This window comes from Spirillospora sp. NPDC049024, assembly GCF_040649235.1.
GTDB lineage: Bacteria > Actinomycetota > Actinomycetes > Streptosporangiales > Streptosporangiaceae > Spirillospora.
Window position 1 is genome coordinate 57,672 of record NZ_JBEZFD010000027.1, and the last position, 57,671, is coordinate 115,342.

General features: G+C 73.1%; 45 protein-coding genes and 1 tRNA gene (2 of these 46 cut by a window edge). 22 read left to right on the plus strand and 24 right to left on the minus strand.

Going from position 1 to position 57,671, the window contains the following annotated elements; genetic code table 11:
- On the plus strand, positions 1-331 hold the 3' portion of the coding sequence (locus AB0C21_RS36615) for a glycosyltransferase family 2 protein (RefSeq protein ID WP_149260970.1). The gene continues 566 nt to the left of window position 1, outside the view; only the last 331 of its 897 coding nucleotides appear in the window; its start codon lies off the left edge, out of view; it ends in the stop codon at positions 329-331.
- A 91-nt stretch (positions 332-422) separates the two neighbouring features.
- A complete protein-coding gene (locus tag AB0C21_RS36620; RefSeq protein WP_500210542.1) occupies positions 423-1,286 on the plus strand; it encodes a hypothetical protein in 864 nt (287 codons plus the stop codon).
- Between the two features lie 36 nt (positions 1,287-1,322).
- Here the strand turns inward: AB0C21_RS36620 and AB0C21_RS36625 are convergent, their stop codons facing one another.
- From AB0C21_RS36625 to AB0C21_RS36660, 8 genes are all read right to left on the minus strand, one after another.
- Complete coding sequence (locus tag AB0C21_RS36625) at positions 1,323-2,642, minus strand: RCC1-like domain-containing protein (RefSeq protein ID WP_500210543.1); 1,320 nt, start codon at positions 2,640-2,642, stop codon at positions 1,323-1,325.
- Entirely contained in the window at positions 2,639-3,958 is a 1,320-nt protein-coding gene (locus AB0C21_RS36630) for a ParB N-terminal domain-containing protein (RefSeq protein ID WP_500210545.1), read from the minus strand. Before AB0C21_RS36630 ends, AB0C21_RS36625 begins: the two co-directional genes overlap by 4 nt.
- Positions 3,942-5,621, minus strand: coding sequence for a lipopolysaccharide biosynthesis protein (locus AB0C21_RS36635; RefSeq protein ID WP_500210546.1), 1,680 nt, complete (start codon positions 5,619-5,621; stop codon positions 3,942-3,944). The genes AB0C21_RS36630 and AB0C21_RS36635 overlap by 17 nt, the downstream gene beginning before the upstream one ends.
- Positions 5,608-7,728: a tyrosine-protein kinase domain-containing protein gene (locus AB0C21_RS36640; protein WP_500210547.1), complete on the minus strand. Its 2,121-nt coding sequence runs from the start codon at positions 7,726-7,728 to the stop codon at positions 5,608-5,610. Before AB0C21_RS36640 ends, AB0C21_RS36635 begins: the two co-directional genes overlap by 14 nt.
- 89 nt (positions 7,729-7,817) lie before the next feature.
- On the minus strand, positions 7,818-9,293 hold the full coding sequence (locus AB0C21_RS36645) for a hypothetical protein (RefSeq protein ID WP_500210548.1): 1,476 nt from the start codon (positions 9,291-9,293) through the stop codon (positions 7,818-7,820).
- 7 nt (positions 9,294-9,300) lie between these two features.
- A complete protein-coding gene (locus AB0C21_RS36650; RefSeq protein WP_500210550.1) occupies positions 9,301-10,164 on the minus strand; it encodes a sulfotransferase domain-containing protein in 864 nt (287 codons plus the stop codon).
- Positions 10,161-11,387, minus strand: a complete 1,227-nt coding sequence (locus tag AB0C21_RS36655; RefSeq protein WP_500210552.1) for a hypothetical protein — start codon at positions 11,385-11,387, stop codon at positions 10,161-10,163. Before AB0C21_RS36655 ends, AB0C21_RS36650 begins: the two co-directional genes overlap by 4 nt.
- Positions 11,384-12,820 carry a hypothetical protein gene (locus AB0C21_RS36660; protein ID WP_500210610.1) on the minus strand — a complete coding sequence of 479 codons (1,437 nt, stop codon included), beginning with the start codon at positions 12,818-12,820 and terminating at the stop codon, positions 11,384-11,386. The genes AB0C21_RS36655 and AB0C21_RS36660 overlap by 4 nt, the downstream gene beginning before the upstream one ends.
- A gap of 399 nt (positions 12,821-13,219) precedes the next feature.
- Here AB0C21_RS36660 and AB0C21_RS36665 point away from each other — a divergent pair, with 399 nt between their 5' ends.
- On the plus strand, positions 13,220-16,060 hold the full coding sequence (locus AB0C21_RS36665) for a PKD domain-containing protein (RefSeq protein ID WP_500210553.1): 2,841 nt from the start codon (positions 13,220-13,222) through the stop codon (positions 16,058-16,060).
- A gap of 666 nt (positions 16,061-16,726) precedes the next feature.
- Here the strand turns inward: AB0C21_RS36665 and AB0C21_RS36670 are convergent.
- From AB0C21_RS36670 to AB0C21_RS36695, 6 genes are all read right to left on the minus strand, one after another.
- The gene (locus AB0C21_RS36670) at positions 16,727-18,337 is read right to left on the minus strand and encodes a CBM96 family carbohydrate-binding protein (protein WP_500210554.1); all 1,611 of its coding nucleotides are present in this window, start codon (positions 18,335-18,337) and stop codon (positions 16,727-16,729) included.
- 56 nt (positions 18,338-18,393) lie between these two features.
- Positions 18,394-19,668: a hypothetical protein gene (locus tag AB0C21_RS36675; protein ID WP_500210557.1), complete on the minus strand. Its 1,275-nt coding sequence runs from the start codon at positions 19,666-19,668 to the stop codon at positions 18,394-18,396.
- Positions 19,669-19,757: 89 nt separating this feature from the next.
- Positions 19,758-20,567: a WecB/TagA/CpsF family glycosyltransferase gene (locus AB0C21_RS36680; RefSeq protein WP_353818040.1), complete on the minus strand. Its 810-nt coding sequence runs from the start codon at positions 20,565-20,567 to the stop codon at positions 19,758-19,760.
- Positions 20,450-21,517 (minus strand): sulfite exporter TauE/SafE family protein, encoded by a 1,068-nt coding sequence (locus AB0C21_RS36685; RefSeq protein WP_500210558.1) that lies wholly within the window; start codon positions 21,515-21,517, stop codon positions 20,450-20,452. Before AB0C21_RS36685 ends, AB0C21_RS36680 begins: the two co-directional genes overlap by 118 nt.
- A gap of 103 nt (positions 21,518-21,620) precedes the next feature.
- Positions 21,621-23,090, minus strand: a complete 1,470-nt coding sequence (cysC, locus tag AB0C21_RS36690) for an adenylyl-sulfate kinase (RefSeq protein ID WP_500210560.1) — start codon at positions 23,088-23,090, stop codon at positions 21,621-21,623.
- A 131-nt stretch (positions 23,091-23,221) separates the two neighbouring features.
- On the minus strand, positions 23,222-24,163 hold the full coding sequence (locus AB0C21_RS36695; protein ID WP_500210561.1) for a class I SAM-dependent methyltransferase: 942 nt from the start codon (positions 24,161-24,163) through the stop codon (positions 23,222-23,224).
- A 238-nt stretch (positions 24,164-24,401) separates the two neighbouring features.
- Between AB0C21_RS36695 and mfd the strand changes: the two genes are divergently transcribed.
- The 7 genes from mfd (at position 24,402) to AB0C21_RS36730 (ending at position 33,923) form a co-directional block, all read left to right on the plus strand.
- On the plus strand, positions 24,402-27,977 hold the full coding sequence (mfd, locus tag AB0C21_RS36700) for a transcription-repair coupling factor (RefSeq protein WP_500210562.1): 3,576 nt from the start codon (positions 24,402-24,404) through the stop codon (positions 27,975-27,977).
- Positions 27,978-28,031: 54 nt separating this feature from the next.
- Entirely contained in the window at positions 28,032-28,688 is a 657-nt protein-coding gene (locus tag AB0C21_RS36705) for a hypothetical protein (protein ID WP_500210563.1), read from the plus strand.
- A gap of 5 nt (positions 28,689-28,693) precedes the next feature.
- Entirely contained in the window at positions 28,694-29,674 is a 981-nt protein-coding gene (gene mazG / locus AB0C21_RS36710; protein WP_500210565.1) for a nucleoside triphosphate pyrophosphohydrolase, read from the plus strand.
- 70 nt (positions 29,675-29,744) lie between these two features.
- Positions 29,745-32,189 carry a penicillin-binding protein gene (locus AB0C21_RS36715; RefSeq protein WP_500210567.1) on the plus strand — a complete coding sequence of 815 codons (2,445 nt, stop codon included), beginning with the start codon at positions 29,745-29,747 and terminating at the stop codon, positions 32,187-32,189.
- 101 nt (positions 32,190-32,290) lie between these two features.
- Positions 32,291-33,235: an NADP-dependent oxidoreductase gene (locus AB0C21_RS36720; protein ID WP_500210569.1), complete on the plus strand. Its 945-nt coding sequence runs from the start codon at positions 32,291-32,293 to the stop codon at positions 33,233-33,235.
- A 60-nt stretch (positions 33,236-33,295) separates the two neighbouring features.
- Complete coding sequence (locus tag AB0C21_RS36725; RefSeq protein WP_500210570.1) at positions 33,296-33,514, plus strand: hypothetical protein; 219 nt, start codon at positions 33,296-33,298, stop codon at positions 33,512-33,514.
- A gap of 52 nt (positions 33,515-33,566) precedes the next feature.
- Positions 33,567-33,923, plus strand: coding sequence for a tetratricopeptide repeat protein (locus AB0C21_RS36730; RefSeq protein WP_149260954.1), 357 nt, complete (start codon positions 33,567-33,569; stop codon positions 33,921-33,923).
- 4 nt (positions 33,924-33,927) lie between these two features.
- Here AB0C21_RS36730 and AB0C21_RS36735 read toward each other — a convergent pair whose 3' ends face one another.
- From AB0C21_RS36735 to AB0C21_RS36750, 4 genes are all read right to left on the minus strand, one after another.
- Positions 33,928-35,367, minus strand: a complete 1,440-nt coding sequence (locus AB0C21_RS36735) for a sensor histidine kinase (protein ID WP_500210572.1) — start codon at positions 35,365-35,367, stop codon at positions 33,928-33,930.
- Between the two features lie 68 nt (positions 35,368-35,435).
- Positions 35,436-36,332 carry an ABC transporter permease gene (locus tag AB0C21_RS36740; protein WP_500210574.1) on the minus strand — a complete coding sequence of 299 codons (897 nt, stop codon included), beginning with the start codon at positions 36,330-36,332 and terminating at the stop codon, positions 35,436-35,438.
- Positions 36,322-37,098 (minus strand): ABC transporter ATP-binding protein, encoded by a 777-nt coding sequence (locus tag AB0C21_RS36745; protein ID WP_500210575.1) that lies wholly within the window; start codon positions 37,096-37,098, stop codon positions 36,322-36,324. The genes AB0C21_RS36740 and AB0C21_RS36745 overlap by 11 nt, the downstream gene beginning before the upstream one ends.
- Complete coding sequence (locus AB0C21_RS36750) at positions 37,095-38,138, minus strand: ABC transporter substrate-binding protein (RefSeq protein ID WP_500210612.1); 1,044 nt, start codon at positions 38,136-38,138, stop codon at positions 37,095-37,097. Before AB0C21_RS36750 ends, AB0C21_RS36745 begins: the two co-directional genes overlap by 4 nt.
- A 244-nt stretch (positions 38,139-38,382) precedes the next feature.
- On the opposite strand from AB0C21_RS36750, the gene eno reads away from it, so the two are divergent.
- From eno to AB0C21_RS36770, 4 genes are all read left to right on the plus strand, one after another.
- The gene (gene eno / locus AB0C21_RS36755; protein WP_149261235.1) at positions 38,383-39,666 is read left to right on the plus strand and encodes a phosphopyruvate hydratase; all 1,284 of its coding nucleotides are present in this window, start codon (positions 38,383-38,385) and stop codon (positions 39,664-39,666) included.
- A 95-nt stretch (positions 39,667-39,761) separates the two neighbouring features.
- Positions 39,762-40,211, plus strand: a complete 450-nt coding sequence (locus tag AB0C21_RS36760) for an FtsB family cell division protein (protein WP_500210577.1) — start codon at positions 39,762-39,764, stop codon at positions 40,209-40,211.
- Between the two features lie 55 nt (positions 40,212-40,266).
- Entirely contained in the window at positions 40,267-40,848 is a 582-nt protein-coding gene (locus AB0C21_RS36765; protein WP_500210578.1) for a DUF501 domain-containing protein, read from the plus strand.
- A complete protein-coding gene (locus tag AB0C21_RS36770; RefSeq protein WP_500210579.1) occupies positions 40,845-41,798 on the plus strand; it encodes a Ppx/GppA phosphatase family protein in 954 nt (317 codons plus the stop codon). Before AB0C21_RS36765 ends, AB0C21_RS36770 begins: the two co-directional genes overlap by 4 nt.
- Before the next feature lie 246 nt (positions 41,799-42,044).
- On the opposite strand, the gene AB0C21_RS36775 is transcribed toward AB0C21_RS36770, so the two are convergent.
- Positions 42,045-42,821, minus strand: coding sequence for a DUF2510 domain-containing protein (locus AB0C21_RS36775; protein WP_500210581.1), 777 nt, complete (start codon positions 42,819-42,821; stop codon positions 42,045-42,047).
- Positions 42,822-42,960: 139 nt separating this feature from the next.
- On the opposite strand from AB0C21_RS36775, the gene AB0C21_RS36780 reads away from it, so the two are divergent.
- The 4 genes from AB0C21_RS36780 (at position 42,961) to AB0C21_RS36795 (ending at position 47,074) form a co-directional block, all read left to right on the plus strand.
- The gene (locus tag AB0C21_RS36780) at positions 42,961-43,782 is read left to right on the plus strand and encodes a uracil-DNA glycosylase (RefSeq protein WP_500210582.1); all 822 of its coding nucleotides are present in this window, start codon (positions 42,961-42,963) and stop codon (positions 43,780-43,782) included.
- 326 nt (positions 43,783-44,108) lie between these two features.
- Positions 44,109-45,455: an NAD(P)/FAD-dependent oxidoreductase gene (locus AB0C21_RS36785; protein ID WP_500210584.1), complete on the plus strand. Its 1,347-nt coding sequence runs from the start codon at positions 44,109-44,111 to the stop codon at positions 45,453-45,455.
- 113 nt (positions 45,456-45,568) lie between these two features.
- Positions 45,569-45,641: transfer RNA gene (locus tag AB0C21_RS36790), tRNA-Leu, on the plus strand.
- Between the two features lie 611 nt (positions 45,642-46,252).
- Positions 46,253-47,074 carry a Bax inhibitor-1/YccA family protein gene (locus AB0C21_RS36795; protein ID WP_500210585.1) on the plus strand — a complete coding sequence of 274 codons (822 nt, stop codon included), beginning with the start codon at positions 46,253-46,255 and terminating at the stop codon, positions 47,072-47,074.
- Between the two features lie 173 nt (positions 47,075-47,247).
- Here the strand turns inward: AB0C21_RS36795 and AB0C21_RS36800 are convergent, their stop codons facing one another.
- The 3 genes from AB0C21_RS36800 to AB0C21_RS36810 form a co-directional block, all read right to left on the minus strand.
- Positions 47,248-47,475: a DUF4287 domain-containing protein gene (locus AB0C21_RS36800; protein ID WP_149260943.1), complete on the minus strand. Its 228-nt coding sequence runs from the start codon at positions 47,473-47,475 to the stop codon at positions 47,248-47,250.
- A 238-nt stretch (positions 47,476-47,713) separates the two neighbouring features.
- Positions 47,714-48,934, minus strand: coding sequence for an acetyl-CoA C-acetyltransferase (locus AB0C21_RS36805; RefSeq protein ID WP_149260942.1), 1,221 nt, complete (start codon positions 48,932-48,934; stop codon positions 47,714-47,716).
- A 135-nt stretch (positions 48,935-49,069) separates the two neighbouring features.
- Positions 49,070-50,275, minus strand: a complete 1,206-nt coding sequence (locus AB0C21_RS36810; protein WP_500210586.1) for an SGNH/GDSL hydrolase family protein — start codon at positions 50,273-50,275, stop codon at positions 49,070-49,072.
- A 186-nt stretch (positions 50,276-50,461) separates the two neighbouring features.
- Between AB0C21_RS36810 and AB0C21_RS36815 the strand changes: the two genes are divergently transcribed.
- The gene (locus AB0C21_RS36815) at positions 50,462-51,850 is read left to right on the plus strand and encodes a cystathionine beta-synthase (RefSeq protein WP_500210588.1); all 1,389 of its coding nucleotides are present in this window, start codon (positions 50,462-50,464) and stop codon (positions 51,848-51,850) included.
- Positions 51,851-52,015: 165 nt separating this feature from the next.
- Here AB0C21_RS36815 and AB0C21_RS36820 read toward each other — a convergent pair whose 3' ends face one another.
- Positions 52,016-54,175, minus strand: a complete 2,160-nt coding sequence (locus AB0C21_RS36820; RefSeq protein WP_500210590.1) for an MMPL family transporter — start codon at positions 54,173-54,175, stop codon at positions 52,016-52,018.
- A gap of 155 nt (positions 54,176-54,330) precedes the next feature.
- On the opposite strand from AB0C21_RS36820, the gene AB0C21_RS36825 reads away from it, so the two are divergent.
- The 3 genes from AB0C21_RS36825 (at position 54,331) to AB0C21_RS36835 (ending at position 57,426) form a co-directional block, all read left to right on the plus strand.
- Positions 54,331-55,479: a cystathionine gamma-synthase gene (locus AB0C21_RS36825; protein ID WP_500210592.1), complete on the plus strand. Its 1,149-nt coding sequence runs from the start codon at positions 54,331-54,333 to the stop codon at positions 55,477-55,479.
- A 134-nt stretch (positions 55,480-55,613) separates the two neighbouring features.
- Positions 55,614-56,636: an alpha/beta hydrolase gene (locus AB0C21_RS36830; RefSeq protein ID WP_500210593.1), complete on the plus strand. Its 1,023-nt coding sequence runs from the start codon at positions 55,614-55,616 to the stop codon at positions 56,634-56,636.
- Between the two features lie 238 nt (positions 56,637-56,874).
- A complete protein-coding gene (locus AB0C21_RS36835) occupies positions 56,875-57,426 on the plus strand; it encodes a hypothetical protein (RefSeq protein WP_500210594.1) in 552 nt (183 codons plus the stop codon).
- Between the two features lie 15 nt (positions 57,427-57,441).
- Here AB0C21_RS36835 and AB0C21_RS36840 read toward each other — a convergent pair whose 3' ends face one another.
- Positions 57,442-57,671: the 3' portion of a vWA domain-containing protein gene (locus tag AB0C21_RS36840; RefSeq protein WP_500210596.1), read on the minus strand. Its footprint extends 1,837 nt past the window's final position; only the last 230 of its 2,067 coding nucleotides appear in the window; its start codon lies off the right edge, out of view — the gene reads right to left on this strand; it ends in the stop codon at positions 57,442-57,444.

Sequence of the window (57,671 nt, forward strand, 5' to 3'; positions counted from 1 at the left end):
GAACGTCGACGAGCCGTACGTCCGGGTCCTGTGGGGGCTGACGTCGTACTACGCGCAGGCGTGGGAGACGAAGGTGGCCGCGCTGGAGTGGTTCCTGGAGCACTACCCGGAGATCTCCGAGGAGCCGGGCGCGGCCGGGCGCGTCTACGGGCAGCTCGCCTTCGGCTGCGCGACCGTGGGGCGCCGCAAGGACGCGCTGCGCTGGTCGGCGCGTGCCCTGAAGGCGAACCCGGCCGAGCGCCGCGTCCCGTTCGCGCTGGCCGTGGCGTCCGGGGTCGTGTCCGGCAAGCGCGTCCTGCTGGCCCTGCACACCCGGGGCCGCGGCATCTGACGGGCTATGCCGATTCCCCGGCTTTCTCCACCTTGACCCACGTCGCGCCGGTAATGTCAATGGCCATCTCAGCGTTGAAGGAGCCTCTTCCGTGAACCACTTCTCGCGCCGCATCGTCGCGTCCGGGACGCTGGCGCTGGCCTTGGCGCCGGCGTTCGGAATGACCGCCGCGCCCGCCTTCGCGGGCGTCGACCTCGACGCGGTCGCCGAGGGCATCAGCGAGAGCGGCTACTACGTCGACTCCCACGCCAAGTACTACCAGTCGGACGGCGCGCAGGAGCTGCTCCGCTCGGCGCAGGGCCGGTCCGTCGCGGTCTTCATCGCGATCCTTCCCCCCGGCGACGACGCGGGGCAGGTGCTGAGGCAGCTCCCGGGCCTGATGAAGCGGAAGGGCACCTACGCGGTGCTGGCCGGCGACCAGCTGCGGGTGTCCTCCACGGCGCTTCCGGCCGCCCGGGTGAAGACCATCTACGACGGGGCCGTGAAGGGCAGCAAGGGCAAGCCCGACCTCGCCCTGCTGAAGTTCGTGCAGACGCTCCCGGAGTCGAAGTACGCGCCGCCGAAGCCCGGCAAGCCCGGCAACAACGGCAAGCCCGCCCCCGAGGCGTCGGCCAAGCAGGAGCAGGAAGAGGAGCGGACGCTCGCCCAGTCGCAGCCGACCGGCCCCGCCGCCGGCGCGGAGGTCCCGGAGAAGGACGACGGCTCGGCCATGCCGTACCTGCTCGGCGGGGGCGGCGCGGTGGTCGTGGCCGCCGCCGGGGCAGGGTTCCTGCTGTGGCGCCGCCGCTCCGCGACCCCGGCACCCGCCGGAGCCCCGACCGGAGCCCCGGCCCCCGGCGCCGCCGCATCCCAGCCCCCCGCGTCCGGAACCCAGCCCCCCGCGAGCGGCTCGCAGCCTCCCGCAGGCGGCTCTGAGCCCGGCGGAACCACCCCCGAGCCGCCCAAGACCCCCTGAGGGCTTGTAGAGGCTCCGGGCTGAGTTGAGGGGCGCTCAGGGCTTCGTCAGCAGGATTAGGTGGCGTTCGCCGACGCCTATCGACAGGGCGTCGGGCGGGGGCGTGCCCTCGGCCGTCATCACCGTGCCGGGGCGGCTGCGGGGGGTCCTCTTCCCGGAGCCGAGCTGGCCGCTGCCGCCCGCGCCCCAGGTCAGCAGGGTCCCGTCGGCGAGGATCGCGGCGCCGTAGGCCTCGCCCGCGAACACCCGGGTGGCGCGGCGCAGCTTCGGGCCGCCGCGTCCGACGACGGTGACGGGGACGGTGCTCGGCCGCACCGTGCCGTCCCCGAGCTGGCCCGCGGTGTTGTTGCCCCACGCGACGACGGTGCCGTCCTTGCGGAGCGCGTAGTTGTGCTTCTCCGCCGCGGCGACCGCGGCGACCCCGTCGAGGACGCCCTTGCCGCCCACGCCCGAGACGAGGGCGGGCGTGAGCCGGTCCCGGCGCGAACCGTCCCCGAGCTGGCCGAGCTCGTTGTGCCCCCAAGAGGCGACCCGCCCGTCGCGCAGCAGCGCCAGCCCGTGCTGGCCGCCGATCGCGATGCGGACGACGCCGTCCAACCGCGCGGCGCCGTCCAGGCCGCGCACCGGCACGGGCAGGGCCCGGTCCTCGCGGGTGCCGTCGCCGACCATGCCGTAGGCGTTGGCGCCCCACGCGAGCACCCGCCCGTCGCCGAGGAGCGCCAGCTCGGTGTGCCCGTCCGCCGCGATCGCCGTCACGCCGCTGAGCGGCCCGCGCCCGTCCGGCGCCCGTACGGTCGTCGGGACGAGCGGGGCCCTGCGCTCGCCGGTGCCGCGCTGCCCGGACGACGACTCGCCCCAGGTCACGACGGTGCCGTCCTTGCGCAGCGCCATGGAGAAGTCGTTGTTGGCGCTGACCGCGACGGCGTCGTCCAGCCGGCCGGGACGCCCGTCCGGCGCGCGGACGGGGACGGGGACGCCGCTGTCCCGCGTGGTGCCGTCGCCGAGCTGGCCGTCGTCGTTGGCGCCCCACGCGACGACCTCGCCGCCGTCGAGGACGGCCAGCGAGTGGCGGCCGCCGCCCGCGACGGCGACGGCGCGGTCGAGCCGGCCCCGGCCGCCGGCGCCGGTCACCGGGCCGAGCCGGGGATCGGCGGCCGCTCCCGTCCGGCCGAGCTGCCCGTCGGCGTTGAGGCCGCTCGTCCACACGGCGCCGCTCGGCCCGTCCACCGAACCGGCGGCGGGCGGCGGAGAGACCAGCGGCTCCCCGGCGGGCGCCGCCGACCCTCCGCACGCCGCCGCGGCCAGCAGCACCGGGACGGCGGCGAGCGCGGCGACCGAGCGGCGTGCCGGGGTCACGCCGCGCGGACGCAGGCGAACAGGTGCCTGGCGTAGTTGTCCTCGTACGGGGGGCGGGCGTCGTCGTCGGGGCCGAGGTCGATGATCTCGTCGAAGCCGGTGTTCTCCCGCAGGAACCGCGCGACGCGGGCGGGGTCCCAGCCGCGCAGCGACTCGGCGAACCACGCCTCGTTGTCCTGGCCGGTGTCGAAGAACAGCACCCGGCCGGTCGCGCGGTCCAGCAGCCGGATCAGCTCCTCGGCGCTGACCGAGCCGCGCCCGAGGACGAAGTGGTGCAGGAGGCTGAAGCAGGACACCACGTCCCAGCGGCCGGCGTCGTGCCCGCCGAGGAACTCGACGCAGTCGCCGGTGGAGATCGCGCCCTCCGGAAGCCCGTAGACGGCGCGGCCGAGCGGGACGGCCAGCGGGTCGCGCTCGATGCCCTCGGCGTCGAAGCCGCGCTCGGCCATCTTCGCGACGAACCAGCCGTAGCAGCTCGCGACGTCCAGGTAGCGGCCTCCGGCGAGGCCGCGCTCGCCGAGGAACGCGTCCATCTTCGCGAGCCGGTCGGTGCACTGCCGGACGGTCGTCCAGCCGGTCCTGAGCTCGGGCGCGTCGATCGGCTGGTAGAGCTCGTGGGTGCCGTCGAGCCAGCTCATCTTCAGCAGGAGGTCCTGCAGGGGCGTGGTGACGGGCAGCCACTTGGCGACGACGTTGGCGCCGTCGGCACCGCTCATCGCGGCGATGGCGAGCCGGTGGTGGCCGTCGAGGATCTGGTACTGGTCGGAGCCGCGGACGGGCGCGACGAGCACCGGGTCCTGCGGGCCGCTCTGCTGCGGGCGGGGCGCCGCGCCGGGCGCCTCCTCGCCCCGGTACCGCGCGATGAAGACGCGGGCGGCGGCGAGGACGCCCGCCTCGTCCGTGGCGCCGAAGTAGTCGCCGCCCGCCTCGATGCAGCGCAGCCCGAGCCGGCCGTAGCCGCTGGCGAGGATGTCGGCGTCGGTGAGCTCCGGCCGCTCGTCGGCGAGCCGCAGCAGCCCGACGTGCGGGCCGTCGAGGAACGGGGTGGACGGCCACAGCAGGTCGTCGGTGCGGTCGGCGAACTCGCGGGCCGTCCAGCCGCCCTGCGCGCCGACGAGCAACTGGTCGAACCGGACCGGCACCTTCCACGGGCGCCGCAGCACGGCGGTCGACACCGCGACACGGGCCGCGGCCGGGATCGGCAGCGAGCGCCCGGCGTCGACCAGCCGCCCGTAGACCGGGCCGCTGGGGGCGAGGCCGCTCTTGCGAAGCACCGCGCGGGACTTGCGGCGCACTTGGTCAATTCCCGTGGGCATGGATGCTCCTGGCAGGTGTCGGGTCGGTGGCGGGGGACGCGGTGGCGCCCGCGGGTGCGGTGCGGCCGCGCCTCCCCGGCAGCAGGGAGGCGAAGGCGGTGAGGGACAGCCGCTCGCGGCCGACCCAGAGGAGGGCGATGTACAGGAGCGCGCCCGGGACGAGCCCGGCGGCGAGGGCGGCCTCGCCGGAACCGGCGGCCAGCCGGACGGCCAGCGGCACCGCCGCGAAGCCGACCAGCGCCGAACCGCCCGCCCAGAAGAGCCCCGCGCTCGCCGGGGTCATGCCGAGGATCCTGCGGACCTGGACCAGGGCCAGCAGCGTCCGCACGAGCAGCCCGGCCGCCCGCGCCATCGCCGCCCCGGCGATCCCGAACGGCGGGATCAGCAGCACGTTCAGCACCAGGTTCACCCCGAGCGCGGCGCTCTGGTTGACCAGGCTGAGCCCGCTGCGGCCCGCCATCAGCAGCATCACGTCGCGGGCGCCGGTCGCGGTCGCGACCAGCATCGCCATCGCGAGGATCACCGTGACGACCTCGCCCGTCCCGCGGTAGCCGGGACCGAAGGAGCCGACGTACACCGGCGCGCCGACCGCGATCGACAGGTGCACCGGCCAGGCGAGCGCGAGGTTCCAGGACGCGCACACCGCGAACACCCGCTGCGCGCCCGCGCGGTCGGCGAGCGCCATCAGCCGGCTCACCGCGGGCTGCATGACGTTCTGCACGGCCTGGGTGACGAGCTGGCTGATCACGATGAACCGGGTCGCGGCGGTGTAGATCGCCGCTTCGCGGGGCGAGCTGAGCGCGGCGACGAGCACGATGTCGGCGCGCTGGAACGCCGTCTGGCAGATCTGCGCGAACGCGCGCGGCGCCGTGAACCGCCAGAAGTCGCCCGCCAGCGGACGCCACCCGGACGCGGGCTCGTCGACCGCGGCGACCGGCGTCCCGGCACGACTCCGGCGGCTGATCTTCAGGTACCAGAGGCCCGCGACGGCGAGGCACGGCAGGTACGGCGCCGCCCACGCCAGCGCGAGCCACACCGCGTCATCGGTGAGCAGCGCCGCCACGACGACCCCGGCGACCTGGAGCGTCTGCCGCAGGATCTTGTCGACGAGGACGGTGGGGCGCATCGAGCCGTGGCCGCGGGTCGCGGCGAGCAGCGCGTCGTGCGCCCCGGCGAGGGGCAGGAACAGCGCCAGGACCCGCACCATGCCCACGGCCTGGTGGGGGTCGTCGGCGCCGATGTGGCCCGCCGTCCACGGGGCGGTGAGGGCCAGCACGAGGCCCGCGAGCAGCGCCGTCGCGGCGACCGGGACCAGCGCGACCGGCACCGTCCGCCGCGCCGCGGCGCGGTCGCCGAGCGCGAGGTGGCGGGGCAGCCAGCGCAGCAGGCCCGCGTCCGTGCCGAGGCCCGACACGGCCTGCAGGATGATGAACAGCGACGTCGCGGCGAAGAAGGTGCCCGCGATCCGCTGCGAGTACAGGTGCGCGACCAGGAAGACGAGCGCGAGGCCCTGGACGCCCGCGACGGCCGCGCCGACGAGGTTCAGGGCGCCGCCCCTGGCCAGCCTGTTCAGGTTCGGCCCGGCCGCCTGGGGCTTCGGCCCGTCGGCCGCCGGGGACTTCGGGTCGTCCGCCTCGGCGCCGCCGGATTCAGGGCCCGGCATGCCGGCCGGCCCTGTGCGGCTTCTTGCCGTAGCGGGGCGCGACCTCCGGGGCCGCGTCTCCCGATCCCGCCGGGGGCGTCCCGTCGGCGCCGTCCTCCGGAAGCTCCGGCGGCATGTACTTGGAGATGTCCTCCTGCGTCCGCGTCGAGGCGGATTCCAGCGTCGCCTCGGTCTCCGGGTCGGCCGGCTCGGCGGGCTCGGCGTCGGACGGCGCGACCGGGCGCGGACGCGCCGCGCCCGTGCCCTGGGTGACGTCCGTGGGGGAGACGGGCTTGGGGGCGACGGGCTTGCCGGGCCCGGACGGGGGGTCGAGCGCGGGCGGGAGGGGGCGCCGCCGCGCCTCCGGCTGCGGCGCACCGCGCCGCGGAGCCGCCGCCGGGCGCGCCTCGCCCGGCCGGGGCGGCTGCTTGACCTGCGGCAGTGCCTGCGTGACGAGGGTTCCGGGGTCGGCCGGGTCCTCGTCGGCCTCGTCCTGCGGAACGCGCGGCTGGTCGTCGGCCCACGCGAGGGGGGCCTCCGGGGCGCGGCGCTTGCCGCCCCCGCGCGTCTCAGGGTGGCGGGTCTCGGCGCCCCGGCCCTCACCGCCCTGCGGAGGACGGGACTGGCGGGCGGGAGCCTGGCGGGACCCGCGCCCGCCCCGCGGCTCCGGCGGCTCCAGCAGGGCGCCGAGCACCGTGACGCCGGCGCGCTCGGCCTCCACGTACGCCTGCCGCAGCTCCTCGCGGGTCGTGACGCCCTGGTTGATCACGAGCACGACCGCGTCGACGAAGGTGCACAGCGCCTGCGCGTCGGCGTCGTGCAGGCTCGCCGCGTTCACGATGAGGTACTCGCTGCGGCGGCGCAGCACCTTCACGGTCTCGCGCATCCGCGGGCCGCTGAACCGGTGCGCGGCCTCGCGGGCCCGCGGGCCGCGCGGCAGCAGCCGCAGCTGCGAGTCGGTGTGGATCAGCAGGGTCGCCGGGTCGGTGCCGCTGAGCAGCGTGTCCGACAGCCCCTTGCCGCCCGGACGGGCGCCGAACAGGGTGCTGACGTCGGCGTCCTCGGTGGTCGCGTCGATCATGATGGTCTTCGCGCCGGCGAAGGCGAGCGAGACCGCGAGGTTGGCGCTCGCCAGCCGGGCGCTGCCGCCGGGGGTGGCGTTGCTGACCAGCAGCGCCACCGGGGTCTGCGGCGCGGTCGCCACGACCGCGGCGCGCAGCCGTCGGTACGCCTCGCCGACCGGGCTCTTGGGCGCGCTGACGAGGGCCAGCGTGTCACCGGCCGGGCCGCCCGAGGGGATCGTGGACAGCGTCCGGACGCCGAGCCCCTCGATCGTCTCGGCGTTGCGCAGCCGCTGGTTGAGCCGCTCCCGGAGCAGCATGATCACGAACCCGGCGACCAGCCCGAGCGCCAGGCCGACCGCGCCGTACATCGCGGGCCGCATGATGCCCGGCCCGCTCGGCGCGTCCGCGGGGGTGATGACCTGGCCGGGGTCGATGGGGGTGCTGGCGATGTCGTTGGACTGCTCGTCGATGACGCCGAGCTGGTTGGTGTAGGCGGTGACGCGCTGCTGGAGGGTGGCGCGCCGGGAGCCGGAGGACGCCGCCAGCTCGTTGTTCGCCCGCTGGAGCAGGCGCTCGACCCGGGCCGACTGCGCCTTCAGCTTGGCGAGCTGGTTGTTCACCACGGCCTGCGCGCGCTGCGTGCGGTACTCCAGGTAGGCGTCGGCGAACGCCTGCGCGCCCGCGCGGGCGTTGCCGGAGCTGCTCGCGGTGTAGGTCAGGTTCAGCACCTGGGTGTTGGGCGGGACGGAGACGCCGATGTCGCCCTCCGCCTCGCGCCCGAGCTTCTTCTCGACGATCTTGGCGACGCTGTCGGTGGCGACCAGCTGCGCCTCCGTCTGCAGGTTCACCAGGTCGTCTCCGCGGCCCTCCGGCGAGTACGGGTTGCCTTCCAGCGGGCTGACCAGCACGGTCGCCGTCGCCTTGAACGGCGGCGGAACAAGGATCTCCAGGGCGACGCCGGCCCCGGTGCCGAGCAGGGCGAGCACGATCAGCGCCCCCAGATAGCGCCGGACCAGGGAGAACAGCTGGCCTCCCTGGGGGTCGGCCGTCTGGTCAGCTCCCACGACGATCTCCCTCATCGATCAGAATCGTGCTAGGCGGAGTGTTCATCACGACTTTAACCGCGCGTTGCAAGAAGACGGTTCCGTTCATGTCAACCTCGTCCAGGGGCGCCGGCGCGGGCAGGGGTCCGTCGGGGGGCGTGCCGCTGCGCCGGGGAGTCGGGCCCGTCGAAGGCGGGAGCGGTCAGCACGATCACGCGCGCGGGGGTGGCGGCCTGGTCGAGGGCCAGCACCCCGCTCGCGACCTCGCGGTCCAGGGCCCGTCCGCGTTCGACCACGACCAGGGCCACGTCGCTGGCCCCGGCCGCGGCGATGGTGTCCGCGCCGTTGATGTCGGGGGTGGTGATGACGACGATGCGCGAGACGCGGCCCGCCTTGTCGACGGCGCGGGTGAGCTGCCGGTCGTCGTCGCTGCGCACCAGCCGGACGTCGAACGAGCGGCCGGTCCCGGCCGCGGCCCGCGGTTCGCGGATCTCCTCGCCGTCGGCCACGATGCGCAGCACCGTCGTCGGCGAGCCGCCCTCGGTGCACAGCTCGGCCAGCTCGTAGGCCACCTCGGTGCCGGCGGAGCCCGGCACCCCGGTGACCAGCACGGTGGTGGCGTCGGCGTCGAAGACCAGGTTGCGCAGCCGCCGCGAGACCTCGCGGTGCCCGCCGCCGAGCGCCGAGCCCTCCACCATGATCGGGAGCCGGCTGTGCAGCCGCAGGTCGGCGGGGCGCCGGATGCGGCGCGGCCGCGTCTCGCGGATCGCGACGTAGCCGAGCCAGCCGAGCAGCCCGAGGCCGATACCGGTCGCGCCCGCGACGTCGCGGCCGGGGTCGTCGCCCACCCGGGGGAGCGGCGCGCCGCGCAGCACCTCGCCGGGCTGCTCCTGCTTGCTCTTGATGGCCGCGACCTGCTTCTCCACGTCGCGGATCTGCTTCACCAGCGCCTGGCGGCGGGTGCGGGCGGTGAGCCGGCGCAGCTCCTCCTCGTCGCCGGGAAGCGCCGCGAGCTGCTTCTTCAGCAGCTCGGCGTTCTGCTCCAGCGCCTGCCGGTTGCGCTCCAGCACCTGGCCCATGATCCGCGTCCGCAGCGCCAGGTAGGTGTCGGCGACGACGCGGGCGCCGTCCTGGGCGGTCCGCGGCGTGCCGGCCCGCACCGAAATCGTGAGCACGTGGGTGTTGGACGGCACCGTCAGGCCGATGCGGTCGCGCAGCTCGGCGTCGGACGCCCGGAAGCCGGGCCGCGTCTTCAGCCTGGACAGCACCGCGTGCGACCAGACGAGCTGGGCCTCGGTGTCCATCGTCGTCTCGCGGGGACGGCGGGTGTCGGTGTCGATCGCCGAGCCGATCTCGATGGGCGGCCGCAGCGCGACCGGCGGCGCCAGCACGTAGATCTGCGCGGTGTAGGTCGTCGGCGTCAGCACGATCTTCACGATCCCGACGGCGCCCCCGGCCAGCAGCGCGATCAGCAGCGCCACCAGGTGGCGGCGGACCACGCCCGCGTACCGGGTGACCGGGATCGAGTCCGGCGCGAGCGGCGGTTCCGCCTGCACGCTGGCCGGGCCGAGGGTGCGTTTGCTCATCGCCGCCTCATCGCCGCCAGGAGGGTTCGGCGCCGAGGAGCGCGGCGAGCTTGTCGTCCCAGGGGGCGTAGTGGTCGGCCATGCGGCGCTGGAGGTCGTCCGGCAGGGGGGAGCCCGGCCGGGCGTTGTGCCGCTCGAACGACTCGGGACGCCACGGCGGCAGCCCGAGGAACTCCAGGATGGAGTCGTAGCAGGCCTCCGGCTCGGAGAAGAAGTCCTCCGCGAACGCCACGTGCACCCTGTCGCGCCCGAAGAGGGCGAACAGCCGCTCGATCTGGTCGGCGTAGTGGCCGCGGTCCAAATAAGAGTGGTGCCGGTGGCTGTGGCTCACGTAGGAGGGGTCGGCCTTGATCTTCTCGACCTCCCCGGCGAGCCGCTCGGGCTCCAGGTCCAGGGCCCGCTCGAACGGCTCGGTCTCGAACCCCCGCGCCAGCTCGTGCTTGTGGGCGGAGTAGGCGCGCACCACCGGGTCGCGCAGCAGGACGATGAGCTTCACCCCGGGCAGGTCCCGGGCGATCCGCTCGGGTGCCAGCGGGTGGTGCATGTAGTAGCCGGCGGACTCGAACGCCTGCGGGGCGGTGCCCTGCGTGCGGCGCTCGGCGAGCGCGCGGACCGGGAAGTGCCCCCGGTACCAGGCGAGGCCGCGCGGGTAGTTGACGTCGAAGTAGTGCACGCCCTTGTGGAAGTTCGGCTGGACGGTCGCCGGGTGCGCGGCCAGGGCGCGGAACAGCGAGGTGGTGCCGCCGCGCTGCGTGCCGACCATGAGGAAGTCCGGCAGCATCCGGGTGCCGGAGGTCAGCCGTCCCCCCGCCCGGGTCGCGGCCCGTCCCGCCTCCTTGACCCACTGGGGGGCGTCACGACGTGAGATCACGGGGTTCCTCCAGGGGTCGGTTCCGGCGGGGTGGTGTGCAGGAGCGCGAGCAGCCGCTCGGTGTCGGCGCGCAGCGGCCCGCCGATCGGCTCCTGGGCGGCCAGGAGGTAGCGGCGGCACAGCTCCAGCAGGTAGAGCCGGACGGTCGCCGCCGCGGCGGGGCCGGTCGGCCCGAGCGGCGCCAGCAGGGCGGCGGCGCCGTCCGGCCAGGCGGCGTAGGGCGGCCCGGACGCCGTGCGCATCGCCTCCTGGAGCCGGTAGTGCAGCAGGTCGAAACCGCCCGGGACGCCGCGTGAGAACCGCTCCCAGTCCCACAGGCGCAGCACGCCGCGGTGCCAGGCCATGTTCCACGGCGTCCAGTCGCCGTGCCAGGCGCCGAAGTCCAGGACCAGGTCGCCGTGCGCCTTGCCGGTGCTCTCGACGACCTCGCCGAAGACGGCGCGCTGCCGCTCGTCGATGACCCGGCCGGGGCTCGCGGCCATCTCGTCCCAGTAGGCGCTGGCGCCCAGCGGCCCCCGCTCGACGCCGCCGACCTCGAACAGCGCCCGCATCTGGGCGGTCGGGGCCTGCTCGCGCCGGCGCAGGCCGAGCGCGCCGGTCGGGAGGGGTTCGAGGACGAGCAGGTCGAGGCCGCGCCACGTTCCGTGGTGGAGCAGCCGGGGGACGTGCAGGCCGCCGCGCGAGCCCGGGCCGGGCAGGCGGTCGTTCAGGTAGGACAGGGCCTCGGCCTCGCCGGCGAGCAGCCCCCGGGCCGTGCCGGTGTCGCCGATCTTGACGAACGCGACGGCCTCGCCGCGCGGCGAGAGCGCGTGCAGGATCGGCTTGCGGTTGGCGCGGGCGCTCCCGAGCCCCACGCTGACCACGACCGGCCGGCCGAGCAGTTCCGACAGCCGGTCCTCGATGGAGGGGCCGCCGCCGGTGACGCGGAGCCGGTCGCGGAGCGTCCGCTCCGGCAGCCCGGTGCGCACCGCCGCCGCCGTCAGGCCGCGGGAGGCGCGCTGCTTCAGGCCGAGGTCGTGGCTGTAGCGGCGCAGCGCGGCCGCCGCGGCGCGCGGCATCCCCGCCGGGACGAGCAGGCGCGGCCGCTCCGCGTTGGGAAGGAAGGCCAGCTCACGGCGCGCACCCTCGGCTCGGCCCGGCGGGACGGCCTCGACCCGCGCGTCCGGCCACAGCTCCTCCACCGCCGTGATCCAGGCGGCCCGCGTCTCCTCCGCCGCGCTCACGGCGCCGCCTCGGCGGGAACCGGCTCCTCGGCCGGGGCCTCGTCCTCGGCGAGGGACCGGGCACGGGCGCGCGGCCGCGCCTCGGCGCGGGCGTCCCTGCTCGCCCGCCACATCAGGCCGACCGCGATCATCACCGTGTACAGCGGTACCTCCACCATGTCGTAAGTGATCATGAACAGGCCGCAGGCGATCAGGACGGAGCAGCCCGCCAGCGAGTACGCGCCGCGTTCCCGGCAGTGCCGGAGGAACCGGACGGCGAAGAACGCGCAGAACGCGATCGTCCCGACGATGCCGTTGGCGAACAGCAGGAGCCACAGGTGGCCCTGGGTGCCGAGCGGCGGCGAGCCGCACGCCTTGCAGCCGATCTTGTCGCCGCCGGAGACCTGGCCCAGGTCGCCCTGGACGTTGCGCGTGGAGCCGAAGCCGACCAGCGGGGAGCCGGTGAGGGCGCTGCGGGTCGTCTCCTCGGCCAGCAGGGTGCGGCGGTTGTTGCTGTGCGGGTTGTCGAGGCGGTCCTGGACGAGGCCGGGCAGCGGCGACAGCGCCACGACGATGGCGCCCGCCGCGGCCATCCCGGCCGTCCAGGCGATCACGCGGGGCCCGCCCACCTGGAGCAGCTTCACGACGCCGAACAGGCCGATCGCGCCGAGCGCGCCCCACAGCCCCCGGTTCAGCGAGTACACGACCGGCCACAGCGACGCGGCGAGGACGGCCAGCCCGAACACGCGGCGCCGCATCTTGGCGCGGACGATCCAGGTCAGCAGGAAGTACGGGAGGAAGAACGCGTAGGCGGAGCCCCAGGTGTTGGCGTAGGCGAACGGCGCCATGGGCCTGGACTGCTCGAACCCGAGGATCGACTCGATGTCGGCGACCTTCGGGTGCACGATGTCGCGGACGAAGGAGTTGCCGGTCAGCCCGTGCGGCAGCACCATCTCCACCGGCGAGGTGAGCTGGATCGACGGGAAGAACGACCCGATCAGCCCGCCGACGGTCGTCACGATGAACATGTAGCCGAGGAGCCTGCCGACCTTGCCCGACGGCAGCTCCCGCTCGCTCATGTTGCCGACGTAGAGCAGCACGATGGTGGACGACAGGTACCAGGCGAGCCGGTAGCCGTACACCAGGAGCCGGCTGAACCCGCCGCCCGGTTCGGCGAGGGGCGCGTCGGCCCACAGCACGAGCACGCCCAGCACGACCCAGAGCAGGAAGAACAGCCACGCCGCGAAGCCGCTGGGCGCGACCAGGGTGCCGCGCCGACGCCACAGCGTCATGGCCATGGGCACGCTGATGACCAGCAGCACGACGTTCGCCAGGCCCAGGAGCCACCACACGGGGAAGCCGAGCAGCGCGACGCTCAGCGCCCAGCCCGGCCGCAGGCGCCAGGGCAGCAGCCGCGGCGTCGCGAGAGGGGTGCTCCCCGCGATCCCTCGCATCCCCGACAATCACCGCTCCGTTTCCCCTGGGACGCGCCTTCGGCCGCGGACCGCGCCGTCCGGCCCCGGAGGCGCGCCGCCCCCTGGTGGAGGACGTCCTGCTTCTTACCAGGGACGACAGCGGACGGTGGCCACCTTCGGCCACACGGTCCGGTGCTCCAGCGCGAGCCGGCACGCGTCCTTTCGAGGTGCGCAGCGTACCCCGCGAGGCGCGATGGACGTGCCCGCCGGGCCGCGTCCGGCGCCCCGCGGCGATCGGATCGCCGTGCTGTTCGGTGGTCGAAACCGAAAAGTTAGTGATCAAACGGCGGTTTCGGTGGCTCGCTGGCTACGATTGCGCGGCGCCGTGTGCCCATTCGGTGAACACGGCGGCTTACTTCTAACTGCACGGAGGGGTCGATGGGCAGACGCAGGTGGGGGGCTCTGGCCGCGGGGGCCGCGCTCGCACTGGCGACGCTTACGGGGAGCCTCGCCGCGGGCACCCCGGCGCGCGCGGACCAGAGAGGGTCCGAACCGGGGCACGGCAAGGTCGTCAACGCCGACCCGGCGAACTACACGCCGAACGTCATCGACGGCGAGGTCAAGTCGATCATCAAGATCGGCGGCAAGATCTACGTCGGCGGCTCGTTCACCCAGGTGAAGGAGGTCGGCGCCAACAAGCCGACGCTGGTCCGCAACCGCCTGTTCGCCTTCGACGCCGCCACCGGCGCGATCGACCCCGACTTCGTCCCGAACCTCAACAAGGGTGAGGCCAGCGCGCTGCTGCCCGCCCCCGACGGCAAGTCGATCTACGTCGGGGGAAGCTTCAGCGAGATCAACGGCGTCCGGCACTTCGTGCTCGCCCGGATCAACGCCCAGACCGGCGCCCCCATCGCCTCGTTCGACCCCGAGCTCGACGCCAAGGTCCGCGACCTGCGGCTGGCGGGCGGCCGGCTGTACGTCGGCGGCACCTTCGCGACGGTCGGCGGCGCCGCGCGGGCGGCCCTCGCCACCCTCGACCCCGAGACGGGCGCCCGCGACGACTTCGTGAACCTGAACATCGCCGGCACCCAGACCGGCGACGGCGTCACCCAGATCTACAAGATGGACGTCAGCCCGGACGGCTCCAAGCTCGTCGGCATCGGCAACTTCAGCTCCGTCGCGGGCAGCACCCGGCGGCAGATCGTCATGGTGGACCTCACGGGCCAGTCCGCGGCGCTCGCGAACTGGGACACCGTCCGCTACGCCGACCAGTGCTCGCAGTCGTTCGACACCTACATGCGCGACGTCGAGTTCTCCCCGAACGGCTCGTACTTCGTGGTGACGACCACCGGCGCGTACGGCGGCTCCGCGAAGCTGTGCGACACCCAGGCCCGCTGGGAGAGCGCCGCCACCGGCGGCGGCCAGCAGCCGACCTGGGTGAACTACACCGGGGGCGACACCACCTACGCCGTGGAGATCACCGACACGGCCGTCTACACCGGCGGCCACTTCCGCTGGGCGAACAACCCGTTCGCCGGCGACAGCCCCGGCCAGGGCGCCGTCGGCCGCGAGGGCATCGTGGCGCTCGACCCGGTCAGCGGCCTGCCGTTCAGCTGGAACCCGGGCCGTGACAAGGGCGTCGGCGTCTTCGACATGCTGGCCACCGACGAGGGCCTGTGGATCGGCAGCGACACCGACAACGTCGGCGGCGAGTTCCACCAGAAGCTCGCGCTGTTCCCGGTCGCGGGCGGCGCGACCATCCCCGCCTACAGCACCGGCGAGCTGCCCGGGAACGTCTACTCCGGCGGCGGCATCGGCACCGGGGCCGCCAACTACCTGAGGCACCGCTCGTTCGACGGCACCACCACCGGCGCCGCGGTCGAGGACGGCACCGCGGGCGTCGACTGGCGGACCGCGCGCGGCGCGTTCATGGTCAACGGCGAGCTCTTCTACGGCTCGTCGGACGGCCAGTTCCGGCGCCGCACCTTCGACGGCACCGCGCTCGGCGCGGCGACCGCCATCAACACCGCCGACCAGCTCACCAACATGACGACCTGGCACTCGCAGGTGCCGAACATCACCGGCATGTTCTTCGCGAAGGGCCGGATCTACTACACGCGCGGGCAGTCCGCGCTGTACTACCGGACGTTCAACCCGGAGAGCAACGTCGTCGGCGCCCAGGAGTTCACCGCCGTGGGCAACCTGGCCGGCATGAGCTGGAGCTCCGTCGGCGGCATGTTCGTCGACGGAGCGAACCTCTACTACGTCAACAACTCCAACGGCCGCCTCTACCGGGTCGCGTTCTCGGCGGCCGGGGTGCCGTCCGGCGCGTCGACCGAGGTCAGCACCGCCGACTGGCGCGGCCGGACGGTGTTCCTGTACGCGGGGACGCCGAACCAGCCGCCGAACGCCGCGTTCACCGCCAACTGCGACGCGCTCGACTGCGCGTTCAACGCGGCGGGCTCGTCCGACTCCGACGGTTCCATCGCCTCCTACGCGTGGGACTTCGGCGACGGCCAGAACGGCACCGGCGCCACGCCGCAGCACGCGTTCGCCGCGGCCGGCACCTACACGGTGAAGCTGACGGTGACCGACGACCGCGGCGGCAAGGGCACCAAGTCCCAGGACGTCACGGTCGCCCCGAACCAGGCGAACATCGGCTACCGGGGCGGCTCGGGCGGCAACGGCAACGTCATCACGGCGTGGGCGCAGGTGCCTCCGGCGGTCCAGCCCGGTGACGGCATGCTGCTGATGCTGACGTTCAACAGCAGCTCCGCGACGATGACGACTCCGCCGGCCGGCTGGACGCAGGTCGGCACGCAGGTCGCGGGCACCGCGACGTCCGTCGTCTGGAAGCGCGTCGCCCAGGCGGGCGACGCCGGAACGCAGGTCGACATCGGGCTCAGCGCCTACACCAAGGCCGACATCCGGCTGCTCGCCTACGAGGGCACCAACGCCACCGACCCGGTGGCGGCGGTGGCCAAGAGCAGCGACGACGGCACCGTCACCGAGCACACCAGCCCGACCGCGCAGGTGGACGCCGCCGGCTCGTGGGCGGTGACGTACTGGGCGGACAAGTCGTCCAGCACCACGTCCTGGACGGCCCCGGCCGGCGTGGAGACCCGCGGCATCGGCATCGGCTCTGCCAGCGGCCGCATCACGGCCCTGGTCGGTGACAGCAACGGCACGGTCGCCACCGGCACCTACGGCGGCAAGACGGCGACGACCGACGCCGCCAGCCGCGCCGCGATGTGGACCATCATCCTGGCCCGCAAGTAAGAAGCACCACCGCCCGAACGACGCCCCCCGCCGGACCACCGGCGGGGGGCGTCGCACGTAACGGAGGGCCAGCGCGAGAAGCAACCAGCACCACCGACCCACCCGCCGCCAAACCACGCGGTGAAGCAGAAGCGGCCCCCCGAAGCCAAGCCACAACGACCCGAAAACCCACGCGCAGCCCAGGCCCGAGTGAGGACCCGGCCCGCGCGAGGGGCAGGGCTCGCGTTGAGGACACGCCACATGGAGGGCGGGCATGCGTCAAGGGCAAGTCCGCGAAGGACAGCCCACGCGGTGAAAAACGCGCTGCGTGAAGGCGGGCCCGCGTGAGGAGCAGGGCTGCGTCACGGGCAGGGCCGCCGCCTGAGGGGCAGCCCAACGCGGAGGACGCGCCGCGTGGAGGACGGGCCCGCATCAAGGGCAAGGCTGCGAAGGACGGCTCACGCGGTGGAGGACGGGCCCTGTGATGGGCGGACGGCGTTACGGGTGGGGCCGTCTGAGGGGCGGGCTTGCATGGAGGGCGGGGGCGCGTGAAGACGCGGTGCGCGAAGGGGAGGCCTTGGGAAGGGCGGGCTCGCTATAGGGGCGGGCCGCGGGTGGGGTGCGGCCTGTGTGCGTGGCGGTTTTGTGGGGTGGTGCTTCAGGTGGCGCGGGGTGGGGCGGGCTGGGTTAGCAGAAGTCGCTCCAGGCCTGGCGGCTTTGGGTGTCGAGGAGGCGGAAGTCGCCGGTGCTCCAGTCGAGGTCGAAGTAGGCGACCCAGAGGGCGTTGCGCTTGGTGAGGTAGGCGTTCATGGCGCGGAGCCAGGAGGCGCGGCGGTCGCCGTTGTCGCCGGAGACGAGGTAGCTGCCGGTCTCGGCGACGCCGAACGGGAGGTTCTCGCCCTTGCTGACGGCCACCACACGGTCGTACATGGTGGCCGGGTCGTCGTAGCGGCCCTTCTTCCAGCCGAGGTTGTAGACGTCCCAGCCGAGGACCTGGATGACGTCGCGGCCCGGGTAGTAGTCGCGCCAGTCGCGCTTGGACAGCGGGTCGAGGCTCCAGCCCATCAGGACGAGGGTGGCGTGGATGCGGGGGTTGTCGGCCTTGTCGGCGAGGGACCGCAGCCGACGCCACGCGGCGCGGTAGTCGGCGGCGGTGAACTCGCCGGCGGCGATGTTGTCCTCGGGCTCGTGGTAATAGACCCAGTAGAGGTCGCGGTCGCGCGGGGCGGTGGCGAACCAGCGGGTCATCGCCTGGTCGTACTTGCCGGCGATGACGTCCTTGGGCGCCAGCTTGAACGAGATGATCGGCGGGCGCTTCCCGGTGTCGGGCTTGCCGGGCCACGCGGGCGGGACGCCCTGGTAGAACAGCCGGACCGTCTCGAGGCCGCCGTAGGCGGCGTCCATGCGGGCGAGAGCATTCTGGAAGGTCTCGCCCGGCTTGAGTTCGAGGGAGAGCCCGCAGAGCGTCCGGCCGCCGACCGGGGACGTCGTGGGGGTCTTCACCGGCTGCGGCGCCTCCCAGGTGGGCTCCGGCCCGGGCGCGGGAAGCGCCGTGCCGGACGTCTCCGGCGAGTTGCTCGGCGTCGGCGCGGGCGCGCCCGGCCGGGTCCGCAGGACGAGGCGCGGGCCGTCGCCGGTCTCCCGGGAGTGCAGCGAGACCGCCGACCGGCGGCCCTGGCCGGTGATGGCGAACGCGTAGTGGCCGGGGCCGTTCACCACCCGGCCGACGTCGAAGGACACCTTGGACGAGTCGGCGGGGGCGGTCGCCACGACGGGCCCGGCGACCGGGCGGTTGCTCCAGGACGTGCCCTCCTCCGTCCAGGAGCCGGGCAGCGTGCGGAGCTCGACCTGGCGCGGCCGGTTCTCCAGCCGGTCGAACGCCATCTCCACGCGGGCCCCGGCGACCGCCGGGGTGCCGGGCGGCACGTCGAACGCGACGTAGGCCTCGGTGTGCCAGCCGGGCCACCGCGAAGCGGTGATCTTCCGGGCTCCGCCGAAAGTGGTGCCCGGCATCTCGCGCACCACGTAGGTGTCGGCCGACGCGGGGACGGTGCTGTGCCCGCGCGCGGCGGCCGTCCGGGCGTTGTGGACCGTGCCGCTCCCCGACAGGACGATGGCGGCCGCGGAGCCGCCCACGACCAGCAGGGTGCCCGCGGTGGCGAAGTAGAGGAACGGGTTCGAGCCGCGCCGCCGGCCGCGGCGCCGCCGCGGCGCGTCCGGAGGGACGGGCAGGGAACGGCGGGCGTCGGGCCGGTGATGGCCGCCGGAGAACACCTCGCGCTGTCCGTGCTGGCCCACCGACCCGCCCCCTCCCCGCAGAATGGCCCCGTTCCTATCTCACCACGACTCGCGGCTCAGCCCGCGGGGAACATCCCGAGGCGGCCGTGGTACTCGTGGCCGAGCTGGTCGGTGTCGCTGCCGACGAGCAGCCCCTTCGGGTGGGCGACCAGCGTCTCGACGCCGTGGCCGAGCGTCCGCGTGGGGTTCCACGCCAGCGCCTTGCCGGTCTTGGGGTTGAGCGCGCCGATGCCGGGGCGCGACACGGCGCCGGGGCCGGCGGAGTCGTGCCCGTAGGGGTTGTCCAGCCAGCGCTGGTGCCCGCCGACGTAGACGGCGGAGCCGGTCACCGAGGTGGACAGCAGCGTGTCGCCGCCCGTCCAGTTGACCCAGGTCGGCTTCTGCCCGGACCCGGTGCGGGACGACTCCCAGCGGGCGGCCGTGTCGCACATCTGGGTCTGGCCGTAGGGGCCGCCCGTGGTGACGACCACGAAGTACTTGCCGTCGGGTGAGAAGTCCATGCCGCGCATGTAGGTGTCGAACGCGGCGAGGTTGCAGGGCGAGGCGTACCGCTCGGTCGACCAGGTCGACAGCTTCGCGGTGCCCTTGCCCAGGTTGATCATCGCGATCTGGACCCGGCGCTGGCCGTTCACGCGGGTGAACGTCCCGTTGATCACCATGCGGGTGTCGGTGGGGTCGACCGCCATCCGGTACACCTTGAGGTCGCCGGCGCGGGGCTGGGTGATGCTGAAGTTGAACCCGTTGTCGGCCACGCCCGTGAGCCTGTCGACCCGCGCGATCGCGGTGCGCGCCTTGCCGCCCGCCTTGGTGAAGGAACCGCCGATGTAGAGCCGGGAGCCGCGCACCACCATGGTGTTCACCCGGTAGTTCACATTGGGCTTGAAGCCGGTGTGGACCTTGTTGGTCGAGACCTTGAGCGCGGTGACCGTGCCGGTCTTGACGCCGTTGACGGTCGTGAACGTCCCGGCGGCGTAGATCCAGTCACTGGACCCGGGCTGCAGCGCGTGGACGGTCCCGTTGACCTTCGGGACGAAGGCCGTGCTGATCTTCCCCGTCCGCATGTCGTAGGCGAACAGGTTGTGCCGCTTGAGCGTCTTCTTGCCGCTGCCGGCCTCGCGGACCTCCTCGAAGTTCCCTCCGACGACGACCCAGTACCCGACGACGGTGATGGCGCGGACGGTGCCGTCCAGCACGTGCGGGGTGTTGTTCACCGGGTTGGCGGAGACGACCGCCGGCTGGGCGAGGTCGGCGAAGGCGGCCGTGCCCGTGGCGGCGGGGACGGTGAGCGCCGCGAGCGCGGTGGCCGTGAGGCGGGCGAGGGTGGGGCGCATGAAGGTTCTCCGGAGTGCGGCCGGGGAGTCTGATGGCATCTTGTCCTACCACATCGCTGTATTGGGAGAAGGGCTTCCGGTGGAGTGCGTTATGAGAGCGATGCGGCTCGACCGGAGGGCGCCTTGCCGTGGCGCAGGCGATGGTAGAGCACGCGTGCGAGGTAGGCGCCCAGTTCGACGGTGTAGCGGCGCCAGAGGCGGCGTGGCTCGCGCGCCAGGCGGTAGAGGAAGCCGACGCGCAGCTTCAGGACCCAGGCCGGGTAGTAGTCGCGCCGTTCGGCCAGGTGCTCGAAGTAGGCGCCGCAGGTGATGATGACCGGCGCGGTGAGCCGGTCGCGGTACTCGGTGACGAACCGCTGCTGGAGCGGCGTGCCGAGGCCGACGTGCAGGATGTCCGGGGCCGCCTCGTTGATCTCGGCGACGAGGCGCTCGGCGGTCTCGGCGGGGATGCGGCCCTGCCCGTCCGCCCAGTGGCCGTGCAGGGTGCCCGCGATCTCCAGGCCCGGGTACCACGCGCGGAGGTTCGCGGCGGCGGCCTCGGCGACGCCGGGGGCGTTGCCGAACAGGAAGACGCGCCAGCCCTCCTCGGCCGGCTGGCCGAACAGGTCGTCGGTGAGGTCGTCGTTGGCCATCCGGCCGGGGACGGGGCGGCCGAAGACCTTCGCGGCCAGCACGACGCCCCAGCCGTCCGGGAGGTCGAGGTCGAAGCCGTTCATCAGGTCGCGCAGCGCCGGATCCTTCTGCGCCTTGAGGACGTAGTCGGGGTTGGCGAAGGTGACCGTCAGTTTGGACCGCTCCTTGACGGCCGCCGCCACGAAGGACCGGAACTGCGCGACGTCCGCGCGGCTGACCCGTACGCCGAGGACGTCCACGGTGTCGTGCGGCCATCGTTGGTCCACGTCTCGTTCTGCTCTCCTGAAGCGCCGGCGATGCCGGGGGAAACGGCCGGGGAGGGCAGCGTATCCCGGTTCAGGGCGGCGCGGCGGCGGAGGACGAGCCAGGCGGCGACCGTGGCGGAGGTGAGGACGGTCATGGTCCAGGCGAGGGGAGCGGGGGCGACTCCGAGCATCTTCAGGGAGGAGGCGACCAGCACGAGGGTCAGCACGCGCCGGATCAGGGCGCTCGGGGCGCGGGAGGAGATCCGGGAGCCGAGGTAGACGCCGGGGATGGAACCGGCGAGCAGGGCGGCGGTGACCTCCATGCGGAAGTCGCCGAACAGCAGATGGCCGATGGCGGCCGCGAAGACCAGCGGGACGGCCTGGAGCAGGTCCGTGCCGACGAGCTGGTTGGCCTTGAGCGTCGGGTAGAGGGCGAGCAGCGCGACGATGATGAGGGAGCCGGAGCCGACCGAGGTGACGCCGACGACGAGCCCCCCGACGGCGCCGATCAGGACGGTCGGGACGGGGCGGACCGCGATCTCAGGGGTCCGGTCGCCGTCGCCCTCGGCCTGTCCGGAGCGCCCCCGGTAGGCGAGGTAGCCGCGCAGTACGAGCCCGGCGGCGGCGATCATCAGGGCGACGCCCATCGCCTTGCCGATGACGTTCTCGACGGAGTGCCCGTGGCCGAGCGCGCGGGCCAGCAGGACGCCGGAGAAGGCGGCGGGCACCGAGCCCGCGCACAGCCAGCCGACCAGCCGCATGTTGATCGTGCCCTGCCGGTAGTGGACGGCGCTGCCCACCGGCTTCATCACGGCGGCGGCGACCAGGTCGCTGGAGACGGCGGCGAGCGGGCTCACCCCGAAGAAGGTCACGAGCATGGGCGTCATCAGAGCGCCGCCGCCCATGCCGGTCAGCCCCACGATGATGGCGACGAGGAACGAGCCGAGCGCCATCGTCCAATCGAAGTCCATCGGCATGACCTACCTGTCATGTAGGAAATATGGTTAACACGATAGGCGACGCCCCCCAGATCAGGTAAGTCAGGGTGGGAAGGGACGAACGGGGCGGGGGAGGCTACTCCGGTCGCACCCAGCCGCCCTCGACCAGCAGGTCGAGGACCTGGGCGACCGCCTCGTCCGGCGTCAGCCGGGAGGTGTCGAGCGTCAGGTCGGCGTCGTCCGGCTCCTCGTAGGGGTCGGAGATCCCGGTGAACTCGGGGATCTGGCCGGCGCGGGCCTTGGCGTACAGGCCCTTGCGGTCGCGGCGCTCGCACTCCTCCAGCGGCGTCGCCACGTGCACGAGGATGAAGTCGCCCACGGCGGACACCATCCGGCGCACCTCGGCGCGCGTGGCCGCGTAGGGGGCGATCGGCGCGCAGATGGCGGTGCCGCCGTGCCGGGTGATCTCGGCGGCGACGAAGCCGATGCGGCGGATGTTGAGGTCGCGGTCGGCGCGGGAGAAGGTGAGGCCCGCCGACAGCATCCGCCGGACGACGTCGCCGTCCAGGAGCGTGACCGTCCGGCCGCCGCGCTCCACCAGCGCGTCGGCCAGGGCGCGCGCGACCGTGGACTTCCCGGAGCCGGACAGGCCGGTGAAGAACACCGTGATGCCGCGCGAGCGCTTCGGCGGGCGCGCCAGCGCCAGCTCGGCGGCGACGGCGGGCGGGGTGAACCAGTCGGGGACGGGCTCGCCCGCGTCGAGCAGCTCGTTCAGCCGCTCGGGGGTCAGCTCGGCCTGGACGTGGTCGGGCTCGATGCGCGCGACGGGCCGCCAGACCTCCACGTCGGCGTCGTAGGCCCACGGCTCCGGTACGACGAGCGGGACGGCGGTGTCCTCCATCTCCCGCTCCGCGAGCAGGTGGGTGGCGCCGTAGGCCGCCGCGACGTGCGCGTGGAGCAGGACGTCGCGCTCCCGGTCGCCGCGCGCGGGCAGCGGCACGGGGATGATCTGGGTGCCCTCCGGCAGCTCCTTGCGGACGCCCAGCAGCGCCCGGACGAGGGACTCGTCGTGCTCGCCGCCCAGCAGCGGCAGGACGAGCACCTTCGCGGCGAGCCGCTCGGCGACCTGGCGGAGCTGGCCGAGCTGCTTGCGGTGCAGGGGCTCCCGGGTGGCCACCGCCAGCACGCTGCCCTCGAACGCGTCCAGCTCGTCGGGGCGGCGGCGCAGGCGGTGGAAGGGGCCGTGCGCGGGGGCGCGGAGTGCCTCCAGCGGTCCGGCGAGCCGCCACGCCTGGGTGGTCGGGTCCTGCCACGCCTCGCCGACCTTCAGCACCGCGAGCGGCACGCCCTCGGGGTCCTGCAGGACGATCCGCTCATGGCCGGTCAGGTCCTTGGGGACCGTGAGCGTGACCGGGACCGGCCACGGGGTCCCGTCCGCGAGCCGTCCCCCGGCGATCACCATGGCGGTGTCGAACGAGCCGAGGAAGCCCGTCAGCGGGCGGTAGACGCCCGCCAGGATCAGTTCGAGGTCGGCGAGCTCGACCGGGTCCGGCGTCCAGGCGGGCAGGTCGCGCAGCGTGTCGGGAAGGCCGGCTTCGACGGTCACCGCGATCTCCGATCCCGCCCGGCCGCGGGGCCGGGCTCGTCCGTGTCGAGCAGGGGTATACGCAGGAAAAATACTGCCCCGTCCGGACCGCGCGCACGTCCGCCCCGGCTCGGACGCATCGTCCCCTCCGCTCAGATGACCCGTGCGAAACGGTTCTCGGGTTTGCGGATGACGAAGGTGACCTCGCTGTGGTCGGCGGTGAGGCGGCCCCGGCCTGCCGCCGACACCAGCCGGCACAGCAGGTCGGCGAGGCCGGTTCCGGCCCCGAAGCGCGGCAGGGCGTCGAGGGACTGCCGGGAGGTGTACTCCTCGGCGATGACCAGCCCCCGCATGACGCAGTACCAGCGCATGCCCGCCAGGGACGCGACCCGGTCGTAGACGGCGGGCGGCGGGCTCGTCCGGATGACCGGCACCGGGCGGGGCGCGGCGGCGGCCGGCGCCGGCCCGGCCCCCTCGGGCTCCCGTGCCGCGGGCACGGGCGGGGGCTCTCCCGCCGGGTCCTGTTCGGCGCCGGCGGGCCCGGCCCCGTCGGCGCCGACCGGGTACGGGACGCGGGCGTGGGCGCCGCGGGCCCGGCCCCGGCGGTCCGCGACCGGGGGGCGCCCGGGACGGGGGCGGCGCCTCCGGCCGGGCGCGCGCAGCCAGCGGGGGAGCGTGCGGTCCAGGAACCCGAACGCGGTGTCGCGGTCGCGCATGTGCACCAGCAGCAGCCCACCGGGCTTCAGCGCGGCGACGAACCGGTCGAGGACCAGTTCGGCGTGCGGGACGCGCTCGATCAGGTACGTGGCGTGGACGATGTCGAAGGCGCGCGGCGGCAGCGGGACGGTGCGCAGGTCGCCGAGGTGCCAGGTGTCGAGGTCGGGCCGCTCGCAGGTGTAGGCGCGCAGCTCCGGGGACTCCATGTCGACCCCGGTGACGTCGCATTCGCGGCCGCCGAGGTCCAGGCCCGTCCCCCAGCCGCAGCCCGCTTCGAGGATGTGGATCCGCTGCAGGGGCTTCTCTAGGGCGTACTGGCGGGCGCGTTCTGAGAAGAGATCGCCGTCGTTGACCGGCGGCGTACGCAGATCGGTCACAGTTCCGCAGCGTAATCGTCCGGATGCGCTCCGTCCCCTATTTGCCTTTTCTTGGCGGCGCCCGTGTCGCCCTGACCACGCGCCGGGGCCTCCGGGGGGCGCTCCGGCGGCGGTCGAACGGGTGCGGTCCGGGGCGCGTACCCTGGTACGCGATACCGGGGTCCGCTGGGATTCCGGGTTTTCGGGCTGCCCTGCCTCGGGGTGAGCGGCGAAGTAGCGGCGAAAAATCGGGCGAATAATGACGCTTTCTGGACTTGTTGACCTTGCGTGCACCGACCCCGGTCTGCGGCACGCGCTCTCGCGGGCGCGTTCGGACACCGAGATCGTGGCGCCCCCGGCGCTGTGGCCGATCCTGGCCGCCGCCCTGAGCCGCCGCCTCCGCGAGGACGGCGGCGGCGTCGTGCTCGCGGTGACCGCGACCGGCCGCGAGGCGGAGGACCTGACCGCCGCGCTGTCGAGCCTGCTCGCCCCCGACCGCGTCGCGCACTTCCCGGCGTGGGAGACGCTGCCGCACGAGAAGCTGTCGCCGCGCTCGGACACGGTGGGGCAGCGGCTCGCGGTGCTGCGCCGCCTCGTCCACCCGGGCGCGGGCGGCCCGCCCGGCGAGGACGGCTCGGCCAAGGGCGGCGTGCTGGACGTCGTGGTGACGCCGGTCCGCGCGGTGCTCCAGCCGATCGTGTCCGGGCTCGCCGACCTGGAGCCGGTGCGGCTGGCCTCCGGCGAGGACGCCGACATGGACGACACGGTCCGGAGCCTGGTGGACGCCGGGTACCACCGCGTCGACCTGGTGGAGAAGCGTGGCGAGATCGCGGTGCGCGGCGGGATCCTCGACGTGTTCCCCCCGACCGAGGAGCACCCGCTCCGGGTGGAGTTCTGGGGCGACACCGTCGAGGAGATCCGCTACTTCAAGGCCGCCGACCAGCGCTCCCTGGAGGTCGCGCAGGCCGGGCTGTGGGCGCCGCCGTGCCGCGAGCTGCCGCTGACGGAGAAGGTGCGCGAGCGCGCGAAGCTGCTCGCCGAGGAGCACCCGGCCCTGGAGGAGATCCTCGGCCGGATCGCCGACGGCGACACCGTCGAGGGCATGGAGGCGTTCTCGCCCGTCCTCGCCGAGAGCATGGAGCTGCTGACCGACCTGCTGCCGGACGGGTCGGCGCTGCTGGTCTGCGAGCCGGAGCGGATCCGCACCCGCTCGGTCGAGATGGTCCGCACGAGCCAGGAGTTCCTGGAGGCGAGCTGGGTCAACGCCGCCGCCGGGGGAGAGGCGCCGATCGACCTCGGCGCCGCGGCGTTCCGCTCCCTGGAGGAGGTCCGCGCGCACAGCGCGGAGCTCGGGCTGCCGCGGTGGAGCGTGACGGCGCTGAACCCGCTCGCGGCGGGCGGCGCGGCCGGCGAGCTCCCGGACGGCGAGACGCCGGGCGCCGCGGAGCCGCTGAGCCTCGGCGTGCAGGCGGCGGAGGCGTACCGCGGCGACACCTCCCGCGTCGTCGGCGACCTCAAGGGCTGGACGGACGGCGGCTGGCGCGTGGCGCTGGTCACCGCCGGGCACGGGCCCGCCGAGCGCCTCGTCCAGCTCGCCCGGGAGGAGGGCGTCGGCGCCCGGCTCGCCGACCTCGCCGAGCCGCCCGAGCCGTCGGTGGTCACCGTCACGACCGGGCTGCTGGAGAGCGGGTTCATCTGGGAGTCGGTCAAGCTCGCGGTGCTGACCGAGACCGACCTGTCGGGGCAGAAGTCGTCCACCCGCGACATGCGGCGCATGCCGTCGCGGCGGCGCGGCGGCATCGACCCGCTCCAGCTCAAGCCGGGCGACTACGTCGTGCACGAGCAGCACGGCGTCGGGCGCTACGTGGAGATGGTCAGCCGGACGGTGCAGGGCGCCACCCGCGAGTACCTGATCCTGGAGTACGCCAAGAGCGACCGGCTGTTCGTCCCGACCGACCAGCTGGAGGAGCTCACCCGGTACGTCGGCGGCGAGGCGCCCAGCCTGCACCGGCTCGGCGGCGCCGACTGGCAGAAGGCCAAGACCCGCGCCCGCAAGGCGGTCAAGCAGATCGCCGGGGAGCTGATCCGGCTGTACTCGGCGCGGATGGCGAGCCCCGGCCACGCGTTCGCGCCCGACACCCCGTGGCAGCGGGAGCTGGAGGACGCGTTCCCCTACAACGAGACGCCCGACCAGCTCGCCGCCATCGACGAGGTGAAGGGCGACATGGAGCGGTCCGTCCCGATGGACCGGCTCATCTGCGGCGACGTCGGCTACGGCAAGACCGAGATCGCCGTGCGGGCGGCGTTCAAGGCCGTCCAGGACGGGCGGCAGGTCGCGGTGCTGGTGCCGACGACGCTGCTGGTGCAGCAGCACATGTCGACGTTCAGCGAGCGGTTCGCGGCGTTCCCCGTCACGGTGCGGCCGATCAGCCGGTTCCAGTCCGACAAGGAGATCGAGGAGACGCTGCGCGGGCTGTCGGAGGGCTCGGTGGACGTCGTGGTCGGCACGCACCGGATCCTGTCCTCGCAGACCCGGTTCAAGAACCTCGGCCTGGTGATCATCGACGAGGAGCAGCGGTTCGGCGTCGAGCACAAGGAGGAGCTGAAGCGGCTCCGGACGCAGGTGGACGTGCTCGCCATGTCCGCGACGCCGATCCCGCGGACGCTGGAGATGGGCCTCACCGGCATCCGGGAGATGTCGACGATCCTCACCCCGCCGGAGGAGCGGCACCCCGTCCTGACGTTCGTCGGCCCGTACGAGGAGAAGCAGATCGCCGCGGCGATCAGGCGCGAGCTGCTGCGCGAGGGCCAGGTGTTCTTCGTGCACAACCGGGTCCGGTCCATCAACAAGGTGGCGGCGAACCTGGCGCGGCTCGTCCCGGAGGCGCGGATCGCGGTCGCGCACGGCCAGATGAACGAGAACGAGCTCGAGAAGGTCATGGTCGACTTCTGGGAGAAGAACTACGACGTCCTGGTCGCGACAACGATCGTGGAGTCCGGGCTGGACGTGCCGAACGCCAACACCCTCATCGTCGACCGCGCCGACATGTACGGGCTGTCGCAGCTCCACCAGCTGCGCGGGCGCGTCGGGCGCGGCCGGGAGCGGGCCTACTCCTACTTCCTCTACCAGCCGGAGCAGCCGCTCACCGAGACCGCGCACGAGCGGCTCGCGACGCTGGCGCAGCACACCGAGGTCGGCGCCGGCATGTACGTCGCGATGAAGGATTTGGAGATCCGCGGCGCCGGCAACATCCTCGGCGCCGAGCAGTCCGGGCACGTCGCGGGCGTCGGGTTCGACCTGTACGTCCGGATGGTCGGCGAGGCGGTGCGGGAGCTGAAGGAGGGCGGCGGCGAGCCCGAGGCCGTCGAGACGAAGGTCGAGCTGCCCGTCGACGCGCACCTGCCGCACGAGTACGTGCCGGGCGAGCGGCTCCGGCTGGACGCCTACCGGCGGATCGCCGCGATCACGTCCGAGGACGAGATCGGCGCCGTGCACGAGGAGCTGAAGGACCGGTTCGGGCCGCTGCCCGTCCCGGTGCTGAACCTGCTGGAGGTCGCCCGCTTCCGGGCCAAGGCCCGCAAGGCGGGGCTGACCGACGTCACCCTGCAGGGCAACTTCGTCAAGTTCATGCCCGTGCACCTGCCCGATTCCAAGCAGGTGCGGCTCCAGCGGCTGTACCCGAAGAGCATCCTGAAGCCGGCGACCGACACCCTGCTGGTGCCCGCGCCTAAGACCGCGCCGCTCGGCGGCCGTCCGCTGCGCGACCAGGAGCTGCTGAAATGGGCGACCGGCCTGGTGGACGCGCTGTTCCTGGAGTCCCCGGCGCGGCGCTAGGCTGGCGCCGCCCCGACAGAGCGATATTCGACCGAGCGACGAGACGAGGAATCCGTGCCTGGTAAGTCCGTGAAGGCAGCGGTGGCGGCCGTGCTGGCGGCCGGCGCGCTGGCCGGCTGCGGCGGCTCCCCGAAGGTCGGCACCGCCGCACTCGTCGGCGACGACCGCATCACCGTCAGCACGCTCAGCCAGACCGTCCGCGACTGGCGCGCGCAGTTCCGCGCCGACCCGGCGGCCAACGAGATGCGCGCGAACCCGGCGGGCCCGGCGCCGCAGCTCGCCGGCGACTCCGAGTCCGACCTGCAGGGCGCGCTCACCCTGCTGATCAACTTCCGGGTCGCCGACCGGGTGGCGCGGCGGGCGGGCGTCGAGGTCACCGGAGGGCAGGTCGACGGCGCCCTCCAGGCCCTGGACCACCAGGGCGGGGCCCAGTCGATCACGCTGGCGAGCGGGCTGCCCCGCGCGCACGCGCGCGACCTGGCCCGGCTGGTGGCGACGCAGCTCGCGGTCATGCAGCGGTTCGGCGCCGACCTGAACAACCGGCTGAGCCCGGCGACGCAGCAGGCCGGCCGGCAGTGGAACGAGCTGTTCCAGCGCACCGCCGCCGGGATGCACATCGAGGTGAACCCGCGCTACGGGCACTACGACCCCGCCAAGTTCGAGGTCGCCCCGATCGTGTACCGGCTGTCCAGCCCCGATTCGGGTATCTGAGGCGCATGAGCCTCACCCTGCTCGCGACCACCCACCGCGTCGCGCCGGGCCTGCTGTCGTGGCGGGCCTGGGACGCGCTCCGGTCGGCGGACGCCGTCCGGCTCCGGGACGGGCATCCGCTGCTGCCCGCGCTCCTGGACGCGGGCGTCGTCCCGGACCTCGTGGACGCCCCCGACCCGGCCCTGCTGGTCGCCGACGCCCGCGCCGCCGACGTGCTGTGGGTGGCCGCGCCCGAGGGCGACGAGGCGCTGATGCGCGAGATCGGGGCGCTCGTCGTCGACGACCCGCTGGACGTCGAGGTGCTGCACGGCTCCTACGACCTGCCCGGCGCGCGGCTGCTCGACCTGGTCTCGGTGATGGACACGCTGCGCCGCGAATGCCCGTGGGACCGCAAGCAGACGCACGCCACCCTCGTCCCGTACCTGCTGGAGGAGGCCTACGAGGTCCTCGACACCGTCGAGGACGGCGACTACGGCGCGCTCCGCGAGGAGCTGGGCGACGTGCTGATGCAGGTGGCGTTCCACTCGGTGGTGGCCGCCGAGCGCGACGACGGGACCGCGTTCACGATCGACGACGTGGCGGGCGCGATCGTCGACAAGCTCGTCCGGCGGCACCCGCACGTGTTCGGGGACGTCACCGTCTCCGGCGCCGACGAGGTCAACGCCAACTGGGAGCAGATCAAGGCGGCCGAGCGGGCGGAGAAGAGCGGCGCGGACGCCTCGGCGCTCGACGGGGTGCCGATGGGCCAGCCCGCGCTGTCGCTGGCGGCGCAGCTGCAGCGCCGCGCCGGGCGCATCGGGGCGCCGGCCGGCCTCGCCGACGGCCTGGCGGACGAGGCCGGGGCCGAGTTCGGCGGACGGCTGTTCGCGCTGGTCCGGGAGGCCGGTGAGCGGGGTGTGGACGCGGAGGCCGAGTTGCGCGCCGTTTCCCGGGTATTCCGCGAGCGTGTCCGAGCGTGGGAGCGGCGGGAGCGACGCGACCCCTGAATCGGGGGATAATGGGCGAAACCTCGCCGATGGGGTGGCCCGCGCGAGAAGCCGCGTCTACTCTGAGCGCGTGCCGACCGAGCCCGGAAGCGACGCAGGGGATACCGGGAGCGGGGTCCCGGCGGCGCGGCGCCCTCGCCCGCGACGCCTGCTCACCTCGTCGACGACGCGTGCCGAGAAGGCCCGCGCGGTGCGCGGCCTCGGCGCCTTCGGCGGGCTGGCCGGCCTGCTCGTCGCGCTCCTGCTGCTGCCGACCGCGTGCACGGCCGGCGTCGGCGCCCGCGACGCCGCGGGCTGGTTCGAGGCCGAGCCGGACGGACTGTCGACCTCCGGCGTCCCGCAGCGCTCGAAGATCCTCGCCGCCGACGGCACCACCATCGCCACGTTCTTCTACCAGAACCGGGTCGACGTCCCGCTGGAGAAGATCGCCCCGGTGGTGCGCCAGGCGGTGCTGGCGATCGAGGACAGCCGGTTCTACGAGCACGGCGCCATCGACGCGCAGGGCACGCTGCGGGCGCTCGCCAGCAACCTCAGCAGCGGCCAGGTGACGCAGGGCGGCTCCGGCATCACCCAGCAGTACGTGAAGAACCTGCTGCTCACCCAGGCCGACTCCGACGCCGAGCGGCGGGAGGCGCGGGAGGTCTCGGCCGCCCGCAAGATCCGCGAGCTGAAGTACGCGGTGGCGCTGGAGAAGAGGTTCAGCAAGGACGAGATCCTGCGCCGCTACTTGAACATCGCCTACTACGGCGACGGCGCCTACGGCGTCGAGGCGGCGTCCCGGCACTACTTCTCCAAGCACGCCTCCCAGCTCACGCTGCCCGAGGCGGCGCTGCTCGCCGGCGTCGTCCGCTACCCCTACGCCTACGACCCGATCCGGCACCCCGGGGCCGCCCGGGAGCGCCGCGACACCGTCCTGACCCGGATGGCCGAGCTCGGCTGGATCGACCAGGCCAAGGCGGACGAGGCCAAGCGGGAGCCCCTCAAGCTGGACGTCGACAACGTCCGCAGCGGCTGCGTCACCAGCAAGGCCCCGTTCTTCTGCGACTACGTCCAGCGCGAGATCCTCACCGACCCGGTTTTCGGGAAGACGCAGCTGGACCGCGAGAAGCTGCTCAAGCGCGGCGGCCTGACGATCCGCACCACCCTGGACAGGCGGGCGCAGAAGGCCGCGCAGCGCGCCGTCGACGGGCACGTCCCGCCGAAGAACTCCGCGCACAAGGCCGCCGCCGAGGCGATGGTCGAGCCGGGCACCGGCGAGATCAAGGCGATGGCCGTGGACCGGCAGCTCGGCCCCGACCGGGACCGCGGCAAGACGTGGATCAACTTCGCCGCCGACGCCAGCCACGGCTCCAGCATCGGCATGCAGGCCGGGTCGACGTTCAAGGCGTTCACGCTGGCCGCCGCGCTGGACGAGGGGCTGCCGTTCGGCACCCGGCTGATGGCGCCGCGCGCGTACACGCCGGTCGGCTACCGCAACTGCGACGGCGACCGCGTCGGCGACCCGTCGGCGTCCCTGCGCAACTCCGCCGACGGCGAGGGCGGCAAGCAGTTCAGCCTCGTCACCGGGACGCACCACTCGGTCAACACGTTCTTCCTCGCCCTGGAGAAGAAGGTCGGCCTCTGCGACACCGTCCGGATGGCCGAGCGGCTTGGGATGAAGCAGGCGAACGGCAAGGCGCTGGAGCAGTACCCGTCGTTCACGCTGGGCTTCAACCCCGTCTCGCCGCTGCGGCTGGCGGCGGCCTACGCGGCGTTCGGCGCCCGCGGCCGCTACTGCGAGCCGGTCGCGATCCGGGAGATCCGCGACTCCTCCGGGCACAAGCTGGAGGTTCCGGGCCGGCACTGCGAGCAGGCGCTGGACGAGGGCGTCGCGGACGCCGTCAACTACGTCCTGCGCGGCGTCCTGACCAAGGGGACCGCGCGCGGCATGGGCCTCGGCCGCGACGCCGCCGGCAAGACCGGGACCGTCGACAACTTCTCCGCCGCCTGGTTCGCCGGGTACACCCCGGACCTCGCGGCGGCGGTGTGGGTCGGCGACCCGCGCGGCGGCTACAAGCACCCGATGGAGAACCTGTGCATGGACGGCCGGTGCTACGGCGCCGTGTTCGGGGCGACGATCCCGGCGCCGATCTGGCAGCAGAGCATGCTCGGGGCGCTCTCGCACACCGACCCGACCTCGTTCCACCGGCCCCCGTCGCACTTCTTCAGCAGGGGCTCCGGTGAGGACCGGGCCAAGGTGCCCGACGTGCGCGGCATGAAGCCGAGCGAGGCCGTGGCCCGGCTCCGCGCCGCCGGCTTCAAGGCGCGGGTGGGCGCGCCCGTCGAGTCCCGCCGGTTCCCGAAGGGGACGGTCGCCGGCATGTCGCCGACGTCGGCCGAGCCCGGCGACACCATCACGCTGCACATCAGCAAGGGCGCCAAGCGCAAGCAGGACAAGCAGCGGCGGGGAGGCGGCCGGCCCACCGGCCCGGTCGTCCCGGCGCCCGGCGACCCCGCCCAGCAGGCCCCCGCCTGACCTGCGCCGACGTGTGATCGTCCGGCTGCCGGGTAGATCGACTCGGGGAGATCGACAGCGGGACGGACACCCGCACTGATCGTTTCGGGGGACGAATCGCCATGCGAGCCATCGCCGTTTCGGAGTACGGGGCCACCCCGGCGCCGATGAACCTGCCGCGCCCGGAGCCGGGACCGGGCGAGATCCTGGTGCGGGTGATCGCCGCGGGGCTCAACCCGCTGGACTGGAAGATCGCCGAAGGCATGCTCAAGGACTCCGTCGACGTGCCGTTCCCGCTGATCCTCGGCCGGGACGGCGCGGGCGTCGTGGAGGAGGCCGGCGAGGGCGTGACCCGGCTGCGGGCCGGCGAGCAGGTGTACGGGTGCTTCGCGGCGGTGGAGCGGGGGCTCGGCAGCTACGCCGAGTACGCGATCGTCCGCGCGGACGGGCCCGTCGCGAAGATGCCGGAGGGCATGATCTACACGCAGGCGGCGGCGGTGCCGACGGCGAGCGCGACCGCCCTCGCCATGGTCGAGCAGGCACGGATCGACACGGGCCAGACCGTCCTCGTGGTCGGCGCGACCGGCGGCGTCGGGCAGAGCGTCGTGCAGCTCGCGGCCCGCGCGGGAGCCAAGGTCATCGCGACCGCCCGCGACGACATGGCGGGCACGATGCGGCGCCTCGGCGCGGACGAGACCGTCGACCACTCGGCCGGCGACCTCAACCGGCAGGTGCTCGCCGTCCACTCCGACGGGATCGACGCCGTCCTCGACATGGTCAGCGACACCCGGGCGGCCGAGCACCTCGCGCAGCTGCTCCGGCCGGGCGGCACCTACATCACCACCACCTGGGCGGTGAACCCCGACGCCATGGAGGCCAAGGAGCTGCGCGGCGTCAACTTCAAGGGCGAGCCGTCCGCCGAACTGCTGGACCGGCTCTCCGACCTGATCGACGCGGGCGCGCTGCGCGTGCGGGTCGAGCGGGAGGTACCGCTGGAGCAGGCGGCCGACGCCCTCGCCGACAACCGGCTCGGCGGCGCGCGCGGCAAGACCGTGTTGCGCATCTGACATCCCGCGGAGGTGAGGACGGCGGCGGTGCGGGCATGCAGAGCCGGGAGGAGGAGGCACATGAACGAGAGCGAGTCCGAAGACGACCGGCGCGCCCGGCTCCGCGACCTTGAAGAGTCGCTGGCGCGGCTGCGCGCCGACCTTCCCGCGCCGTCCGGCGACCCCACGGACATGGTGGACTCCGGCCAGTACCTCGCCCAGCGCGAGGAGCTGCAGGGGCAGATCGACCTGCTGGAGGCCGAACGCGAACGCCTCCGCGCCGATCTGGGCATGACCTGAGCGGTCGGGAGGCGGCCGGGAACAAACCCCGGCCGCCTCCGGTTGCGCAGGCATGACCACCTACGAGGAGTTCGAGCGCGCGACGTTGTTCTTCGACGCCCGGGACTACGCGGGCGCGGCGCGCATGCTGGCCCCGATCGTCGACGGCGACCCGGGCAACCGCGCCGCGGTCGAGCTGCTCGCCCGCGCGTACTTCCACAGCGCCCAGCTCGGCCCCGCCGAGGAGACGTTCCGCCGGCTGATCGAGCTGGACCCCGGCAACGGCTGGGCGCACGAGGCCCTCGCCCGCACCCTGGAGCGGCGGAGCCGCCCGGACGAGGCCCGCGCGTTCCGCAAGCTGGCGCGCGCCATGGGCGTCGCGCCCGCGGAGCAGGTCGAGGTCTCCGTGACCGCCGCCGACCTGGCCTGACGGCTCAGTCCGCGGACACGTCGCGGGGCAGGCGCAGGACGAACCGGGCGCCGGGGACGCCGTCGATGCGGTCGGTGAGGACCAGCGAGCCGCCGTGCGCCTCGGCGATGTCGCGGGAGATCGCGAGGCCGAGGCCGGTGCCGCCGGCATCGCGGTGCCGGCCCTCGGCCAGCCGCGCGAACCGCTCGAAGACGCGCTCGCGGTCCTCCGGCGCCACGCCCGTCCCGTCGTCGATCACCTCGACCACCGCGGTGGCGGGCGGCTCGGTGCGCAGGATCACCGTCACCTCGTCGACGGCGTGCCGGTCGGCGTTGTCGATCAGGTTGGTCAGCAGCCGCGACAGCTCGTTGCGCCCGCCCCGCACCGTCACCGGCCCCTCCGCCAGCACCGTCACCTGGACGCGGCGGGGGCGGCGCAGCACCTCCTGGTCGGTGATCTCGGTCAGGTCCACCCGCTCGCGGGAGAAGCCGCGGTCGGCGTCGAGCCGGGCGAGCGCCAGCAGGTCGTCCACCACGGCCGACAGCCGCTCGGTGTTGAGCAGGATGGCCCGCAGCGTCGCGGGCACGTCGGCGTCCTCAGGAGCCGAGAGCGCCAGCTCCAGCTCCATGCGAAGCGCGGTGAGCGGGCTGCGCAGCTCGTGCGACACGTCGGAGACGAACGCGCGCTGCCGTGCGACGGCCTCCTCCAGGCGGTCCAGGGTGGCGTTCACGCTGTCGGCGAGCCGGCCCACCTCGTCCCGGCGGGCCGGGGCCGGGACGCGGCGCTCCAGGTCCGTCGCGGTGATCTCGTCCAGCTTCCGGCGGATGTCCTCGACCGGACGCAGCGCCCGGCTCACCGACAGCCACGTCCCGTAGCCGGCGAGCCCGGTGACGAACGGGACGAACAGCAGCAGCAGCGCGGCCGTGAGCGGGCGCGGCAGCGCTCCCGGCGCGGGGGCCAGCGAGTAGATGTAGACCGCGTCCGGCGCGACCCCGACCCGGCGCTCGACGATCACGAAGCACCGGGCGCCGGGCGCGTCGATGCCGCAGAGGCGGCCGATCCGGCGCTCCTCGAACGGCGACGGCGGCGGGAGCGGGACCTTGGCGCGGCCCTGCATCCGCGGCGTGGCCGCGAGTATGTCGCCGCGCTGGTCCACCACCTGCTGGAGGGTGTCGGTGGTGGGGGAGATGTCCAGGGTCAGCTGGCCCTTCTCGATCGCCGTCGCCGTCCGCCGGTTGTAGCGCGCGAGCTCCCGGACGAGATCGTCGTAGGTGTCCTGCCGGACCTGGATCAGCAGCACCGTGCTCAGCACCGACGACAGCACGAAGGCGATCAGCGAGGCCGCCACCGTCACCCGGAACCGGATCTCCGGGTGGCGCAGGACGGCCCGCCAGATCCAGTGGCTCGGGCCCGTGGAGGGCCGGCTGAACCGGGCGCGTATGACGACCTCCCGGTGGTGCTGCACTCATGTCAGTACCGGGAATTCTTGCCTGATCAGGGCAAACTGCACCCTGGCTGCCGGGTAAAAGATTCTCAGGCGGAGGCCTCGTCGACGCCCCAGCGGCGCCTGATCGCCCCGTCCACCAGGCCGAACAGCTGGTCGATCACGATGCCGAGGACCAGGATCACCAGCATGTAGGAGATCATGTCGGCGGTGTTGTTGAGCTCCCTGGCCTGCGACAGCAGCACGCCGAGCGAGGTCGTGTCGCCGATCACGACCAGCAGCTCGCCCGCCATCAGGCTGCGCCACGCGAACGCCCAGCCCTGCTTCAGACCCGCCACGAACGAGGGCAGCGACGCCGGCAGGACCAGGTGCCGGTACAGCGCGAGGCCGCGCAGCCCCATCACCTTCCCCGCGCGCAGCAGGATCGGCGGCGTGTAGTCGACGCCCGCGATCAGCCCGTTGGCGATCGACGGCGCGGCCCCGAGGATCACCACGAACAGGATCGCGCTCTCGCTGAGCCGGAACAGCAGGATGGCGAGCGGGAACCAGGCGATCGAGGGCATCGTCTGCAGCCCGGTGATCAGCGACCCGAAGGCGCGGCGCAGCACCCGGAACCGCGCCACCGGCGCGCCGACCCCCACCCCGACAGCGACGGCGAAGGCGAACCCGACGGCGGCCCGCCGCATCGTCAGCGCGACCGCGTCCCAGAACCGCGCCGAGGTGAGCTGGTCCCAGAACACCGGGAGGGTGTCGCGGGGGCCGGGAAGCACCCACGGCTCCTTCCAGCCGCTCCACACGACCAGCTGCCAGGCCGCGAGCGCGATCAGCACGGCCGCGGCCATCGGCCACGCCGCCGACCACGCCCGCCGGCCGAGCCTGGTGCGCGCCGTCCCGCCGCCGAGTTCCAGCGCGTCGAGCCCGGCCAGCTCGCGGTCGAGCCGCGCCGTCTCCTCCGGCGCCTCCCCCTTCACCACGTCATGCGCCATGCCGGACGACCTCCTCGCGCAGCCGGTCGGTGACGGAGGCGGCCAGGGAGGCGACCTCGGGGGAGTCGATCCGCCGCGGCCGCTCCATCGGGACGGGGAACTCCGCCACGACCCGGCCCGGTCGGCTGCTGAGCAGCACCACCCGGTCGCCGAGCCGGACCGCCTCCCTGACGTTGTGGGTGACGAACAGCACGGTCAGGGCGCGCTCCCGCCAGATCCGCTCGATCTCGTCGTGCAGCAGGTCGCGGGTCATCGCGTCGAGCGCGCCGAACGGCTCGTCCATCAGCAGGACGGTCCCCTGCCCCTCGCCAGCGTCGTCCTCGGTGAGGGCCAGGGCGCGGGCGAGCGCGACCCGCTGCCGCATGCCGCCCGACAGCTGGTGGGGGCGCCTGCCCGCGAACCCGCCGAGGTGCACCGACTCGAGCAGCCGGGCGGCCCGGTCCCGCCGCTCGCCCCGGGCGACGCCGCGCGTCTTCAGGGCGAGCTCCAGGTTGCCCGTCACCGTCAGCCACGGGAACAGGGCGGGCTCCTGGAACATCAGCGCGAGCCGGGCGCCGGCCTTGTCGATCGTCCCGGCGCTCGGCCGGTCGAGGTCGGCGACCAGGTTGAGCAGCGTGCTCTTGCCGCAGCCGGACGCGCCGACCAGGCACACGAACTCGCCCGGCGCCACGTCCAGGGACACCTTGTCGAGCGCGAGGAGCGCGGACCCGCCCGTCCCGAACGCCTTGGAGACCTCGCTGAGGCGGACCGCCGTGTCCGCGGTCATCGGTCGCTGACCTGTGCCTTCCCGCCCGCCTTGAGGACGTCGTTGAGGGGGGCCAGGTTGTAGATCCCGGCCAGGTCGGTCTTCTCCAGCAGGCCGATCTCCTCGGCGTGCCGCGCGCCGCCGACCAGCGAGGACGCGACCGGGTCGGTGGTGAAGTCGATCTCCTTGAAGGCGGCGGCGAGCACGTCCTGCTTCAGCGGCTTGCCGCTCAGCTTCGCGAGGGCGTCGTTGGTGACCTTCTCCGCGTCGGCCCTGTTCCGGTTGATGTAGTCGGTCGCCTCGACGACGCCCTGGAGCAGCTTCTTGACCTGCTCGGGGTGCTTCTTCTCGTACTCCTGGCTGACGAGGAGGTTGGTGATGACGAACTTGCCGCCGGGCCACAGCGACTTCTCGTCCAGCAGCCTCTCGCCCTTGTTCTCCAGAATCAGCCGCGACGCGAAGGGCTCGGGCACCCAGGCGCCGTCGATGTCGCCCTGCGCGAACGTCTGGAGCGTCTGGGCGTTCTCCTGCGGGACGACCTTGACGTCACCGCTGCCGTCCTTGTTGGCGGTGAGGCCGTTCTTCTTCAGCCAGTACCGCAGCGCGACGTCCTGCGTGTTGCCGAGCTGCGGGGTCGCGATCTTCTTGCCCCGCAGGTCCCCGGCGCCCTTGATCCCGGGCTTCACCACCAGCGAGACACCGCCCGAGGCCGCGCCCGAGATGATGTGGACGGCCTTGCCGTGCGACTTGGACCACGCGTTGATGGACGGGTTGGGCCCGACGAACGTCGCGTCGATCGCGCCGGAGAACAGCGCCTCGACGGCGGCGGGCCCCGCGTTGAACGTCGCGGTCTTCGGCGCGGCGCCGAGGTGCTTGGCGAAGATGCCCTTCTCGACGCCGACCAGCGCGGTCGCGTGGGTGATGTTCGGGAAGTAGCCGAGCCTGAGCGGCGCGTCCCCCTCGGACCCGCCGTCGCCGTCGCCGCAGGCGGCGAGCGTGCCCGCCGCGACCAGGACGGTGAGTGCCACGGCGGCGACGCGCCCGCGGAGTCCACGATGCATTGTCATGTTTCCCTACTAATCCGGTCTGTTTGACCTGCATAGTAGATAAGGCGGGCGTTCTCCACGTCAAGTCGCGCTCCTGGCACGATCCGGCCGCGACGCGGTCGCCGCAGGAAGTGGTTTGGCCGAGGCCGTCCCCTATGCGTGGACCGCCGGGGCAACGGCGAGGCGGTTGGGCGGCGGCGGGGGCGCGCGGATAGGCTCGGTGACCGCACAGACCATCCGCACCATCAGGGGGTTCCCCGTGTCGTCGATCGAGGCCGTACTCGCCCGGGAGATCCTTGACTCCCGCGGCAACCCGACCGTCGAGGTCGAGGTGCTGCTCGCCGATGGGACCGAGGCGCACGCGGCGGTCCCGAGCGGCGCCTCCACGGGCCAGTTCGAGGCCGTCGAGCTGCGGGACGGCGGTGAGCGCTACGGCGGCAAGGGCGTCCGCAACGCCGTCAAGGCCGTCAACGAGACGATCGACGAGAAGCTCGTCGGCTATCCCGCCTCCGACCAGCGCCTGATCGACCAGCTCCTGGTCGACCTCGACGGGACCCCCGCCAAGTCCGCGCTCGGCGCCAACGCCATCCTCGGCGTCAGCCTCGCCGTCGCCAAGGCCGCCGCCGACTCCGCCGGCCTGCCGCTGTTCCGGTACGTGGGCGGCCCGAACGCGCACCTGCTGCCCGTCCCGATGATGAACATCCTGAACGGCGGCGCGCACGCCGACACCAACGTCGACATCCAGGAGTTCATGATCGCGCCGATCGGCGCGGCCACCTTCGCCGAGGCGCTGCGCTGGGGCGCCGAGACCTACCACGCGCTGAAGTCGGTGCTGAAGTCCAAGGGCCTGAACACCGGCCTCGGCGACGAGGGCGGCTTCGCCCCCGACCTGCCGAGCAACCGGGACGCCCTCGACCTCATCCTGGAGGCGATCCGCAAGGCGGGCTTCACCCCCGGCCGCGACATCGCGCTCGCGCTGGACGTCGCGGCCACCGAGTTCCACGCCGACGGCCAGTACGCGTTCGAGGGCACCAAGCGCTCCGCCGACGACATGGCCGCCTACTACGGCGAGCTGCTCGGCAGCTACCCGCTCGTCTCCATCGAGGACCCCCTCGACGAGGAGGACTGGGCCGGCTGGGAGGGCCTCACCGCCGCCGTCGGCGACCGCGTCCAGCTCGTCGGCGACGACCTGTTCGTCACCAACCCCGAGCGGCTCGGCCGCGGCATCAAGTCCGGCGCCGCCAACGCGCTGCTGGTCAAGGTCAACCAGATCGGCACGCTCAGCGAGACCCTCGACGCCGTCTCGCTCGCGCAGACCAGCGGCTACCGCTGCATGATGAGCCACCGGTCCGGCGAGACCGAGGACACCACGATCGCCGACCTCGCCGTCGCGACCAACTGCGGCCAGATCAAGACCGGCGCCCCCGCCCGCAGCGACCGGGTCGCCAAGTACAACCAGCTGCTGCGCATCGAGGAGCTGCTGGACGACGCCGCGCGCTACGCCGGCGCCGCCGCGTTCCCGCGCTTCGACGCGCGGGGCTGAGCCGCGCGGCCCGGCGGGGCGGCGTCCCGTCCCGCCGGGCACCGGGTTCCGGCAGCCGAGCCGCAGGCAGGGGACACGCTCAGGCAGGGGACACGATGGCGCACGGTGACGACGAGCAGACCGACCACGGGTCCGGAGAGCACCGGGTGAGGGGCGGCCGGGGCCGCCGCTCGAACCCGGCGCTGACGAGCCGCGCCGCGATCCTCGCGGTCGTGGTGTGCGCGATCGCGCTGAGCCTCGCCTACCCTGTCCGGGAGTACATCGCCCAGCGCAAGGAGATCGCCGACCTGCGGCGCCAGGAGGCGGTGTCCCGCCGCAAGGTGGAGATACTCGCCCAGCGCAAGCAGCAGCTCGGCGACAAGTCGTACATTGAACGTGAGGCGACGCGCCGGCTGCATTACTGTCGTCCTGACGTGAAGTGCTACATCGTCCTGGACGGCGGTGAAGGGGACGGGCAGCGCTCCCGCAAGGGCGGCACGGAGACCAGGCCGCCCTGGTACGAGACGCTGTGGCGGTCGGTGGAGGCCGCCGACAGGCCCCGCTGACCGTCCCTTGGGCGCGGACGACGAACGGATCCCCCGGATCCGTGGGGTGGGACTGATGATCGAAGCACGTGACACGGCCGCGGTCGCGGCGCAGCTGGGGCGCGAGCCGCGCGGCGTCCGCCGGGTGGCGAGCCGCTGCCCCTGCGGGCTGCCCGCCGTGATCGAGACGGCGCCGCGGCTCCCGGACGGGACGCCCTTCCCCACCCTGTTCTACCTGACGTGCCCGAAGGCCGCCTCGGCCATCGGGACGCTGGAGGGCGGCGGCGCCATGCGCGACATGCAGGCCCGGCTCGCCGCCGACCCGTCCCTGGCTGCCGAGTACGCCGCCGCGCACGAGGACTACCTGCGCCGCCGCGACGAGGCCGCCCGCGAGGACGGCGTCGAGCCGCTCCCGCCCGGCATGCAGAGCGCCGGCGGCATGCCGGAGCGCGTCAAGTGCCTGCACGCCCTCGTCGCGCACGAGCTGGCGGTGCCGGGCGCCAACCCGTTCGGCCGCGAGGCCCTCGACGCGCTGCCCGACTGGTGGCGCTCGGGGCCTTGCGTCCAGGTGGAATGCGGCACGCCGGAGAGCGGCACGCCGGAGAGCGGCACGACGGAAACCGACCACGCGGAACCGGAACCGAGGGAGGCGCGGTGACGCGCGTCGCGGCCATCGACTGCGGGACCAACTCGGTCCGCCTGCTGATCGCCGACATCGCCGCGGCGGGCGGCGACGGCGAGGGCGGCGGAAGCCTGACCGACGTCGAGCGCCGGATGGAGATCGTCCGGCTGGGCGAGGGCGTCGACCGGACCGGGCGGCTGTCGCCCGCCGCGCTCGAGCGCACCTTCACCGCGATGCGCGGGTACGCCGAGCTGATCGAGCGGCACGGCGACGGGCACGGGCCGATCAAGACCCGGGTGGTGGCGACCAGCGCGACCCGCGACGCCGCGAACCGGGCCGACTTCGTCAGCGGCGTCGTCGACATCTTCGGCGTCGTCCCCGAGGTGATCAGCGGGGACGAGGAGGCCGGGCTGTCGTTCACCGGCGCCACCCGGGAGCTGGCGAAGCTGCGCCCCGCCCGCCCCTACCTGGTCGTCGACATCGGCGGCGGGTCCACCGAGTTCGTGCTCGGCAGCTCCTCGGCGGACGCGGCCCGCTCCATCGACATCGGCTGCGTGCGGATGACCGAGCGGCACCTGAGGGACGACCCGCCCTCGCCCGAGCAGATCTCCAACGCCGCCGCCGACATCGACACGGCGCTCGCCGCCGTCCGCGAGAGCGTCCCGGTGGACGAGGCGCGCACCCTCGTGGGGCTCGCCGGGTCCGTCACCACGGTCGCCGGCATCGCGCTCGACCTGCCGACCTACCAGCCGGAGCGCATCCACCTCGCGCGGATCACCGCCGGCCAGGTGCACGAGGTGACGCGGCGGCTGCTGCACGCCACCCGCGCGGAGCGCGCCGAGTTCGGCGTCATGCACCCCGGCCGCGTCGACGTGATCGGCGCCGGCGCGCTCATCCTGGACCGGATCATGCGCGAGTACGGGTTCGGAGCGGTCGTCGTCAGCGAGCACGACATCCTCGACGGCATCGCCTGGTCGCTGTGTTGATTCAGTCCCGGCACCCTTCGCTCGCCTTGCGGCTGTGTTAATACAGTCCCGGCCCACTTCGCTCGCCTGGCGGCTGTGTTTTCCACAGTCCCGGCCCACTGCGCTCGCCTGGCGGCTCGCTGCGTGACCGGGCCTGGGCGAACGCGGCATCGCTTCGCGATCTGCCCGGTTCCGCTCGCCTCCGGCTTCGCTCCACCGGCCAGGTCACGCGTTCGCGCGCGTGGCCGGGGCCACTTTGCGACAGGCCTAGTACTTGAGGCGGGTCAGCAGGGCGGGGATCAGGACCGCGTTCGGGTTCTGCTGCGGGACGTAGAGCAGCGGCGCGGTGCCGCCGGACTGCTGGATCCAGACCCGGCCCCGGTCGACGGTCGCGCCGGAGATCAGCGACCAGCTCAGCGACACCCGGTTGCCGCGCACGCCGCCCGGGTGGACGGTCAGCCCCTGCGCCACGTCGACCGACTCGCCCGCGCGCACGCGGCGGGCCAGCTCCTCGACGATCCGCGGCTCCGCGTACTCCTGGCAGAGCTGGATCAGCCGCCCCCAGACGTGCTCGGGCTCGCCGTCCGCCCCCGGCGGGCGGCCGGGCAGGACGCCCGGCTCGACCACCACCTCCACGCGGGGGCCGCCGCGGAACGGGTACCGCCCCGCCTGGAAGATCCACTGCGTGGCGGGGGCGCGGCCGTGCGCGGCAGGGTGCTCGGCCGCCCAGTACGCCACCCACTCGACTCGCGCCCAGGCGAGCGACGCGTTCCCGTAGGCGACGCCTTGGTCGTCGGCGTGCAGCCGCAGGCCGCGCACGTTCACGTCGAGGGCGGGGACGGAGGGGGCGCGGTCCCAGGTCGGGACGTGCGGGGCGGCGTAGTGCGTCCCGCCGGAGGTCCCGCGGTCCGGGCGCTGCTCGCGGCGCGGGATCCGGGGCGGGCGGTCGGGTTCGGGGTTCAGCCGCTCGGTCCAGTTCTGCCCGTCCCACCAGCGCAGGCTCCCAGTCCCGTAGGGGTCTGGGTACCAGCCCGGTTGCGACACTCCTGCCTCCCACCTCGCACAACGCGCGTGCCGGACCACCGCCTCCCCGACCGGCGAACGCATCGTACCGATCGGACCCGCTCGCCACCGGCCATGGGCGGAACCCGGCCACCGGCTGTGGCGTGGGACGATCGGTGGTATGCCGCCCGCCAACCCTCCGTTCGTGCCGCCCGGGTCAGGGTGGCCGGAAGACCCCGCGGTCCCCGCGACCCCCGTCGCGCACGGCGCGGGCGACGTCGCCGAACTGGCCGCCGGGGCGCCGGATCTGCACGAGCTGTGCGCCCGCCAGTCGGTGTGCCGCGCCTGCGACCGCCTCGTGGAGTGGCGGGAGAAGGTCGCCGTCCAGCGCCGCCGGGCCTTCGCGGACGAGGGGTACTGGGGGCGTCCCGTCGCGGGATGGGGCGACGAGCGCCCGCGGATCCTGATCGTCGGGCTCGCCCCGGCCGCGCACGGCGGCAACCGCACCGGCCGCATCTTCACCGGCGACCGCTCGGGCGACTGGCTGTTCGCGTCCCTGCACCGGGTCGGGCTGGCGGCCCTGCCGACCAGCGTCCACGCGGGCGACGGGCAGCGGCTGATCGGCGCGCGGATGGCGGCGACCGTCCGCTGCGCCCCGCCCGACAACAAGCCGACCCCGCTGGAGCGGACCACCTGCCTGCCGTGGCTCGCCCGCGAGGTCGCGGAGGTCGCCCCGACCGTCCGCTGCGTGGTGTGCCTCGGCGGGTTCGCCTGGCAGGGCGTGTGGCCCGCGCTGAAGCAGGCCGGGTACGGCGTGCCGCGCCCCCGGCCGAAGTTCGGCCACGGCGCCGAGGTCGAGCTGGCGCCGCCGCCGTCCGGGCCCCGGCGCGACCCCGTCCTGCTGCTGGGCTGCTACCACCCGAGCCAGCAGAACACCTTCACCGGCCGGGTCACCGAGGACATGCTGGACGCCGTCTTCGTCCGCGCCCGCGACTACCGCTAGCGGGACCGGGCGTTTGCCGCCGAGAGCGCCGGCCCGATCCCGCCGCGCCGGCGGAACGGCCCGGACGAACCGCGGCATCGCTTCCCCCCGATCACCGTCTCCGCGAGGAGTTCGACGGCGAGGCAGGGCCGTGGCCAAGCGGCCGTGGTGCGGCGGACCGGCCCCTGCACCGATCCGCCGCCCGCGACCGCTTGGCGCCCCCGTCGGGCCCTGGCCTCGCCGTCTCCCTTCTGGCGTTACATCGGGTGAGATGCCGACAGTGGGGAGGAAGTTCGCAACTGCGGCCAAGACGTGAGCGGACCGCAGAACCGGGTATCGCTCCGGATATGCCATCCCAACGCACGAAACAGATCGTGATCGTCGGCGGCGGGTACGTCGGCATGTACACGGCCCTGCGCCTGCAGAAGAGGCTGCGCGGCGAACTGCGCCGCGGCGAGGTCGCCGTCACCGTCATCGATCCCCAGTCCTACATGACCTACCAGCCGTTCCTGCCCGAGGCGGCCGCGGGGAACCTGGAGCCCCGGCACGTCGTCGCGCCGCTGCGCAAGGTCCTGAACCGCTGCCGGATCGTGAACGGGTTCGTGACGCGGATCGACAACGCGTCCAAGCGCGTCACCATCAGGCCGGCCGGGTCGAACCACGGCGTGCCGGAGCGGGACGTGGAGTACGACATGCTCGTGGTCTGCCTCGGGTCCATCTCCCGGACGCTGCCCATCCCCGGCCTGGCCGAGTGCGGGATCGGCTTCAAGACCGTCGAAGAGGCGATCTTCCTGCGCAACCACGTCCTCCACCAGCTCGACATCGCCGCGTCCAACCCCGACAACGAGGCCGTCCGCAAGCGCGCCCTCACGTTCGTGTTCGTCGGCGCCGGGTTCGCGGGCATCGAGGCCATCGCCGAGCTGGAGGACATGGCCCGCGACGCCTGCAAGTGGTACCCGACCATCGACGAGGAGGAGATGCGCTGGATGATGGTCGAGGCCACCGACCGCATCCTCCCCGAGGTGGGCCCCGAGATGGGCCGCTGGACCGCCGAGGCCCTGCGCCGGCGCGGCATCGAGGTCAAGATGAACACGCTGCTGAAGTCCGCGGAGAAGCGGCACATCGTGCTGAGCGACGGCGAGGAGTTCGACGCCGGAACCCTCGTCTGGACCGCCGGAGTCAAGCCGCACCCCGTCGTCAAGGAGAGCGACCTGCCCCTGGACGACAAGTCCCGCATCAAGTGCACCGCCGACCTGACCGTGGAAGGGCTCGACGGCGTCTACGCCGCCGGCGACAACGCCGCCGTCCCCGACCTCACCGACACCGGCGACTTCACCGCGCCCAACGCCCAGCACGCGGTCCGGCAGGCCAAGCGCCTCGCCGACAACATCGTGGCGGACCTGCGCGGCAAGCCCAGGAAGCCGTACGTGCACGCCTACGTCGGCTCCGTCGCGGGCCTCGGCCTGCACAAGGGCGTCGCCAACGTCTACGGGCTCAAGCTCCGCGGCCTCCCCGCGTGGTTCATGCACCGCACCTACCACCTGTCGCGCATGCCGACCGTCAACCGCAAGTTCCGGATCACCATGGACTGGACGCTCTCGGCGTTCTTCCGCCGCGAGATCGTCTCGCTCGGGGAACTCGAATCGCCCCGCCAGGAGTTCGAGCTCGCGGCCGGCCGCCAGCACGACATCTGACAACCGTTCTTGACCGCCCGGACCGTTCCACTGGCCGAACCCGGCCGCCGAAGCCCCATTCCCACGGCCCTTGGAGAAGGCGGTGGCAACCACTGACTCGATATGATGACGCCGCCCCTGTAGCCCAATGGCAGAGGCGGGCTCCCTAAAAGAGCCATTGTGTCGGTTCGAGTCCGACCAGGGGCACGTGCGGCCGACCCTACTCGCCGCTTTTGCGGCTTCGCCGGGGCTCGCTGTGTTTTCCCAGGGGGGCGACCCCCTGGAACCCCCGGCGGGCGACCCTACTCGCCGCTTTTGCGGCTTCGCCGGGGCTCGCTGTGTTCTCTCAGGGGGGCGACCCCCTGGAACCCCCGTTGCGAGCCGGGCGATCCTCGCGCCACGGTTTCGGTGTGTTGTGCCCGTGCGGGTTCTTGCGTGGCGCTGCGGTCGCCCGGCTCGGCGGAGCGTGCGGCCTCCAGGCGCTAGAGCGCCTTCCGGCCGCCCGCCCCGCGGCCCCGCTCAGGTCTGCTCCAAGAGCGTTATGGCGTGGCCCGTCCAAGAGCGTTGGACGTTCTGGCCGTGTTCGGGGCTCGTCCTCGTGGTGCGGGGGTTATCGGCTGTCGGAGATGTGGTGTCTTCAGGGTTGTTCGGTTGCTGATCGAAGAGCGGGGAACTTGGGGGCGTTCGGGGGGTGTCCTTGCGGGGGTGGTCAAGGTCTGTGGGGGAAATGCGGGATTGGTTCGGCGGGGTTTCGGCTGATCAACCGGGGGGAGTGCGGCTTACACTGAGGGTTCACGTCGGCCGAAGTGGAGACTCTGATGGAGAGTAGAAATCCCGCGTTCCGGGGAGGAGCCTTCGACCAGCGGGGCGGAGGGTTCGGGGCGCAGTCCTACGGGGCGCAGCCTTACGGGGCGCAGCCTTACGGAGGGGGCGGGTACGCCGCGCCCGGGTACGCGCCGCCCGCCACCCGGCCGATGACCATGGACGACGTCGTCGTCCGCGGGTTCCTGACGCTCGCGACCCTGGTGGTCACGGCGGCGCTGGCCTGGACGCTCGTGCCCACCTCGCTCGCCGGGCCCGTGCTCGTCCTCGCGCTCATCGCCGAGATCGGCATCTGGGCGTTCATCACGTTCGGCCGCAAGGCCAACGCGGCGATGGTGCTGACGTTCACCGCGGTCTACGGCGTCGTCGTCGGAATCATCAGCCACTCCTACAACGACCTCTACCACGGGGTCGTGTTCCAGGCCGTGATCGGGACGGCGCTGGCGTTCGGCGCCACCCTCGCCGTCTACGCGCTGCGCATCGTCCGGGTCACGCCCAAGTTCGCCAAGTTCGTGATGGCCGCCGGGCTCGCGCTGATCGGGCTCATGATCGTCAACCTCGTGGTGCACCTCTTCGGCGGCGACCACGGCATCGGGATCCGCGACCCCGGCAGCCCCCTCGCCTACGTCTTCAGCGTCGCCGCGATCCTCGTCGGCTGCTTCTTCCTGCTGCTCGACTTCGACTCGATCGAGAACGGCGTCAGGGCGGGCGCGCCCGAGAAGTTCGCGTGGTACTGCGCGTTCGGGCTGGTGCTGAGCCTGGTGTGGATCTACCTGGAGATCCTGCGGCTGCTCAGCTACTTCTCCGGACGCGACTAGCGTCCCGCAAGGATCAGCCCCGCGCCGGGCGGCGTGGGGCTGATCTTTGTGCGGGATCTCTGCGCCAAGGTCGCGGCGGCACGGCGCCGCGACTGCGGGGGCATCCTCTGGCGGGATCCCGCAACGTCCGTTATGAAGTTCTCTCGGTACGTCCCCCCGAGGGAGGGACGTGCTCAGTAGTGGCGGGCGCGGCGCGCGCGCTCGTGCTCGCGGACCAGCGCCGCGGCGTAGCCATGCGAGAGGTTGTGCTCCTCGGCCAGCCAGGTGCTGCGTTCCTCGCAGCGGGTGAACGACGGGCCGTTCTCGATGGCGGTGAACCACTCGGGGATGTCACGTCCTGTGACTTGCGGGATGCGGGCGATCAGCTTGCTGTGCGTCTCCGGCGAGTGGTTCAGTGACAATTGGCACCTCCAGGTCGCGGGCCTCTTCCTGCCGACTCTGCAACACCTCCGCGCATGTGACAACCCCCTAACGGGGACCTATCTTTTACGTTACGTAGATCATTTGTAGCGGGGATGTTCCCCGGAAACGCGCAGGTGGCCCGCATGGAGCCGCCTGAGGGCGGTTCCGGGCGGGCCACCTGATGCTTCTTGCCGGAAAGTTTGTTCGTCGTTTCCGCAGGTAAGTTCGGCCTTACCTTTAGGAGAGGCGCTCCAGGACCATCGCCATGCCCTGGCCGCCGCCCACGCACATGGTCTCCAGCCCGAACTGCTTGTCGTGGAACCGGAGGCCGTTGAGCAGCGTGGAGGTGATCCGGGCGCCGGTCATGCCGAAGGGGTGACCGACCGCGATCGCGCCGCCGTTGACGTTCAGCTTGTCGAGGTCGATGCCGAGGTCCTCGGCGGACGGCAGCACCTGCGCCGCGAACGCCTCGTTGATCTCGACGAGGTCGATGTCGTCGATCGTCATCCCGGCCTTGGCGAGGGCCTTGCGGGACGCCTCCACCGGGCCGAGGCCCATGATCTCGGGGGACAGGCCGGTGACGCCGGTCGACACGATCCGGGCCAGCGGGGTGATGCCGAGCTCGGCGGCCTTGGTGTCGCTCATGACGACGACTGCGGCGGCGCCGTCGTTGAGCGGGCAGCAGTTGCCCGCGGTGACCGTTCCGTCCGGCCGGAACACCGGCTGGAGCTGCGACACCTTCTCGTAGGTGGTGCCGGGGCGGGGGCCGTCGTCCTTTGCGACGACGGAGCCGTCCGGCAGCGTCACCGGGGTGATGTCCTTCTCCCAGAACCCGTTGGCGAGGGCCTTCTCGGCGAGGTTCTGCGAGCGGACGCCGAACTCGTCCTGCGCCTGGCGGGACACGCCGCGCATGCCCGCCACGTTCTCGGCGGTCTGGCCCATCGCGATGTAGATGTCGGGCACCGCGCCGTCCTCGCGCGGGTCGTGCCACACGGGGGCGCCGCCCTCGCCGGCCCGGGCGGTGCGGGCCTGGGCCTCCTCGAACACGGGGTTCTGCGTGTCGGGCAGGCCGTCGCTGCTGCCCTTGGCGAACCGGCTCACGGTCTCGACGCCCGCCGAGACGATGACGTCGGCCTCGCCGGCGCGGATCGCGTGCAGCGCCATCCGGGTCGTCTGGAGCGAGGACGAGCAGTAGCGGGTGATGGTCGCGCCGGGCACGTTGTCCCAGCCCAGCAGGACCGACACGACGCGCGCCATGTTGTAGCCCTGCTCGCCGCCCGGCAGGCCGCAGCCGAGCAGCAGGTCGTCGATCTGGCTCGGGTCCAGCTGCGGGACCTTCGCCATCGCGGCGGTGACCATCTGGGCGGTGAGGTCGTCGGGCCGGATGTCCTTGAGCGACCCCTTGAAGGCGCGGCCGATCGGCGAGCGCGCGGTTGCGACGATGACTGCCTCGGGCATGTGCGGGTCTCCTTCTCAGCGGCCAACGGTGTTACTCACCGGTCACGAGCAATCTAGCCGCTGGTCGCACGCGGCGTACACGCCGCCCCCCGGGCCTGGTGGACGGCACGTCCAATAAGTGCGGACTTACCTCGCTCACCTGGGCGAAGTCCCGGCGGCACGGTGACCGCCGCCCCATGTGCCCGGGACGCCGGGCGCCGCAGGCTGGGAGCGACGCCACCGGCCGGGCCGCCGCAGGCGCGCGCGGAGGCCCGGCCGGGGTCCCGGACCGCCGGGGCCCGCCACCGGTGACCGGGCGGGCTCCGGCCCCGCGAGGGCGGCGCGGTCCTCGCCCGCAGTGTCCTCATCTGCGTGGCGCTCGGCTTCGCGGCGGCGGGGCAGGTGGGGGCGGCGCAACGGGTACCGGAGCGTGGCCCAGCGGCCCCGGGGACCGCGGTCGCGGCCCGCCAGCGACGCGCCGCTGACCTCCGTACCGGCCCGCTCCGCGGCCTCGACGGCGGCGAGGTAGACGGGGATGACGTCCGCCGTCAGCTGGCCGGACAGGTCGCGCCGCAGGCCCAGCGCGGACGCCATCGACGGCAGCACCGCGGCGGACGCGGCGGCGTAGCCGCGGGCCGACGGGTGGTAGCGGTCCTCGCTGAACATGGAGAGCGGGTCGGCGGCGAACTCGGGGCCGAGCAGGTCGCCGAGCGACACCGACCGGCCGCCGCGCTCGACGACGGCGATCGTCTGGGCGGCGGCGAGCTGGCGGCTCGCACGGCGCGCGAACCAGCGCAGCGGCGGCATCAGCGACTTGACCGAGCCGAGGTCGGGGCAGGTGCCGACGACGACATGGCTTCCGGCGCCGCGCAACCGCTCCACCGCCTCCCCGAGGTGGCGGACGGACTCGACCGCCGGCACCCGCCCGGTCACGTCGTTGGCGCCGATCATGATGACGGCGATGTCGGGACGGGTCTGCAGAGCCTGGGCGACCTGGCCGCAGAGCGCCTCCGAGCGGGACCCGGAGCGGGCCACGTTCGTCAGCCGGACCGGACGCCCCGCGACCGCCGCCAGCCCGGCGGCGAGCAGCGCGGCGGGCGTCTCCTCCGGAGTGTGCACGCCCAGCCCGGCGGCCGTGGAGTCGCCCAGCATGACGAGCGAGAGGGGCTCGCCGCCGTGCGCCTCGCCGTACAGCCCGTCCGCCACGGGCGGGTCGCCGTTCGGCCGCGACAGGATGGTCCTGCGGGCGAGCCGGGCCTGCATGAGGAGCAGGCCGAACGTGATTCCGCCGAGTGCGGTGATGCCTCCGCCGCCGTAGGCCGCGGCCGCCGCGATCCGGCGTGCGGTGAATGCCCTCAACATGCTGCGCTGACCCTCCGTGAATGATTTCCTACCCGCGCCAAAGGGTCGCGATACCTGCGGTGGCCGATCTCGGCTACCGTCGGGAACGGGAAACCTTCCGGGTCCCGCGGCCGTTTCCGCGCGTGACCGGCGGCGGAAGAGGGCCGCAACTTCAAGAACACCACACTGAACGACAAGGATGTCGCGGTGCACGTACACGACTCGCTCCTCGAACTGATGGGCAACACCCCGCTCGTTCGACTGCGCAAGGTGACCGCCGGCGTGGGCGGCGGCCGGCGGCCGCAGGTGCTCGCCAAGGTGGAGTACTTCAATCCCGGTGGGTCGGTGAAGGACCGCATCGCGGTCCGGATGGTCGACGCCGCCGAGGAGTCCGGCGAGCTGCGGCCCGGCGGGACGATCGTCGAGCCGACGTCCGGCAACACCGGGGTCGGGCTCGCCATCGTCGCCCAGGAGCGCGGCTACCGCTGCGTCTTCGTCTGCCCCGACAAGGTCGGCAAGGACAAGATCGACGTGCTGCGCGCGTACGGCGCCGAGGTCGTCGTCTGCCCGACGGCGGTGAACCCCGAGCACCCCGACTCCTACTACTCGGTGTCGGACCGCCTCGTCACCGAGATCCCGGGGGCGTGGAAGCCGAACCAGTACACCAACCCGCAGAACCCCCGGTCGCACTACGAGACGACCGGGCCGGAGCTGTGGGAGCAGACCGAGGGCCGCATCACGCACTTCGTCGCGGGCATCGGCACCGGCGGCACGATCAGCGGCGTCGGCCGGTACCTCAAGGAGGTCTCCGGCGGGCGGGTCCGGATCGTCGGCGCGGACCCGGAGGGCTCGGTCTACTCCGGCGGCAGCGGCCGCCCCTACCTCACCGAGGGCGTCGGCGAGGACATCTGGCCCGAGACCTACGACCGCGACATCTGCGACGAGGTCATCGCGGTGTCCGACAAGGACTCCTTCACCATGACCCGCCGCCTCGCCCGCGAGGAGGCGCTGCTCGTCGGCGGCTCCTGCGGGATGGCCGTCGTCGCCGCGCTGCGCGTGGCCGAGAAGGCCGACCCGGACGCGGTGATCGTGGTGCTGCTGCCCGACGGCGGCCGCGGCTACCTCGGCAAGATCTTCAACGACAGCTGGATGGCGGACTACGGCTTCCTCACCCCCTCCACCGAGGAGGCGCGGGTCGGCGAGGTGCTCACCCGCAAGGGCGGCACGCTGCCGGAGTTCGTGCACGTCCACCCGCACGAGACCGTGCAGACCGCGATCGCCATCATGCGCGAGTACGAGGTGTCGCAGCTGCCGGTGATGAAGGAGGAGCCGCCGGTCATGGCGGCCGAGGTGGTCGGCTCGGTCGGGGAGACCGACCTGCTCGACATCATGGTGAAGGGGCAGGCCAAGATGACCGAGCCGGTGGAGGCGCACATGGCGGCGCCGCTGCCGACGCTCGGCTCCGGCGAGCCGGTCAGCAAGGCCGTCGGCGTCCTGGAGAAGTCCGGCGCCGCCGTCGTCCTCGTGGACGGCAAGCCCAAGGGCCTCATCACCCGGCAGGACCTGCTCGCCTTCCTGGCCGACTCCACCGGCTGACCCGCCGGGCGGCGGAGCGCCGCAAGGGCCGTTGAAACGGCAGAGCGCCTGGAGACCGTGGGGTCTCCAGGCGCTCTGCCGTTCAGGTGCCGGGTTGCGGGGTCCGGCCGGTGGGCGGCGTTATGGGCCGGCCCCCGCAACCCGGCGTCTCGGGGGGCGCCGCGGTCAGCCGCGGAACCCGGACGGGGCGAAGTCCTCCCGCGTGTCGGACGGCCGGAGCTGCTTCTTCGGCTCGTCGCCGTGGCCCGGCCACCAGGCCTTGTGGCCCAGCATCGCGGTGAGGCCCGGCACCAGGAAGGTGGACATCACGAAGGCCGACAGCGCGATGCCGATCGCCACCGAGAAGCCCATCTGCTGGAGCATCGAGACCGGCGCGAGCATCATCACCGAGAAGGTGCCGGCCAGGATGAGGCCCGCCGCGGCGACCGTCGGGCCGCCGTGCTGGACGGCCAGGGCCGCCGCCTTCCGCGGCTCGTGGCCCTCCTTGGCCTCCTCGCGCAGCCGCGCCGTCATCAGGATGTTGTAGTCGGTCCCGATGGCCAGCACGAACAGGTAGAGGACGATCGGCAGCTGGAAGGTGACGCCGGGCTCGCCCATCGCGCCCTGGAAGACGTACACCGCGGAGCCGAGCGTCGCCGCGAAGCCGAGCAGCACGGCCACGACCAGGTACAGCGGCGCGACCACCGACCTCAGCAGCAGCGCCAGGATCAGCGCGATCAGCACCGCCGCGACCGGCAGGATCACCGACAGGTCGCGGTTGTTGACCGCGTTGATGTCGGAGAAGATCGCCGTCGGCCCGCCGACGTAGGCGCGGGTGCCCTCCGGCGCCGCCTTGTGGACGGCGGGCGCCAGGTCGTCCTTGACCAGGCTGATCGCCTTGTTGGACGCCGGGTTGAGCTTCAGCACCAGGTCGACCCGGGCCACGGACTTGTCCTGGCCGGGGACGGGCGGCTGCACCTTGCCGACGCCGGGCGCGTTCTCGACGGCCTTGCTGAACGCCTGGAGCTGCTGCTGGTCGACCGGCTGCCCGTTCTGGCTCTTGATGAACACCTGCACCGGGGTGGTCAGGCCGGGCGGGAAGCCCTTCTCCATGTCCTTGGTCGCCTGGGCGGACTCGGTGTCCTGCGGGAAGCCGGCGGCGAAGTCGTAGTCGGCCTTGAACCCGAGGGTGCCGAGCGCCAGCACGACCAGGACGAGCCCGGACGCCGCGGCGGCCAGGGCGGGGCGCTTGCCGACGCCGCGGCCGATGGCCGTGGAGAACCTGTCCTTCGGCTGCTTCTTCCACGCCTTGGACGGCCAGAAGACGGCGGTGCCGAGGAGCGAGACGATCGCCGGGAACAGCGTCAGCGAGGTGATGCCCATCACGACGACGGCGATGGCGAGGGACGGGCCCCAGGCGCTGAAGACGCCGAACGTCGCGAGCAGCAGGACCAGGAAGGTGACGGCGATGGCGGCGGCGGCCGAGGAGATGACCTCGCCGACCCGCTCCACCGCGGTGATCATCGCGGTCTTCTTGTCGTCGCCGGCCCGCAGCCGCTCGCGGAAGCGGAACATCAGGAACAGGTAGTAGTCGGCGCCGATGCCGAAGAGCACGATCAGGATGATGGTGCTGAGGCTGTCGTCGCCGGAGAACCCGAAGATCTTCGAGGCGACGCCGATCAACCCCATCGCGACCTGCATGGTCACGCTGATGATGACGATCGGCAGCACCGCCGCCAGCGGGGCCCGGAAGATCAGCAGGATCAGGCCGATGATCAGTACGAAGGTGGCGATGCCGACGATCTCGAAGGACTTGTTGAAGGAGTCCTCGTTGTCGACGAAGCCGGCGACGTCACCGCCGACCTTGGCCTCCAGCCCGCTGCCCTTCAGCAGGGTCGGCAGGTCCTTGCGGATCTGCTTGACCGCCTCGCCCTGCTTCTTGTTGTCGTCCATCGAGGTGCCCTTCATCGGCACCATGACCACCTGGACGGCCTTGTTGGGCGCCACGGCCTGCGGTCCGGTCGCGAATCCGAGGACCGTCGGAGGCTTCTTGGCGTTGAGCGACTTGGCGGCGGCGTCCACCTTCGCGGTGTCCTGCGCCGTCAGCGGGCTGCCGTCGGTGCGCTTCACCACGATGAGCGAGGAGGTGTCCTCCTGCTGCGGGAAGGCCTTTTCGGCGATCTTGAGCGCCTGCACCGACTCGTACTTCGAGGGCAGGAAGTCGCCCTGGTCGGACTCGGTGGTGAGCTTGGGGGAGAAGGCGATGATGAGCACCGCGGCCACGAGCCAGGCCACGATCGTCCACCACGGGTGTCTCACGACGAAGCGCGCGAGCCGAGCGAACATGGGGGCTTCCTTAATTCACAGTCGTTGGGATACCTGTAAAACGGTAGAGACCGGATGCCGCTCGCGGGTCACCCGCTGCGCCGAAATACCGGGTGATACCTCCGGGGGAGCCTCTCCTTCTTGAGGAGGGTCGGGGAGTGGATAGCCTCGTACCCATGGACAACGAGGTTCAGCAGGGCTTCGAGACCCTGGCCATCCACGCCGGGCAGGAGCCCGACCCCGCCACCGGCGCGGTCGTCCCGCCGATCTACCAGGTCTCCACCTACAAGCAGGACGGCGTCGGGGGGCTGCGCGGCGGCTACGAGTACTCCCGGTCGGCCAACCCGACCCGTACGGCGTTGGAGGTATGCCTCGCCGAGACGGAGGGCGGAGCGCGCGGGCTGGCGTTCGCCTCCGGGCTCGCCGCCGAGGACGCGCTGCTGCGCACCGTCTGCAAGCCCGGAGACCACGTCATCGTCCCGGACGACGCCTACGGCGGGACGTACCGGCTGTTCGCGAAGGTCGCCCAGCCGTGGGGCGTCGAGTTCGACCCGGTGCCGCTCGGCGACATCGCCGCGGTGCGGGCGGCGGTGCGCCCCGAAACGAAGATCATCTGGGTGGAGACGCCGACCAACCCGCTGCTCGGCATCGCCGACATCGCGGCGCTCGCCGCCGTCGCGCGGGACGCGGGGGCGCTGCTGGCCGTCGACAACACCTTCGCCTCGCCCTACCTGCAGCGGCCCCTGGAGCTCGGTGCGGACATCGTCGTCCACTCGACCACCAAGTACATCGGCGGGCACTCCGACGTGGTCGGCGGCGCGCTGATCGCCGCGGACGCCGCCGTCGGGGAGCGGCTGGCGTTCCACCAGAACGCGATGGGCGCCGTCGCGGGCCCGTTCGACGCCTGGCTCACCCTCCGCGGGATCAAGACGCTCGGCGTCCGGATGGACCGGCACTGCGCGAACGCCGAGCGCATCGTGGAGATGCTGACGCGGCACCCGTCCGTCCGGCAGGTCCTCTACCCGGGGCTGCCCGACCACCCCGGGCACGACATCGCCGCCAAGCAGATGAAGGCGTTCGGGGGGATGGTCTCGTTCCGGATGGAGTCGGAGGAGGCCGCCGTCCGGGTCTGCGAGCGGACGAAGCTGTTCACCCTCGGCGAGTCGCTCGGCGGCGTCGAGTCGCTGATCGAGCACCCGGGCCGGATGACGCACGCCTCGGCGGCCGGATCGCCGCTGGAGGTGCCCTCCGACCTGGTGCGACTGTCGGTCGGCATCGAGGACGTCGCCGACCTGCTCCGCGATCTGGAGCAGGCGCTTTCCTGAGAATCGGCTGACCCTTCCCCACCAGACTTGATCAAAACATCTATACTCGGCGCGCCAGGTTCGTGAAGAAAGGGCCCGGGGTGCGCAAAGTACTGGTGTGTGGGGCGGCGTTCGCCGCGACGTGTGTCTCCGCCGTGACCGTTCCCGTGGGCGCCCACGCGAACACTCCGGCGCCGACGCCGAGCGCGTCCGTCCCGTCCGAGTCGCCGGCGGGGACACCGTCCGGCGGGCCGGAGACCGGGGCCCCCGGTACCGGCTCGCCGTCGGCGCCGTCCACGTCGCCGACGGAGGGCGCTCCGTCCGGCCCGGACGGGGAGCCGGACGGCACCGTCACCGCGCAGGCGGTGATGGTGACGCCACAGCTGCCGCAGTTCCGCACCTACGCCTACGGCAAGGCGCCCGCCCAGAAGATCGACGCCTACTGGCGCAAGCCGGGCCCGCGCGCCACGCCGCGCCCGGCCGTCCTGCTCCTGCACGGCGGCTACTGGCTGGAGGGCGACAAGGGCGGCGGCTGGAAGTACTTCGCGCGCCGGTTGACCGACGAGGGCTTCGTCGTCCTGTCGGCGAACTACCGGCTCGCGCCCAAGGCCCAGTGGCCCGCGCAGCGCGACGACGCCCTGGCGGCCCTCGACTTCATCAAGAAGCACGCCCGGGTGTGGAACGTCGACCCGAGCCGCATCGCGGTCATGGGCTCGTCGGCGGGCGGGCACCTCGCGACGCAGCTCGGCACGCTCGGCACCGGCACCCGCCAGGTCCGCGGTGTGATCGCGCTGTCGCCGCCGAACAACCCCTACCTGGCCTTCCAGGACGGCGCGAAGCCGGACGCCCCGCTCACCCAGCGCAAGCTGCGGCGGGCCGTGGTCGACCTCCTGCACTGTGTTCCGGGCGCGACCGCCACCCCCGACTGCTGGACGAAGCTGGACGACGCCAGCACCGTCACGCACGTCTCAGCGGGCGACGCCCCGATGCTGCTGATGCACGCCACCGGCGACTTCGTCCCCGTCACTCAGAGCACCGGGCTGGCGAGCGCGCTGCGCGCCGCGGGCGTCCAGGCGACCGTCAAGACCGTCGAGGGCGACATGCACGCCTCCGACATGCTGGGCGACGAGGGCGTCTACCCGACGATCCTGGCCTGGCTGAAGAAGCGCTTGCAGTGACATGGCATTTCTCTCCTCCTTCGGGCCTGGCGGCCCTCCATCGTCGAGAAACGCGGGCGATCGCTGGCATCGCTCCGTCTCGCCTTGGCGGCTCGCTGCGCGATCAGGTTCTCGCTTCGCTCGAACCTGCCTTCGGACGCGATCGCGAGCATTGAGGTCGTCGCGTGGTTGCGGCGTCGGCTGAGGTTGTCGCGTGAGTTGCGGTAAGGGGCGGGGGCGCGGGGGCTAAGGTCGGCTCATGTCGACTTCGGACCGCATCCTGCTCCTTCTCCACATCGGGTTCGCGATCTTCACGCTGGGGCCGCTGACCGCCGCCACGATGTCCACGCCCCGCTACATCCGCAAGCGCGACGTGGTGGTGGTGCGCTACCTCCACCGGACCACCCAGATCTACGGGATCGGCACGCTCGGGATCTTCCTGATCGGGCTCGGGCTGGCCAAGGGCGAGCTCGCCGAGGTGTGGCTGACGGTGTCGATGACGCTGTTCGTCGTCGCGCTGGTGCTGCTGCTGATCATCGAGCGCGACCAGCGGAAGGCGGCGCATCTGCTGGAGGTCGCGGCTGCCGGGGCGAAGCCCGCGGTGGTCCCGGCACGTCCCGCCGCGGCGGAGGCGGGAGAGGGCGCGGCGGAGGCCGAGGCCGGGGCCGGGGAGCCGGCCGGTGGCGCCACCGCCGAGCCCGTCACGGCGGGTGAGATCGCTCAGGTGGAGCGGGGGCGGCTGGCGGCCATGTCCGGCGTCGTCGCGCTGATATGGCTGGTGATCCTCGTCCTGATGGTCTGGAATGGCTGAGCCGGCCGAACGCGATTAAGCACGCCTCACTCGGAGGTAGTCGCTGACTACGTACTCGCCTAGGCGGTCGGCGTCGGGGGCGAAGACTCGGCCGCCGTTGCGGCGGGCGACCTCCTCCACGAACGACACGAGGCGCCGGTCCTCGGCGAGCATGAAGAAGTTCATGCAGGCGCCGCGGCGGGTCATCTTGTCGACCTCGGCGAGGGTGAGCACGAGCGTGTCGGTGGACGGCGGGTAGTCGAACA

Coding starts and splice junctions, on each gene's coding strand:
- AB0C21_RS36720 (WP_500210569.1), top strand. CDS start 32,291: ATGCGAGCCATCGCCGTTTCGGAGTACGGGGCCACCCCGGCGCCGATG.
- AB0C21_RS36685 (WP_500210558.1), bottom strand. CDS start 21,517: ATGGACTTCGATTGGACGATGGCGCTCGGCTCGTTCCTCGTCGCCATC.
- AB0C21_RS36765 (WP_500210578.1), top strand. CDS start 40,267: ATGATCGAAGCACGTGACACGGCCGCGGTCGCGGCGCAGCTGGGGCGC.
- AB0C21_RS36645 (WP_500210548.1), bottom strand. CDS start 9,293: ATGAGCAAACGCACCCTCGGCCCGGCCAGCGTGCAGGCGGAACCGCCG.
- AB0C21_RS36725 (WP_500210570.1), top strand. CDS start 33,296: ATGAACGAGAGCGAGTCCGAAGACGACCGGCGCGCCCGGCTCCGCGAC.
- AB0C21_RS36795 (WP_500210585.1), top strand. CDS start 46,253: ATGGAGAGTAGAAATCCCGCGTTCCGGGGAGGAGCCTTCGACCAGCGG.
- mazG (WP_500210565.1), top strand. CDS start 28,694: ATGAGCCTCACCCTGCTCGCGACCACCCACCGCGTCGCGCCGGGCCTG.
- AB0C21_RS36665 (WP_500210553.1), top strand. CDS start 13,220: ATGGGCAGACGCAGGTGGGGGGCTCTGGCCGCGGGGGCCGCGCTCGCA.
- AB0C21_RS36760 (WP_500210577.1), top strand. CDS start 39,762: ATGGCGCACGGTGACGACGAGCAGACCGACCACGGGTCCGGAGAGCAC.
- AB0C21_RS36805 (WP_149260942.1), bottom strand. CDS start 48,934: ATGCCCGAGGCAGTCATCGTCGCAACCGCGCGCTCGCCGATCGGCCGC.
- AB0C21_RS36835 (WP_500210594.1), top strand. CDS start 56,875: ATGTCGACTTCGGACCGCATCCTGCTCCTTCTCCACATCGGGTTCGCG.
- AB0C21_RS36825 (WP_500210592.1), top strand. CDS start 54,331: ATGGACAACGAGGTTCAGCAGGGCTTCGAGACCCTGGCCATCCACGCC.
- AB0C21_RS36730 (WP_149260954.1), top strand. CDS start 33,567: ATGACCACCTACGAGGAGTTCGAGCGCGCGACGTTGTTCTTCGACGCC.
- AB0C21_RS36745 (WP_500210575.1), bottom strand. CDS start 37,098: ATGACCGCGGACACGGCGGTCCGCCTCAGCGAGGTCTCCAAGGCGTTC.
- AB0C21_RS36820 (WP_500210590.1), bottom strand. CDS start 54,175: ATGTTCGCTCGGCTCGCGCGCTTCGTCGTGAGACACCCGTGGTGGACG.
- AB0C21_RS36675 (WP_500210557.1), bottom strand. CDS start 19,668: ATGCGCCCCACCCTCGCCCGCCTCACGGCCACCGCGCTCGCGGCGCTC.
- mfd (WP_500210562.1), top strand. CDS start 24,402: ATGACGCTTTCTGGACTTGTTGACCTTGCGTGCACCGACCCCGGTCTG.
- AB0C21_RS36785 (WP_500210584.1), top strand. CDS start 44,109: ATGCCATCCCAACGCACGAAACAGATCGTGATCGTCGGCGGCGGGTAC.
- AB0C21_RS36740 (WP_500210574.1), bottom strand. CDS start 36,332: ATGGCGCATGACGTGGTGAAGGGGGAGGCGCCGGAGGAGACGGCGCGG.
- AB0C21_RS36660 (WP_500210610.1), bottom strand. CDS start 12,820: ATGCGAGGGATCGCGGGGAGCACCCCTCTCGCGACGCCGCGGCTGCTG.
- AB0C21_RS36635 (WP_500210546.1), bottom strand. CDS start 5,621: ATGCCGGGCCCTGAATCCGGCGGCGCCGAGGCGGACGACCCGAAGTCC.
- AB0C21_RS36810 (WP_500210586.1), bottom strand. CDS start 50,275: ATGTTGAGGGCATTCACCGCACGCCGGATCGCGGCGGCCGCGGCCTAC.
- AB0C21_RS36780 (WP_500210582.1), top strand. CDS start 42,961: ATGCCGCCCGCCAACCCTCCGTTCGTGCCGCCCGGGTCAGGGTGGCCG.
- AB0C21_RS36630 (WP_500210545.1), bottom strand. CDS start 3,958: ATGCCCACGGGAATTGACCAAGTGCGCCGCAAGTCCCGCGCGGTGCTT.
- AB0C21_RS36750 (WP_500210612.1), bottom strand. CDS start 38,138: ATGCATCGTGGACTCCGCGGGCGCGTCGCCGCCGTGGCACTCACCGTC.